Genomic DNA, 46,190 nt, shown 5'->3' with positions numbered 1-46,190 from the left:
GGCAGCGGCTCGCTGCTGGTGACCAGCTCCCGCAGCGGGTACCGGGCCAGCACCGCGTCCACCCGAGGCGTCAACGCCGCCGCCAACCGGGTGGCGGCCGGGCGGCTCTCGTCGCGCAGGGCGTCCACGGCGGCGAGGAGGACGCCCCTCGCGTCCGGGTCGGGCACCCCGGCGGCCGCCCGCTCGTACAGCCGGGCGCCCTCCTCCAGGACCACCTCCGTGTCCAGGCCCGCCGGGATCTTGATCTGTGCGTGGTGCCGCCAGGTGGTGACCGGGTCGCCCCACGCCTCCACGGCGTACGTCCACAGCCCGGGCGCGCCGGCGGTGACGGTCGCCCCCCACCGGTCCGTGCCGGGCGCCAGCTCCCGCATCGGCGTGAACGGCCCCCGGCGTCCCTCGGGGTCTCTCAGGACGACATCGGCGGCCACCGCGTCGTGCCCCTCGCGGAACACGGTGGCCGAGATCTCGAACGTCTCGCCCACGACGGCCTTCGCCGGGCGGCGCCCCTCCCGGACCATCGGCCGGACGTCGAGGACGGGGATGCGCCCCACGACGGTCGCGGGAGCCGTGGGGGCCGGCCCGGCGGACGGCGCGGGACCGGCGTCGGCCGGGAGGGGCGGAGGGGTTCCGGTGCCGCGCCGCGAAGGCGTCCGGGCGCCGGGCGTCGGAGGGGGTGACGAGTGGTGCTTGGCGGGCATGACCGCTCCTGTCCGCGTCAACGTGGGTGGGCGGATGACTGTGGGGAGGTGGGTCCTGCGTGGTGTTCCTGTGGGGTGTACCCGCAGGAGCCTTCCCACACTGTTCGGGTGGGCAATCCGGCACTTTGTTAACTACTCACGCGTATGTCGACATGCAAGACCGGCCCCGTCCGGGCAGGACGGGGCCGGTCCGTGTGGGCGCGCTCCCACGCCCGTCGGTGCCCCCGGTCGCCCCACCGCGCGGGGCGCCGCGGGACGCCGCGCGGGGCGCCGTCAGGAGCGCGGTACCTGGAGCAGCCGGTTCGGCGAACCGAGCCCGCGGCCGGTCACCTTCCCGCTCGCCGCCCCTCTGACCAGCGCCTTCGCCACCTGCGCCGGGGTCGCCCGCCGGTGCTCGGCGAGATACAGCGCCGCCGCGCCCGCCGCGTGCGGGGACGCCGCCGACGTGCCCGAAGAGGTGGCCCGTCCGAGGTCGCCCGCGGCGGAGGCCGAGGTGATCGACACCCCCGGGGCGAACAGATCGAGCGCCGAACCGTAGTTGGAGAAGGCCGGTTTCTTGTCCTGCCGGTCGGTCGCGCCCACCGTGATCGCCTGCCGCACGCCCGCCGGCGAGTACAGCGCGGCCGGCCCGCCCTCGTTGCCCGCGGCGACCGTGTAGGTGACGCCGGACGCGACGGAGGTGCGGACGGCGGCGTTCAGCCGGTCGTTGTGGAACCCGCCCAGGCTGAGGTTGGCGACCGCCGGCTTCCTCGCGTTCCGGGTCACCCAGTCGATGCCCGCGATCACCTGGGCGGTGGTGCCCGAGCCGGTGTCGTCCAGGACGCGGACGGAGACGATCTCCGCCTTCCTGGCGACGCCGTACGACGTGCCCGCGGCGATGGCGGCGACGTGCGTGCCGTGGCCGTTGCCGTCCTGCGCGGTCCGGTCGTTCTGCACGAAGTCCCAGCCGTGGCGCGCCCGTCCGGCGAAGTCCTCGTGCGAGATCCGGACGCCGGTGTCGATCACGTAGACCGTCACCCCGGCGCCCGCCGACTCCGGCCAGGTGTAGCGCTCGTCCAGCGGCCGGCTCCGCTGGTCGATCCGGTCCAGTCCCCAGGACGGCGGGTGGCGCTGCGTGTGGCCCGAGGTCACCCGGGTGTCCTGGACGACCGAGGCGACCCGGGGGTCGGCCGCCAGCCGGCCGGCCCGTCTCGCGTCGGCGCGGACGGCGTAGCCGTTCAGCGCCGTGCCGTAGGTGTGGCTGATTCTCACCCCGTACCGCTCGACGAGTTCCCTCCCCGCCGCCGAGCGCGCCCGCGTCCCCTCCTCCAGCGTCACCAGGTAACTGCCGGTCACGGAGCCGGGTGCGCCGGCGCCGAGTATCCGCCCCTGCGGGGGCGCGGCGTGCGCGGGCAGGGTGGCGGCCGAGACCGCCGCGGCGCTCAGCACCGCCGTCATGACCCCCGCCCGGCGCAGACGCCGTGTTCGCGTCCGTGCCATGGTCCGAGTTCCCCTCCTCGACTCGGCGTGCGGGCCGCCGGGAGCACCCGGTGCGGGCGGCACGCCAGGGTGGCAGCGTCTCGTGCGGGGTGGAACGCCACAAGGACGCCCATGGGTGCGGAATCGGCCATATCCGCCATGAGATGAATCGTTTGGGCCGGGGTACGACGGATACGGTGTCCACCGGCTCCCGGCGCGGACCGCACCCGCGCCGGTACTGTCGGTGGCGATGCCCGGACGCACACCGCGTCCTTCACGACCGCGCGAGGTGGAATGTGAAGGCGATCCGTCGATTCACCGTCCGACCCGTCCTCCCCGACACTCTCCTGCCCCTCAGCGATCTGGCCCGCAACCTGCGCTGGTCCTGGCACGCCGGGACCCGCGACCTGTTCCGCTCCGTCGATCCCGAGGGCTGGGCCGCCTCGGGCGGCGACCCGGTACGGCTGCTGGGCGGCGTGCCGCCCGCGCGCCTCGCCGAGCTGGCCGGGAACCGTGACTTCCTGGACCGCCTCGGGACGGTCGCGGACGATCTGCACGCCTACATGACCGGCGACCGCTGGTACCAGGCCCAGACCGACCGGCTGCCGGCCGCCGTCGCCTACTTCTCCCCGGAGTTCGGCATCACGGCCGCCCTGCCGCAGTACTCCGGCGGCCTCGGCATCCTGGCCGGCGACCACCTCAAGGCCGCCAGCGACCTCGGCGTCCCCCTCGTCGGCGTCGGCCTGCTCTACCGGCACGGCTACTTCCGCCAGTCCCTGTCCCGGGACGGCTGGCAGCAGGAGCACTACCCCGTCCTCGACCCCAACGAGCTGCCCCTGGACCAGCTCAGGGAGGCCGACGGCACCCCCGCCCAGGTCACCCTCGCCCTGCCCGGCGACCGCCCGCTGCGCGCCCGGATCTGGCTGGCCCAGGTGGGCAGGGTCCCGCTGCTCCTGCTGGACTCCGACGTGGAGGAGAACGACCTCGGCGAACGCGGCGTCACCGACCGGCTCTACGGCGGCGGCAGCGAGCACCGGCTGCTCCAGGAGATGCTGCTCGGCATAGGAGGGGTCCGGGCGGTGCGCACGTACTGCAGGCTGACCGGGCACCCCGAACCCGAGGTCTTCCACACCAACGAGGGCCACGCCGGCTTCCTCGGGCTGGAGCGCATCGCCGAACTGCGCGCCGCCGGACTCGACTTCGACTCGGCGCTGGAGGCGGTCCGGGCGGGAACCGTGTTCACCACCCACACCCCCGTCCCGGCCGGCATCGACCGCTTCGACCGCGAACTGGTCGCCCGCCACTTCGGCCCGCACGCCGAGCTGCCGCACCTGGAGGTCGACCGCATCCTCCGGCTCGGCATGGAGACCTACCCCGGCGGCGAGCCCAACCTGTTCAACATGGCCGTGATGGGCCTGCGCCTCGCCCAGCGCGCCAACGGCGTCTCCCTGCTGCACGGAAACGTCAGCCGTGAGATGTTCGCCGGGCTCTGGCCGGGGTTCGACCCCGAGGAGGTGCCCATCACCTCCGTGACCAACGGCGTGCACGCGCCCACCTGGGTCGCCCCCGAGGTGTTCCGGCTCGGCGCCCGGCAGATCGGCGCCCAGCGCGCCGAGGAGGCCCTGAGCGTCGGCGACTCGGACCGCTGGGACTCCGTCGCGGACATCCCCGACCAGGACATCTGGGAGCTGCGCCGGTCCCTGCGCCGGCTGCTGGTGACGGAGGTGCGCGAGCGGCTGCGCGCCTCCTGGCGCCAGCGCGGCGCCGCCGCGGCCGAGCTGGGCTGGATCGACGGGGTGCTCGACCCGGACGTGCTGACCATCGGGTTCGCGCGGCGCGTCCCGTCGTACAAGCGGCTGACGCTGATGCTGCGCGACCGGGACCGGCTGATGGACCTGCTGCTGCACCCCGAGCGGCCGGTGCAGATCGTGGTCGCGGGCAAGGCGCACCCGGCGGACGACGGCGGCAAGCGGCTCGTCCAGGAGCTGGTCCGGTTCGCCGACGACCCGCGCGTGCGGCACCGGATCGTGTTCCTGCCCGACTACGGCATGGCGATGGCGCAGAAGCTCTACCCCGGCTGCGACATCTGGCTGAACAACCCGCTCAGGCCGCTGGAGGCGTGCGGGACCAGCGGGATGAAGGCCGCGCTCAACGGCTGCCTCAACCTGTCCGTCCTGGACGGCTGGTGGGACGAGTGGTTCCAGCCCGACTTCGGCTGGTCGATCCCGACGGCGGACGGTGCGGGCACCGACCCGGACCGGCGCGACGACATAGAGGCCGCCGCCCTGTACGACCTGCTGGAACAGCGGGTGACGCCGCGCTTCTACGAGCGCGGGCAGAGCGGGCTGCCGGACCGCTGGATCGAGATGGTGCGCCGGACGCTGGCCCTGCTCGGCCCGAAGGTGCTGGCCGGCCGCATGGTCCGCGAGTACGTCGAGCGCCTGTACGCGCCCGCCGCCCACGCCCACCGCGCGATGGACCCGGACACGGCGCGCGACCTGGCGGAGTGGAAGGCCAGGGTGCGCGGTGCCTGGCACGGTGTGACCGTCGACCACGTCGAGACGTCCGCGACGACGGCCACCGTGGAACTCGGCACCACCCTCGCGCTGCGGGTCCGGGTGGGCCTCGGCGACCTCGGACCGGACGACGTCGAGGTGCAGGCGGTCTCCGGGCGGGTGGACGGGGAGGACCGCATCACCGACGCGTCCCTCGTGCCGCTGAAACCGGTGGGCGCTCCCGACCAGGAGGGCCGCTGGGTGTACGAGGGCCCGCTCTCGCTCGACCGCACGGGGCCCTTCGGCTACACGGTCCGCATCCTGCCCAGCCACCGCCTGCTGGCGTCCGGCGCGGAACTGGGCCTGGTCGCGGTGGAGTCGGAGGACCCGGCGGAGGCGGCGGGGCTGCTGATGCGGTGAGACGCCGGCGCCCGGCGCCGCGGGACGCCACCGTGCCCGACGCCACCGTGGCGCCGGGCACGGTGGCGCCGGGCACGGTGGCCGTGGAGCGTGCGGTCCGTCCGGCGGAGGGCCCGGGGCGGGGGCGCTCCGGGCGGTCGGCGCCGTGCGGCGGTGCGCCGCGGCACCGGGCCCGGGCCGCTCGGGGGGCTCAGTCCTCGATGCCCCGGGTGGCCAGGTGGCGCAGGACCTTCCCGCAGCGGCGGGCGTAGGCGTGCTGCAGTCCCCGGGTGGCCGGGCCGCCCGCACGGGCGTACCAGCGGGCCGCCCTGCTGAACGCCTCGACGGTCAGCCACACCGTCCCGTCGCCCGTGCGGTCCACGACGAAGGACTCCTCGCCGCACTCCGGATGGCCGGCCAGGGTGCCGTACGCCCAGCCGGCCCTGCGGGGTTCCTCCACCGTCCACACCACCCGGCAGGGCGCCTTGACGATCCCGGCGAGGGTGACGGTGACGTCGACGCCGGGCGCCGCCCGCTCGGCGTCGGCGTCGAGGCCGACGCCCACGGCCCGGTGCAGTTCCCAGGTGAGGACCGCCTCCGCGGCCCGTCGGAAGACCTCCTCGCCCTCGCCGAGACGGGTGCGGACGCGCATCGGGTGGAATCCGGGAGGGCAGGACCCCGGCTCGCGGGTCGCGCCGACGTGGTCGTAGGTGAAGTCCGCCGAAGACATGGGACCCAAGCGTAGGGCGGCACCCGGGAACGGTGCGTTCCGGGTGCCGCCGTCGTGCGTCCGCGTACGGCCTACGGGAAGGTGAGCTTCCAGCCGCTGATGTAGCCGGTGTCGTAGCGTGCCCGGTCCTGGACCCGCAGTTTCCAGGTGCCGTTGGCGGCCTCGGAGGAGGCGTTGACCGTGAAGGTCTGGTCGATGTTGTCCGCGGAGCCGCCGGTGCGGTTGCGCAGGTTGTACACCGTGCCGTCCGGGGCCAGCAGGTCGACCACCAGGTCACCGCTGTAGGTGTGCACGATGTCGACCGAGACCTGGAGGTTGGAGGGCGCGTTGCCGGTCCGTCCGGTGACGGTGATCGAGGAGGTCACCGCGGCGCCGTTGTCCGGGATCGACACGTCGGCGGTGTTCTCGAAGGACGTACCGCCACCGCCGCCGCCACCGGAGCGCGAGCCGACGTTGACGCCCGCCCAGGCGTCCTGGACCGCCTTGTACTCGGCGCTGTCCGTGCCGTACAGCTCACCGGCCGCCGCGAGGGTGCCGGTGCGGGCGCCCGCGTAGTTGGTGGTCGAGGTGAACTTCGTGGTCAGCGCGCGGAACCAGATCTTCTCCGCCTTGGCGCGGCCGATGCCGGTGACCGGCAGGCCGTCGGAGGTGGGGGAGTCGTAGGTGACCCCGTTGATGGTCTTCGTACCGCTGCCCTCGCTCAGCAGGTAGAAGAAGTGGTTCGCGGGCCCGGACGAGTAGTGCACGTCGATGTTGCCGATGCCGGAGTACCAGGAGTCCTTGGAGGCGCCGTCCTTGCTCGGCTTGTCCATGTACCGCAACGGGGTGCCGTCGCCGTTGATGTCGATCTCCTCGCCGATGAGGTAGTCACCGACGTCGGAGGAGTTGTTCGCGTAGAACTCGACCGTCGCGCCGAAGATGTCGCTGGTCGCCTCGTTGAGGCCGCCGGACTCGCCGCTGTAGACCAGGCCCGCGGTGTTCGAGGTCAGGCCGTGGGTCATCTCGTGCGCGGCCACGTCGATCGAGGTGAGCGGGTTGGCGTTGCCGGAGCCGTCGCCGTAGGTCATGCAGAAGCAGGTGTCGGACCAGAAGGCGTTGACGTAGTTGTTGCCGTAGTGGACCCGGGAGTAGGCGCCCACGCCGTCGCCGCGGATGCCGCTGCGGCCGTGCACGTTCTTGTAGTAGTCCCAGGTCAGCGCGGCCCCGTAGTGGGCGTCGGCGGCGGCCGACTCCAGGTTGGACGGGCTGCCGTTGCCCCAGACGTCGTCGGGGCCGGAGAACAGCGTGCCGGTGCCGGAGGTCCCGCGGTTGAGGTTGTACGTCTTGTGCCCGCCGCGCGCCCCGTCGGTGAGGTTGTACGAGGACCCGGACTGCGTGGTGGTCAGGTCGACGGTGCCGCTGTAGACGGTGTGGCCGGTCCCGTTCCGGACGGCCTGCCACTCGTACAGCTTCTCGCCCGTGGTGGCGTCGGTGACGACGTGCAGTTCCTGCGGGGTGCCGTCGTGCTGGAGTCCGCCCACGACCGTCTCGTAGGCCACGACCGGCTCGCCCCCGGCCGCCCAGATCACCTTGCGCGGGGCGCGGGCGACGTCGGCGCCCCTGGCGTCCTCGGCCTGCGCGGCGGACAGGGCCTGCCGCTCGGCCCGGGCGGCAGGCACCTCGGCGGTGGTGGTCGCGGGCTTCACCGCGGTCCGGGTGGCCTTGACGACGGACTCGGCCTCGCCGGCCCTGTCGCCCCGGACGACCAGGTCGCCGCCGAGGACCGGCAGGCCGTCGTAGGTGCGCTCGTAGCGGACGTGCACGGTGCCGTCGCGGTCCTTGAGGACGTCACGGACGACGAGCTTCTCCTTCGCGCCCAGGCCGAGGTCCTCGGCGGTCTCCGCCTTGGCGGCGTTCGCCTCGCGGATCAGCTCGGCGCGCTGGGCCGGGGTGAGCCGGACCGACTCGGAGCCCGGCTTCGCCGCGCTCGCGGCCGGCGGTGTCCGCTCCGGGGCCGCGGTGGCGCTGCCGGACTGCACCGCCGTGGCGACCAGGGCGGCCACCCCGGCGAGGGCGACGGCCGCGGCGCGGCGGTGCGCGGTGCGGGGGGTGCGTCTGTGGGAGGACCTGCTGCTCAACGCTGACTCCTTCTGCGCGGCCGCGGATCGCGCGGCCAGGGGAGACCGGTCGACGGGTGGGCCGACCGGGCGGTACGAGGCGGTGCGCAGGAACACGTGCTGCTGTGCGGAGCTGCGGCCGCGGCACGGCGTGGAGCGGTGCTGTGGGGTTGCTGTGAAGCGGCCGTGGGAAGAGTGGCAGGCGAGCGCCACCCCTGTCAGGAGCGCGTCAAAACATTGGCCGGAAATCGTTCGTTGTCCGGGAGTTCACGTTCGATATGCGGAACGTTGGACGAAGGCCGACCGGCCGGGCGGACCGGGACCGAAGCCCTGCCCGGTACGCGGCTCACGGCACACGGCGTCCGGCGTCACGGGCCGCCCGGTGTCACGGGCCGTCCGGCCGGTCCCCGTGCCAGGACCGCCACAGCGCCGCGTACGCCCCGCCCGCCGCCACCAGTTCCTCGTGCGCGCCCAGTTCGGTCAGCCGGCCGTCCTCCATCACCGCCACGCGGTCCGCGTCGTGCGCGGTGTGCAACCGGTGCGCGACGGCGATGACGGTGCGTCCCCGGAGGACGGCGGCCAGCGCCCGCTCGGTGTGACGGGCGGTCGTCGGGTCGAGCAGGGCGGTCGCCTCGTCCAGGATCAGCGTGTGCGGGTCGGCCAGCACCACGCGGGCCAGGGCCAGTTGCTGCGCCTGCGAACCGTCGGTGGCACGGCCGCCCTCGCCCAGCTCCGTGTCCAGGCCGTCCGGCAGCTCCCGCACCCACGCGTCGGCGCCGACCGCGGTCAGCGCCGCCCACAACTCCTCGTCACCGGCGGCCGGTTCGGCGATGCGCAGATTGTCGCGGACCGACCCGAGGAACACATGGTGCTCCTGGGTGACCAGCACCACCTGACGACGCAACCGCTCCGGGTCCAGCCCGACCACGGGAACCCCGCCCACGGTCACCGTCCCCGCGGTCGGCGCGTCCACCCCCGCCAGCAGCCGGCTCAGCGTGGTCTTGCCCGCCCCGGACGGCCCCACCACGGCCAGCCGCTCCCCGGGCGTCACCGTCAGGTCGACCCCGCGCAGCACCTCGCCGCCCCCGTCGTAGGCGTAGCGCGCGGCGGCCACGTCGATCCGGTCGTCGGCCGGATCCGGACCGTCGCCCCGGCCCGCGGCGCGCGGCGCCCGGGCCAGCCCCTCGACCCGGGCGAACGAGGCGCCGCCGCTCTGCAACTGCTCGATCCGCATCAGGACCTCGTCCAACGGCCCGCTCAGCTGGAGCAGGTACAGGGCGGCGGCCACCACCGCCCCCAGGCTCACCGCTCCCCGCTGGTGCAGCAGCCCGCCGATCAGCAGCACCCCGGCCACCGGAAGGTGGTACGACACCTCCACCACCGGGAAGAACACCGTGCGCAGGAACAACGTGTGGAACCGGGTGCGGCGGGCGGTCTCCAGGGCGTCCCGGCTCGCCCGGATCCGCCGCTCCTCGAGCCGGAACGCCTCCACCGTGCGCGCCCCCGAGGCCGTCGAGGCGACGATCTCCGCCACGTCCGAGGTGGCCGCGCCCTCGGCGAGGTAGCCGTCGCGCGCCCGGCGCAGGTACCAGCGCAGCACGATCCAGATCGGGGTGAGCGCCAGCACCCCGAGGGCACCGAGCAGCGGGTCCACCAGGAAGACCGCGGCCGTCACGAACAGTGCCTGCACCCCGTTGACCAGCAGCGCCGGCCCGGCGTCGCGCAGCGTTGTGCCGACGGCGGTCACGTCGGCCGTCCCCCGCGCCGTCAGGTCACCGGTCCCCGCCCGCTCCACCACCGAGGAGGGCAGCGCCAGCGCCCGGTCCACGAACCGCTCCCGCACCCGCGCCAGCGTGCGCTCCCCGAAGCGGTGCCCGACGTACCGGGCCCAGCGGGCCAGCAGCAACTGGGCGACGGCGCACAGCAGGATGACCGGCGCCAGCCGGTCCACGGCGGCGACCCCGCCCCCGCCGCGCACCTCGTCGATGATCCGCCCCAGCAGCCAGGGCCCGGCCAGCCCCGCCACCGCGGCCAGCGCGTTCAGGACCAGGACGGCGGCGAAGGTCCGCCCGTCGGCCCGCACCAGCTCCACGGCCGCCCGGCGCACGTCGGCGGGCCCGGCGACGGGCAGTTGTGCCCGGCTCATCCCACGGCCTCCCGGGCGGCGTCCCCGTCGGTGTTCCCGGCGGCGTCCCCGTCGTCGTCCGGCTCGGCGTCCCTGGCCACCAGCGCCCGGTAACCGGGCTCGGCGGCGAGGAGTGCGCGGTGACCGCCGGTCGCGGCGACCTTGCCGTCGACCAGGAAGTGCACCTGGTCGGCGCGGTCCAGCACGAGCGGCGAGGAGGTCGTCAGCACCGTCGTGCGGCCCCGGCGCGCCTCCCTCAGCCGGTCGGCGACCGTGGCCTCGGTGTGCGCGTCGAGCGCCGAGGTGGGTTCGACCGCCAGCAGCACCTCCGGATCGGCCAGCAGCGCCCGCGCCAGCCGGACGCGCTGCCGCTGGCCGCCGGAGAGGCTGCGGCCCTGGGCGGACACCACCGAGTCGAGACCGTCGGGCAGGCCCTGCACGATGTCGTCGGCGGCCGCCGCGTGCAGCGCCCGGGACACCTCCTCGTCCGTGGACTCCCTGCCGCCGGCCACCACCTCCCGCAGCGGACCGGCGAACAGGTCGGCCTCGTGGTCGGCGACCACGATCCGCTCCCTGACCTGCGCGAGCGCGATCTCGTCCAGCCGGGTCCCGCCCCAGGTGGCCGCCGACGGCGCGTACCGGCCGAGACGGTCGACCACGGCGAGCGCGTCGGCGGGCCGCGCGGCGGTCAGCGCGGTCAGCCGGCCCGGCGCCACCCGCACCCCGGACTCCGGGTCGTACAGCACGGACGGCTCCGCGGGCGCGTCCGCGGTGGCGGCGTCGGCCGGCGGCTCCAGCCGCAGCAGCGCCGCCACCCGCCGGGCGGCGACCACGCCCCGGCTCAGCAGGTAACCGCACTCGATGAGGAACGCCACCGGCCACACCAGCACGGACACGTAGCCGTACACCGACACCAGCTCGCCCACGGTGATCTGCCCCTGGGCGGCCAGCCGGGCCGCGATCCAGGTCACGCCCGCGAGGAACAGCACCGGCAGCCCCGCGCCGAGCGCCTGCATCCAGCTGGTCACCGCCCCGACCCGGTAACCCTGTTCGCGCAGCCGCCGAGAGTCCCGGCGGAAGGCGTCGGCGACCAGGCCCTTGCCGCCGAGTCCGCTCAGCACCCGCAGGCCGCCCGCGAGGTCGCCGATCCGCGCGGTCAGCACGCCCTGCCGCTCCCGGTACTCCGTCTCCCTGCCCTGCAACCGTCCCGCCAGCGGCCCGACGACCAGGAGGATCACCGGCACCCCGAGCAGCACGACCCCCGCCAGCAGCGGCGACACCGACAGCAGCAGCCCGGCCACCACCCCGTACGCCACGACCGCGCCGACCCCGGGCCCGACGACCGTGAGGGACCCGGCGATCACCTGCACGTCGCCCACGCCGATGGTGACGACCTCCCCGGCCCCCGCCCTCCGCGACAGCGAGGCGCCCAGCCGCACCGTCTGCCCGACGACCACCTTCACGGTGCGGAAGTTGGCGTCCATCCGCACCCGGGTCATGGTGCGGTGCCGCATGACGCTCAGCCACGCGTTGAACGCGCCCACCGCGAACAGCGCGCCGGTCCAGCCGGCCAGCGCGCCCGTGTCACCGGGCTCCAGCCCGTCGTCCACCGCCCGGGACATCAGGTACGGCGTCGCCGCCAGCAGCACCATCCAGGCACTGCCGAACACCGCCCCCGCCGCACACCGCCCCGGCTGCCGCAGGACCAGCCACCACAGGTAGCGGGCCCCGCCCCGGCAGTCGGGCGTGCCGGGGTCCTCGTACGCGTCGATCATCCGTCCCCCTCCGCCGGCGGCCCGCGCCTACGCCAGGCTGTCCCGCCAGGCCCGGTGCAGATCGGCGAACCGGCCCGTCCCGGCGATGAGTTCGTCCGGGCTGCCATCCTCCACGATCCGCCCGTGCTCCATCACCAGCACCCGGTCGGCGATCTCCACGGTCGACAGCCGGTGGGCGATGACGACCGCCGTACGCCCCTTCAGCACCGTCGCCATCGCCCGCTGCACCGCCCGCTCCCCGGGGACGTCCAGCGAGCTGGTCGCCTCGTCCAGGATCAGCACGGCCGGGTCCGCGAGCAGCGCCCGGGCGAAGGCCACCAGCTGGCGCTGGCCGGCCGAGATGCGGCCGCCGCGCTTGCGGACGTCGGTGTCGTAGCCGTCGGGCAGCGCGGCGACGAAGTCGTGCGCGCCGATCTCCTTCGCCGCCTGCTCGATCTCCTCGCGGGTGGCGTCCGGCCGCCCGATGGCGATGTTCTCGGCGACCGTGCCGGAGAACAGGAACGCCTCCTGGGTCACCATGACCACCCCGCGCCGCAGCTCGGGCCCGGCGAGGTCGCGCAGGTCCACGCCGTCGAGCAGGACCCGGCCGTCGGTGGGGTCGTAGAAGCGGGCGAGCAGCTTGGCCAGGGTCGACTTGCCCGCGCCGGTGGAGCCGACGACGGCGACGGTCTGTCCGGCCGGGAGGGTGAGGTCGAAGCGGGGCAGCACCTCGCCGCCGGTGCGGTAGGCGAACCGGACGCCGTCGAAGACGACCTCGCGGCCGGGGTGCTCCGAGCGCCGCTCCGGAAGCTCCCGGGGGGAGGCCGGCTCGGGCACGGACGGGGTCTGCGCCAGCAGCCCGGCGATCTTCTCCAGCGAGGCCGCCGCCGACTGGTAGGAGTTGAGGAACATGCCGAGCCGGTCGATCGGGTCGTACAGCCGCCGCAGGTACAGCACCGCGGCCGCCAGCACACCCAGGGCCAGCGACGCGTCCGCGACCCGGTAGGCGCCCCACAGCACGATCAGCGCCACCGTGGTGTTGGCGGTGATCCGGGAGCCGACGACATAGCGGGCCATCTCCAGCAGCGCGTCGCCGTTGGTCCGCTCGTGCCGCCGGTTCAGCACCGCGAAGTCGGCGTCGTTGGCGGCCTCCCGGCGGAAGGCGCGCACCGGCCGGATGCCGTTCATCGTCTCGACGAACTTCACGATCACCGCCGCGATGGCCGTGGACCGCTTGCGGTACACCCGGCCCGCCCGCCGCTGGTAGGACCGCACGAGCGCGTACAGCGGCAGGAAGGACGCCACCGCGACGGCGCCGAGCCCCAGGTCCAGCCAGAGCAGCAGCACCGAGATGTAGACGCAGGACAGGACGACCGTCACCAGTTCCTGCAGGCCCTCCTCCAGCAGCTCGCGCAGCGACTCGACGTCGGTGGTGGAGCGGGAGATGAGCCGGCCCGAGGTGTAGCGCTCGTGGAAGTCGACGCTGAGCGCCTGCGCGTGCCGGAAGATCCGGCCGCGCAGATCGAGCAGCACGTCCTGGCTGACCCGGGCGGAGGCGGTGACGAACGCGTACTGCAGTGCCCCGGCCGCCGCCGCGCACAGCAGGTAGCCCACCGCCACCGCGATCAGCGGTCCGCGGTCGTCGGCCCGGAAGGCGGGCACCGCACGGTCGATCGCGTACGCCACCAGCAGCGGGCCCGCCTGCACGGCCGCCTGCTGGAGCATCAGCAACAGCGCGGTGGCGACGACCCGGCCGCGCAGGGGGGAGAGCAGGGAGCGCAGCAGCGCGCCGGTGGCGCCCGCGGGAGCGGGCAGGACGTCCCGGTCGAAGGGGTCGCCGGTCTCCTCCGGCGACCGGTCGTCGTCCTTGTCCCGGGCGGGCGCGGTGGTGACCGCCGTCATCGGATGTCCTCCTGTTCCCCCGCCGGGTCGCCGGACATGAGGTGGGCGTACTCGGGGTTGCCGCGCAGCAGTTCGTGGTGGGTGCCGACCGCGGTGATCCGGCCGCCGGAGAGCAGGGCGACGCGGTCGGCCAGCAGGACGGTGGAGGGGCGGTGCGCCACGATCAGGGCCGTGGTGTCCGCGAGCACCCGGCGCAGGGCGGCCTCGACCGCGGCCTCCGTGTGCACGTCGAGCGCGGACAGCGGGTCGTCCAGCACCAGGAAGTCGGGGCGCCCGACCACGGCCCGGGCGAGCGCGAGGCGCTGCCGCTGCCCGCCGGAGAGGCTGAGCCCCTGCTCGCCGACCTGGGTGTCCACGCCCTGCGGCAGCGCGTACACGAAGTCGGCCTGCGCCACGCCGAGCGCCCGCTCCAGCTCGCCCTTCCCGGCGGTGGCCGTCCCGGCGCCCATCAGCACGTTCTCCCCGACACTGGCCGAGAACAGCGTCGGCTCCTCGAAGGCGACGGCGACCCGGGAGCGCAGCTCCTCGCGGGACATCGCCGTGATGTCCGTGCCGTTCAGGGTGATCCGCCCCGAGGTCACCTCGTGCAGCCGCGGGACCAGGGCGGTCAGCGTGGTCTTGCCGCTGCCGGTCGCGCCGACCAGGGCCAGGGACTCGCCGGGGCGGATGTGCAGGTCGATGCGGTCGAGGACGGGCGGGGAGCCGGCGGGGGCGTCGGGGTAGCGGAAGGTGACGCCGTGGAAGCGCAGCCCGCCCCGGGCAGCCGCGGGCCGTCGCGCCTCCCCCGGTGCCTCAAGGGCCCGGGAGGTACCCCCAGGGGCGCCGGGGGTCCCCCCTGCTCGAGCGAGGCCGGGAGCCCGGGGGAGGGCGGGCGCCGGGGGTGCCCCCTGCCCGAAGGGCTCGGGGGAGGCACCCCGCTCCGCCGGGCCGCGCGACCCGGCCCCGGCCCGCGTCGACCCCGGTTCGCCGGAAACCCGCGGCTCCTCCTCCTCCGCGTCCATCACCTCGAAGTACCGCTCGGTGGCGGTGGCCGCCTCCTGGCTCATCGCCAGCAGGAACCCGATCGAGTCCACCGGCCAGCGCAACGCCAGCGCCGTCGACAGGAACGCCACCAGCGTGCCCGCGGACAGGTCCCCGTCGGCCACCCGCACGGCCCCGAGCACCAGCGCCGCGCCGATGGCCAGCTCCGGCAGCGTCACGATGACGCCCAGGATCGTGGCCAGCAGCCGGGCCTTGTGCAGTTCCGTGCCGCGCAGCTTCCCCGACAGCTCCCGGAAAGCCCGCGCCTGACTGCGGTGCCGGCCGAACCCCTTGATGATGCGGATGCCGAGCACGCTCTCCTCGACGACCGTGGTCAGATCGCCGACCTGGTCCTGCGCGAGCCGCGCCGCCTTGGAGTACCGCTTCTCGAAGACCACACAGGTGACCATCACCGGCACGGCGGGGACGAGGATCACCAGTCCCAGCGTCCAGTCCTGGACCAGCATGATGATCACGCCGACGAGGATCGTCACCCCGTTGACCAGGAGGAACGTCAGCGGGAAGGCCAGGAACATGCGCAGCAGCATCAGGTCCGTGGTGCCCCGGGACAGCAACTGCCCCGACGGCCACCGGTCGTGGAAGGCCACCGGCAGCCGCTGCAGGTGCCGGTAGAGGTCCGCCCGCATCGCCGCCTCGACCCCCGACAGCGGCCGGGCCACCAGCCAGCGCCGGAACCCGAACAGCAGCGCCTCCGCCAGCCCGAGCAGCAGCAGGTACAGCGCGCCGAGCCACACGCCCGCCGGGTCCCGGTCGGCGATCGGCCCGTCCACCATCCACTTCAGGACGAGCGGGATGACCAGCCCTATGCAGGAGGCGAGGATCGCGACGAGCGCGGCGGTGAACAGCCGCGTCCGCACGGGCCGTACGTACGGCCACAGTCGCAGCAGCGTGCGCACGGTGGAGCGGGTCCGGGAGGGAGGGAGTGTGGTGGCCATCAGCAGTGAGCCTACGGATGGCCACTGACACTTCCCACCGAGTTTCGGCCGGACCCGACTCGGTCTCCGGTCCTACGACCTGCGCGGACGACCGGGCGCACGCCGGCACACCGGCCGGGCGCACGCGGGGATCCCGGCCGGTCGTGCGCCGGAGTCCCGGCCGGTCGCACCGCCCGGGCCCCGGGAGTCGTACCACTCCATCAGCCGATCGGCTGATGCCGCTTCGAGCGCGACGGCCGATGCGCGCCCGCCCCGCACCCCGCGAGGCTGGGGCCATGCCCGTCATCGAAGTCACCGACCTGCGCAAGTCCTACGGCGGCCGGCCCGCCGTCGACGGCGTCTCCTTCACCGTCGAGGAGGGCGAGATCTTCGGGATCCTCGGCCCCAACGGCGCCGGCAAGACCACCACCGTCGAATGCGTCGAGGGCCTGCGCGTCCCCGACGCGGGCCGGGTCCGCGTCACCGGTCTCGACCCCGTCACCGACCACGAACGGGTCGCCCGCGTCCTCGGCGTCCAGCTCCAGCAGAGCGAACTCCAGCCCAAGCTCACCGTCCGCGAGGCCCTGGAGCTGTACGCCGCCTTCCACTCCCGGCCCGCCGACTGGCGGCCGCTGGCCGAACGCCTCGGCCTGACCCGGCAGCTGGACACCCGGTTCGGCAAGCTCTCCGGGGGCCAGAAGCAGCGCCTGTTCATCGCGCTCGCGCTCGTCGGCGACCCCCGGGTGATGGTGCTGGACGAGCTGACCACCGGCCTCGACCCGCGTGCCCGCCGCGACACCTGGCGGCTCATCGAGGACATCCGCGCGGCCGGCGTCACCGTCCTGCTGGTCACCCACTTCATGGAGGAGGCCCAGCGGCTCTGCGACCGGATCGCGGTGATCGACCGGGGCCGGGTGGCCGCCCTGGACACCCCGGCCGGACTGGTCCGCCGCTCGGCGGGCGCCACCGTCATCAGCTTCTCCCCGTCCGCGCCGCTGGACGAGCGGGACGTGAGCGCGCTGCCCGGCCTCGCCTCGGTCGAGCACCAGGGCGGCCGCGTCACGCTGTCCGGCACGGACGAGACGGTCAACGCCGTCATCACGCTGCTCGCCCGCACGCACGTCACCGCGCACCAGCTCCGGGTCACCGACGCCACGCTGGACGACGCGTTCCTGGACCTGACGGGCACGCCCGGCCCGACCGAGGAGGCCTCGGCATGACCACCCCCCTGTTCCACGCCGCCGTCCTGCGCACCGAGGTCCGCCTGTTCCGGCGCGAACCCGGCAACCTCTTCTGGATCATGCTCTTCCCCAGCCTCCTGCTGGGGATCCTCGGCGCCGTCCCCTCCTTCCGCGAAGCGGATCCCTCCCTCGGCGGACTGCGCGCGGTCGACGCCTACGTGCCGGTCGCCGTGCTGCTCGGCGTGATCGTCGCCGGGGTGCAGGGGATGCCGCAGACCCTCACCGGGTACCGCGAGCACGGCATCCTGCGCCGGATGGCCACCACACCGGTCCGGGCCGCCGCCCTGCTGTCCGCGCAGATGCTGGTGTTCGGCGGGGCCGCCCTGGTCTCCGCCCTGCTCGCGCTCGCGGTCGGCCGGCTCGCCTTCGACGTACGACTGCCGGGCCGACCGGTCGGGTACCTCCTCGCGCTGCTGCTGGCCGTCCTCGCCTGCCTCGCCCTCGGGGCCCTGCTCTCCGCCCTGTCCCGCACGACGAAGATCGCGGCCGCGGTCGGGTCCGCCGCGCTGTTCCCCGCGATGTTCTGCGCGGGCGTGTGGCTGCCCGTGCAGGCCATGCCGGACCTCCTCGCCGACATCGTCGGCTGGACCCCGTTCGGCGCCGCCGCCGAGGCCCTGAACGACGCCGCGGCCGGCGACTGGCCGGGCTGGACCCACCTGGCCGTGACGGCGGCCTGGACGGTGCTGCTGACGGCCGCCGCCACCCGCTGGTTCCGCTGGGAGTGAGACGGAGCGCCGTGCCCGACACTGGTGCGATGACACAGGCGGTGGGCAGCACACGGGGGACGTCGAGGCTCGAGCAGCGGTGGGAACTGTTCCACCGCTGGGGACCGTACGCCCTGCTCGGCATTGGTACCGCACTGGCGGCGGGCACCGTCTCCGCGGTCGGCATGACCCGCACGGAGGTGTACGCCTCCGGCGGGCTCGTCGTCGCGGCCCTCGTGCTCCAGCTGTGGTGGGGGCGCGCGGCGCGCAGCCGCCCGGGACCGTCCCCGGCGGGCACGGCCTACTTCGCGCTGCGCACGGCCATCAGCTTCGCCCTGACCTGGATGAACCCGCTGTTCGCGTTCCACGCGGTGGTCGGCTACTTCGGCTCCGAACGGCTGGTGCCACGGCGGCTCGTCACTCCCGGGCTGCTGGTCACCGCGGTCACGGTCGCCGGTTCGCAGAGCGGCGGACTGCCGCCGCGCGACCGGACCGGATGGATGGTCTTCGGCGCCGTCCTGGCCGTCAACATCGCGCTGCTCTTCCTCTTCGCCCACCTCGCCGGCCTGGAGGAGGAGCGCGCCCGCACCCAGGCCGCGACCATCGCCGAACTGGAGCGCACCAACACGGCGTTGCAGCAGGCACTCGACGAGAACGCCGCCCTGCACGCCCAACTCCTCGTCCAGGCCCGGGAGGCCGGGGTCGCCGACGAGCGCCGGCGGCTGGCCGCCGAGATCCACGACACCCTCGCCCAGGGGCTGACCGGCATCATCGCCCAGCTCCAGGTCGTGGCGGGCACCCCGGACCCGGCGGTGGCGCGCGAGCACGTCGCACGGGCCACGGACCTCGCCCGCGAGAGCCTCGGCGAGGCCCGCCGCTCCGTGCACAACCTCGCCCCGGTCGCCCTGGACCGGGACGGACTGCCCGAGGCGCTGCGGAAGACCGTCACGTCCTGGGGCGAACGCACCGGCGTCCGCGCCGGCTTCACCACCACCGGAACCGCCGAACCGCTCCACGAGGAGGTCGCCGCCACCTTGCTGCGCATCGCCCAGGAGGCCCTGTCCAACACCGCGCGGCACGCGAAGGCCGGCCGGGCCGGCGTCACCCTCTCCTACATCGGCGACGAGGTCACCCTCGACATCCGCGACGACGGACGCGGCTTCGACCCGCGCGTCCGCCCCGCCCGCACCGGCACCGGCGGCTTCGGCCTCGACGGCATGCGCGCCCGCGCCGAACGCATCGCCGGTTCCCTCACCGTGGAGTCCGAACCCGGCCTGGGAACGGCGGTGTCGGCTCGCGTACCGTTGGTCCGCCATGACTGACGCCCCCGCCATCTCCCTCCTCATCGTCGACGACCACCCCGTCGTACGGGACGGCCTGCGCGGCATGTTCGCGTCCGCGCCCGGCTTCCGCGTCCTCGGCGAGGCGGCGGACGGGGTCGAGGCGCTGGAGCGGGCCGCCGCCCTGGACCCGGACGTGATCCTCATGGACCTGCGCATGCCGGGCGGCGGGGGAGTGGACGCCATCCGCGAACTGTCCCGCCGCGGCGCCCGCGCCAAGGTGCTCGTCCTCACCACCTACGACACCGACTCCGACACCCTCCCCGCCATCGAGGCGGGCGCGACCGGCTACCTGCTGAAGGACGCGCCGCGCGAGGAGCTGTTCACGGCGGTGCGGGCGGCGGCCGACGGCCGTACGGTCCTCTCCCCGGCGGTGGCCTCCCGCCTGGTCTCCGCGGTCCGCGCCCCCCGCCCGCCCGGCGGCGAACCGCTGTCCGCCCGCGAGCGCGAGGTCCTCGCCCTGGTCGCCAGGGGCACCTCCAACCGCGAGATCGCCCGCGAACTGTTCATCAGCGAGGCGACGGTGAAGACCCACCTCACCCACCTGTACGCCAAGCTGGGCGTCAAGGACCGCGCCGCGGCCGTCGCGACGGCCTACGACCGGGGCATCCTGGGCTGACCGCCCCCTGTTCCCCGGGCACCCCGCCCGCTCAGCGCACCCGCAGCAGCAGCACCGTCCGCCCCGGCACCGTGATCGACGTCCCCGCCCGGTGCACCGTCCCCGGTTCGGACGCCTGCTCCTCCCGCCCGGTGTCCACCACCACCTCGTACCGTTCGGCCCACGGCGGCCCCGGCAGCACGAAGTCCACCGGCCCGTCCCCGGCGTGCAGCACGGCGAGGAAGCTGTCGTCGAGGACCGGCGCCCCCCGCTCGTCGCGCCCCGGTATGTCCCGCCCGGAGAGGTACATGCCGAGCGTGGCGGCGGGCGCGTACCAGTCGCCCTCGGTCATCTCCGCGCCCCGCGGGGTGAACCAGGCCAGGTCGCGCAGCCCGTCCGCGGAGTGCGCGCGCCCGGAGAAGAAGGCCCGGCGGCGCAGCACCGGGTGCCGGTGGCGCAGGGCGATCAGCCGGGAGGCCAGCTCGAACAGGGCCTTCCAGCCGGGGTCGTCCAGCAGGCTCCAGTCCACCCAGCCGGTCTCGTTGTCCTGGCAGTAGGCGTTGTTGTTGCCGCCCTGGGTGCGGCCCATCTCGTCGCCCGCGACCAGCATCGGGACCCCCGTCGACAGCAGCAGCGTGGTCAGCAGGTTCCGCAGCTGCCGCCGCCGCAGGGCCCGTACGCCCTCGTCCTGCGTCTCTCCCTCCGCGCCGCAGTTCCAGGAGCGGTTGCCGTCCGTGCCGTCCCGGTTGCCCTCGCCGTTGGCCTCGTTGTGCTTGCGGTCGTACGACACCAGGTCGCGCAGGGTGAAACCGTCGTGCGCGGTGACGTAGTTGACCGAGGCGTACGGGCGCCGCCCGCCCCAGGCGTACAGGTCGCTCGACCCGGACAGCCGGTAGCCCATCTCCCGCACGTCCGGCAGGGCGTGCCGCCAGAAGTCCCGCACCGCGTCGCGGTACCGGTCGTTCCACTCCGTCCACAGCGGCGGGAACGCGCCCACCTGGTAACCGCCGGACCCCACGTCCCACGGCTCGGCGATCAGCTTCACCCGGCGCAGCACCGGGTCCTGGGCGATCACCGCGAGGAACGGGGAGAGCATGTCGACGTCGTGCATGGAGCGGGCCAGCGCCGCCGCCAGGTCGAAGCGGAAGCCGTCCACGCCCATCTCGGTCACCCAGTACCGCAGCGAGTCCGTGATCAGGCGCAGCACGTGCGGCTGGACGACGTGCAGGGTGTTGCCGCAGCCGGTGTAGTCGGCGTAGCGGCGGGCGTCCGGCTGGAGGCGGTAGTAGCCGCGGTTGTCGATGCCCTTCAGGGAGAGCGTGGGGCCCAGCTCGCCCGCCTCCGCGGTGTGGTTGTAGACCACGTCGAGGATCACCTCGATGCCCGCCGCGTGCAGGGCGCGCACCATCCGCTTGAACTCGCCGACCTGCTGCCCGGTCGTCCCGGAGGCCGCGTACCCGGCGTGCGGGGCGAAGTAGCCTATGGAGTTGTAGCCCCAGTAGTTGCGCAGCCCCCGCCGCAGCAGGTGGTCCTCGTGCGCGAACTGGTGCACCGGCAGCAGCTCCACGGCCGTCACGCCCAGCTTCACCAGGTGCTCGATCGCCGCGGGGTGCGCGAGCCCGGCGTACGTGCCGCGCAGTTCCTCGGGGACGCCGGGGTGCCGCCGGGTGAACCCCTTGACGTGCAGCTCGTAGATCACCGAGTCCGCCCACGGCGTCTTCGGCCGGTGGTCGTCGGCCCAGTCGTCGTCATCGTGGACGACGACGCCCTTCGGGACGTACGGCGCGGAGTCCCGGTCGTCGCGCACGGTGTCCGCGACGTGCTGCTCCGGCCAGTCGCGGACGTGTCCGTAGACCTCCGCGGGCAGCGCGAAGTCGCCGTCCACCGCACGCGCGTACGGGTCGAGCAGCAGTTTCGCCGGGTTCCAGCGGGCGCCGGTCCACGGGTCCCAGCGGCCGTGTACCCGGTAGCCGTAGCGCCGGCCGGGCAGGACGCCCGGCACGAAGCCGTGCCAGATCTCGTGCGTCAGCTCGGTGAGCCGGGCCCGGGTCTCCCTGCCCCGTTCGTCGAACAGGCACAGCTCGACGCCCTCCGCCCCGCCCGCCCACAGCGCGAAGTTGGTCCCGGCCACCCCGTCCGGGCCCACCCGGAACCGGGCACCCAGCGGCATCGGCCGGCCCGGCCGTACGGACACCGTGGACACGGGCGCCGGCGCCGGCCGCGCGTCGTCCACGACGACCGTCGGGCGCCCGTCCCCGGTGGCCCGCTCCCCGGCCACCGCCTCCTGCTCGGCTGCGCTGGACACCTGTCAGCCTCCCGCGGCTCGTGGAACGACGGCGGACAGGGGCGTGCAGCGGCCCTCACTCCCGGCTCCGGCCGCGGCTCCCGGCGCGTCGTCCTCCCCACTGTTCTGCCCAGAGCGTGCCTCGCACTCACGTTTCCCCGGGGGGCGGCATGGTCGTTTCCCGGGGACGCGGCCCGTCGTTGGGCACCGCGTGAGGCACGTACAAGGGCGCGCACGGCGCGCGAGGGCCGCACTGGCCGCCGTACTGACATGGGCAGGATTGCTGACCGGGGCCGCCGGCTGTACCTCGGACGGCCCCATCGGCGGGGCGTTCGGCCCCCCGGCACCCGAGGAGGTCATCCACGTCGCACCCGGCGACGGCAGCAAGCAGGTACGCCCCGACGCGGAGCTGCGGGTGCGGGTGCCGGACGGGCGGCTGGAGTCGGTGAAGGTCGTCATGGAGCAGGACGCCCGGAAGTCACCGGTCCCCGGACGGGTCTCCGCCGACGGGCTGACCTGGAAACCCGACGACGAACGGCTGGCACTGGCCGCGAAGTACACCGTCGACGCGGTGGCCGTGGACGGTGACGGGCGCCGCTCGGCCCGCCACACCACTTTCACCACCTACGTCCCGGAGGAACGCTTCATCGGCTACGTCGCCCCGGACGACCGCTCCACCGTCGGCACCGGGATGATCGTCTCCCTGGAGTTCAACCGGAAGATCGTCCACCGTGCGGCGGTCGAACGCGCCGTCCGCGTCACCTCCCGCCCCGCCGTCGAGATCCGCCCGCACTGGTTCGGCGCGTCCCGCCTGGACTTCCGCCCCGAGCACTACTGGAAGCCGGGCACCCGGGTCACCGTCGAGCTGCGGCTGCGCGACGTGGAGGGAGCGCCCGGGGTCTACGGGCTCCAGCACCGCACGTTCACCTTCACCGTCGGCCGCAGTCAGGTCTCCGTCGTCGACGCGTCCCGGCACACCATGGAGGTCAGACGGGACGGCGAACTGCTCACCACCGTGCCGGTCACGGCCGGCGCGGCGAAGACCACCACGTACAACGGCAAGATGGTGATCACCGAGATGCTCGAGGTCACCCGCATGGACAGCCGCACGGTCGGCTTCGGCGGCGAGTACGACATCCCCGACGTCCCGCACGCCATCCGCCTGACGAGCTCCGGCACCTTCCTGCACGGCAACTACTGGACCGAGCCCGAGGTGTTCGGCCGGCGGAACGTCAGCCACGGCTGCATCGGCCTGCGCGACGTGAAGGGCGGCGGCGCGGACACCCCGGCGGGCTGGTTCTTCGACCGCAGCCTCGTCGGCGACGTCGTCGAGGTGGTCAACAGCAAGGACAAGAAGGTCGCCGCCGACAACGGCCTCGGTGGCTGGAACATGAGCTGGAAGGAGTGGACGGCGGGCAGTGCGGTGAAGTGATCCCCGGCCGGCGGGCCGGCCCTCCCCGGTACCGGGGAAGTTGGGACTGAACGGTGACAATCCCGCCGCGTCCCACGCCCTTGGCCTGGGGTTACGATGCGCCCTGCGCGCGAGGTACGCGCGGGGGCGCGGGTCCGGCCAGGCCCGCCGAGGGGAGAACATCTTGAACAAGGGGCCGATATCGGGGGCGTCGGTCGCCGTGCGGGGGCGCGGTGGCCGGAAGCTGGCGGCGCTGGCGCTCGGTGTGGTGCTGGCGGTGACCGCCTGCGGCGGCGGGGGGACGGAGCCGGGCTCCGGCTCGGGTGACGGCAAGGGCAAGGACTCGACCGCGGCGCAGAGCAAGCAGTCCGAGGCCGTCGTCAGCATCGCGCCGAAGGACGGCGCGAAGTCCGTGGAGACCAGCGGCGCGCTGAAGGTGAACGCCGCCAAGGGCAGGCTGACCCAGGTCGTCGTCAAGGACCCGGACGGCGAGAAGGTCGAGGGGAAGATGTCCGGCGACGGCGTCACCTGGACACCGTCCACCCACCTGGCCGCCTCCACCAAGTACACCGTGCACGCGGTCGCCGAGGACGCCGAGGGCCGCGTCGCCGCCGAGGACTCCAGCTTCACCACCCTGACGCCGCAGAACACCTTCACCGGCACCTTCACCCCCGAGGACGGTTCCGAGGTCGGCGTCGGCATGCCGTTCTCCCTCCGCTTCACCCGGGGCATCACCAACCCCGAGGACGTCGAGAAGGCCATCCGCATCACGACGGAGCCCGCCGTCGAGGTCGAGGGCCACTGGTTCGGCAACGACCGCCTCGACTTCCGCCCGGAGAAGTACTGGAAGGCCGGCACGAAGGTCACCGTCGACCTCGACCTGGACGGCGTCGAGGGCCGCCCCGGCGTCTACGGCGAGCAGGACAAGACGGTCTCCTTCACCATCGGCCGCGAGCAGATCTCCGTCGTCGACGCCAAGAAGCTCACGATGGAGGTCAAGCGGGACGGCAAGGTCATCAAGACCATCCCCGTCACCACCGGCAAGGCCGGCATGGAGACCTGGAACGGCCAGATGGTCATCAGCGAGCGGCTGAAGGTGACCCGGATGAACGGGGCGACGGTCGGCTACGGCGGCGAGTACGACATCAAGGACGTCCCGCACGCCATGCGCCTGACCACCTCCGGCACCTTCCTGCACGGCAACTACTGGGGCGGGGGAGCCTTCGGCAACTACAACGCCAGCCACGGCTGCATCGGTCTGCGCGACGTGCGCGGCGGCTGGGACAAGAAGGCACCGGGCGCCTGGTTCTTCGACAACTCCATGATCGGTGACGTCGTGATCGTCAAGAACTCCGACGACGCCACCGTCGCCCCGGACAACGGCCTCAACGGCTGGAACATGTCCTGGGAGAAGTGGAAGGCGTAGCCCTCCGCGCGACGTACGCGGCCCCGGTGCGAGCCACGGCACCGGGGCCGCTGCCGTTGGTCACCGTGCTGTGCCTGCCCGGGGGCGGCCCCCGGACCCCCGGCCCGGTGTGAGCGACCGCACCACCCCGGTCGCCGTTGGTCACCGTGCTGTGCCTGCCCGGGGGCGACCCCCGGACCCCCGGCCCGGTGTGAGCGACCGCACCACCCCGGTCGCCGTTAGTCACCGTTAACCTGCTGGCATGACCGTACACCTCGAAGTCGCGGACGGCGTCGGCACGCTGCGCCTGGACCGCCCGCCCATGAACGCGCTGGACGTCGCCACGCAGGACCGCCTGAAGGAACTCGCCGAGGAGGCCGCGCGCCGCGACGACGTGCGCGCCGTGGTGATCTACGGCGGCGAGAAGGTGTTCGCGGCGGGCGCGGACATCAAGGAGATGCAGGCCATGGACCACACCGCGATGGTCCTGCGCGCCCGCGCCCTGCAGGACTCCTTCACCGCCGTGGCCCGCATCCCCAAGCCGGTGGTGGCCGCGGTGACGGGCTACGCGCTCGGCGGCGGCTGCGAGCTCGCGCTCTGCGCCGACTACCGCATCGCCGGGGAGAACGCCAAGCTGGGCCAGCCCGAGATCCTGCTCGGCCTCATCCCGGGCGCGGGCGGCACCCAGCGCCTGTCCCGGCTGATCGGCCCGTCCAGGGCGAAGGACCTCATCTTCACGGGCCGTCAGGTCAGGGCCGACGAGGCGCTGATGCTCGGCCTGGTGGACCGGGTGGTCCCCGCCGAGGAGGTCTACGAGCAGGCGCACGCGTGGGCCGCGAAGCTGGCCCAGGGCCCGGCGATCGCCCTGCGCGCCGCCAAGGAGGCCGTCGACACCGGCCTCGAGACGGACATCGACACCGGCCTCGCCGTCGAGCGCAACTGGTTCGCGGGCCTGTTCGCCACCGAGGACCGCGCACGGGGGATGCGCAGCTTCGTGGAGGAGGGCCCCGGCAAGGCGAAGTTCCTCTGACGCCCCCCGGCACCACGAAACTCCGTCCCGGGCCTTGCAATTGACGCGATGTCTCATCCGGGCCCCTCGGCGGGGCGGTTTATGGGAGCCTTAAGGCACCCTTAAACCTGTCGTGTCGAGGGGGTCCGTCGGTTGCCGCACAGCGAACCGTCGCCGCAGGTCGGACGGGCCGTCGACGGCCCCGAAATGCCGACGGCATATGTCGGCGGACCGTTGCGGAACGGGGGCGCACAGGGGGCGTGTTCCCCCGGAACGACCCCGGAGGACCCCGTGGACGGCCATGATGGGGGCATGACGGGGCTGGAGGGCACGGAACAGCCGCGGGGAGACGGACGCGTGACCGCGTCGCGCTGGTCGCCGACGGCAGAGGACGAACACGCCCCGAAGGCACTGGAGTCGTTCGGCAACCCGGCGGAGGCAGAGGTCCTGCTGCCGTCCCGCCCGGAGTCCGCCGCCACCGCGCGTCGGCTCACCCAGGTCGTGGTCCTGCGCCACTGGGGCCTCGGGGCCAGGATCACCGAGGACGCCGTCCTGCTCGTCTCCGAACTCGTCGGCAACGCCGTGCGCCACACCGGTGCCCGCGTCTTCGGCCTCCGGCTGCGCCGCCGGCGCGGCTGGATCCGCGTCGAGGTCCGTGACCCCTCCCGCGGCCTGCCCTGTCTGATGCCGGTCCAGGACATGGACGTCAGCGGCCGCGGCCTCTTCCTCGTCGACAAGCTCGCCGACCGCTGGGGCGTCGACCTGCTGCCCCGGGGCAAGACCACCTGGTTCGAGATGCGCGTCGCGGACCGCTGACGCACGGCGCCGGCGCGGTGTCCTCAGCCGCGCAGGAACAGCGCCTCCGAACCCACCGGCCGGTAGCCGGCCGCCTGGAAGGCCCGCATGCTGCGGGCGTTCCCGGGCGATATCTGCGCCCACACCGGCTCGTTCCCGGCCAGCCGCCGCGCCGCCAGCGCCAGCCGCCGTCCCCGGCCCCGGTGCCGCGCCTGCTCCGCCACCTCCACCGCGACCTCGAGCCGTCCCGCGATCCCGCGCCCCAGGACCAGCACACCCCCGTCCGCCGTCCACACCCGCACGTCGTCGCGCCGCCTGCGGGCGCTCACCACCCGGGGGTGGCCGGGGTCGCCGACCTGCTCCAGGGCGAGCGGCGGACCGTCCGACGGCGGACCGTCCGGCAGCGGGGCGGCCACCGTCATCACGTCGATCGTGTCCGTCCGCCGCCCCGTGCGCTCCATGAAGGCGGCCAGGAAACGGACGTTCATGGTGGCGGCCAGCGCGTCGCAGTCGGCCGAGGCCAGCGTCCGCCGCACCCACGCGGGGTCCTCGTCGGTGAAGACGACGGAGTGCGCGGTGAACGCCAGCACCCCCGCGTCCCGGCCGGACGGCTGCGCCACCACCGTCGTCCCGCCGTCCGGTGCCGGGAAGACGCCGCGCGCCGCCGCGTCGAGAATGTCCCGCAACGTGTCCCGCGGTGTGCCCGTCACCTTCACGCTCCTTGAGTCTCCACCCACTGGAAGGCCCAGACTCCCAGACATGATCGAAGACGGCACCGGACTTCTCACCATCGGCGAGCTCGCCCGTGCCACCGGCCTGTCCGTGCGCACCATCCGCTACTGGTCCGACGAGGGCGCCCTGCCGCCGGCGGCGCGTTCCGCGGGCGGCTACCGGCTCTACGACGCCGGCTCCGTCGCCCGTCTGGAACTGGTCCGCACCCTGCGCGAGCTGGGCCTCGGCCTCGCCGACGTACGCCGGGTGCTGACCGGTGAGACGACGGTCGCGCGGGTCGCGGCGGCCCACGTGGCCGCGCTGGACGCCCAGATCCGGGCGCTGAAGGTGACCCGTGCGGTGCTGTCGACCGTGGCACGACGTGGTTCGACCGCCGAGGAGACGACACTCATGAACAGACTGGCCCGACTCTCCACCGCCGAGCGCAGGCGCATCATCGAGGACTTCGTGGCGGAGATCTTCGAGGGCGTCGACACGGCGGACCCCGACATCCGCACCCGCCTGCGCTTCGCCGCCGCCGACCTGCCCGACGACCCCGCCCCCGAGCAGGTGGACGCCTGGGTGGAGCTCGCCGAACTGATCCAGGACCCGGAGTTCCGGGCGACGATGCGCAGGATGATCGAGTTCAACGCGGCGGACCGGGGACCGGACGTCCCGGCGGGCTCCTCCCTGTGGTTCATGAGCCGCCTGGTGCGGCTCGCGGGCGACGCGCTGAGGGAGGGCGTCGCACCGGACTCGCCGCGGGCCGCCGGCGTCCTGCGCGCGCTGATCGGTGACGCCGACCCGGCCGCCGTACTGGAACGCCTCGCGGCGGCGACGAACCCCCGCCTCGCCCGCTACCGCGAGCTCTCCGCGATCGTGAACGGCCTGGAACCCCCGTCCGTCCACGAGGAGGAGTTCGGATGGGTGGTCGCCGCGTTGCGGGCTCGAGCGGGCAGTTAATCTGACCTGCGTCATCAGGACTCCAGGGAGTCCGACAGAGCACCGGAAAACTAGACAAAAAGGGGCGGATCGGTGGCGGACATCGAGGAAGCGCGCAAGCAGTTCGAGCGGATCGATACGGACGGGGACGGATTCATCACCGCTGCCGAGTTCAAGACCGCCCTCGCCCAGGGCGGTGACTGGAACGTCACCGAGGCGGTCGCGGAGGCGGTCATCAAGTCCCGCGACCTGAACGGCGACAAGGTCCTGTCCTTCGACGAGTTCTGGGCCCACCTGAACAAGTAGGACCCCGTACGGGGGCCCGGCGCGCACACCTTCCCGTGCGGGCCGGGCCCCCGCGCCGTGCCCGGGGCGGCGCGATGTCACCCGTACGGCCGACGGGGCCGGAATAGCCCGGCCGCCTCGGAGGTTGGTGCCGACCACGGCGGTTCCCGAGGGGAACCGGAGCGGACACCGATCCCCGGAAGGGCCAGGCGAGTCGGACATGAAGATCGGCATCATCGGCGCGGGCAACATCGGCGGAAACCTCACCCGGCGGCTCACCGCCCTCGGGCACGACGTCTCCGTCGCCAACTCCCGCGGCCCGCACACGCTCACGGAGCTGGCCGAGGAGACCGGGGCGAGGCCGGTGCGGGTCGAGGAGGCGGCCCGGGGCGCCGAGGTCGTGGTCGTCGCCGTCCCGCTGAAGGCCGTCCCGGACCTGCCGTCCGGCCTGTTCGACGAGGCCGCGGACGGCGTCGCCGTCGTCGACACCGGCAACTACTACCCGCGGCAGCGCGACGGGAGGATCGCCGGCATCGAGGACGAGGGCCTCACCGAGAGCCGCTGGACGCAGCGGCAGCTCGGCCACCCGGTGATCAAGGCCTTCAACGGCACGTACGCCCAGGACATCCTGGACCGTCACCGTCCGGCCGGCGCCCCCGACCGGATGGCCCTCCCCGTGGCCGGCGACGACGGGGCGGCCAAGCGGAAGGTCCGGGCCCTGATCGAGGAGCTCGGCTTCGACACCGTCGACGCGGGCGGCCTCGACGACTCCTGGCGCCAGCAGCCCGACACCCCGGTCTACGGCCTGCGGGCGGACGCCGAGGCCGTCACCAAGGCCCTCGCGGAGGCGTCCCCGGAGCGCAAGCCGGAGTTCCGGGGTTAGGCACTTCCGGCCCACTTCCTCAACGCCGACCTGCTGGAGAAGTCCGCGACGTTCTTGTCCAGCGGGTCGTCGGTGTACTGGTGGAAGCGCCATTCGGCTCGGATGCGGGGTTTCCCGGCGGTGACGTAGTCGGCGATCCAGAGGCCGTCGCCGGCGTAGGACGTCGTGTCGACGTTGAGCCAGAAATCCCGGTTGCAGTACAGGACGACCCTGTTGTCCGGCCGCAGCTCCTTCACCTTCCGGATGAAGCGGTCCTTCTCGGAGTTGCTCGCGCGGGTGCCCTCGCCGGTGGTCTCCCAGTCGACGGCGAGGATGTCGCCCCGCCTCTCCGGGGCCTTGCTCACGAAGTACTCCGCCTGGTCGGTGAGGTTGCCCGGCCAGAGGAAGTGGTAGAAGCCGACCACCAGGCCGGCGTCGCGGGCCGTCTTCGTCTGGGCGGAGAGCCTGGGGTTGGTGTAGGAACGGCCCTCCGTCGCCTTGACGAAGACGAAGGACAGGCCGTCGGTGTCGTACGAGGAGGGCTGGTACGAGCTCACATCGATGCCACGCAGCATGCGGGCTCCCTGACGTGCTTGTGGGGGAGGGGAGTTGAGTGGTTCATTCCCCACCACGGCGGCGTCCACGCACCGGCGCGGCCCCCCGCGGGGTGCGCGCGCCTCCAGGAGGCGTGTTCAGTCGAGAACCGCTCTCAACCGGTCGCAGATCCGCTCCACCTCGGTCGCCTCGGGGAAACACCCCGCCTCACCCATGGCCGGCTGCAGCGCGGGGCCGAAGGCGCCGGACCGGGACAGCTCCCGGCGCCCGACGGGCTGCACGACGAAGTGGAGGTGGCCGGGAACCCCGCCCGCGTGCGACCACAGGCACACGTACACCTGCTCCGGGGACACCACCGTGGTGACGGCGGCGCTCACCCGCTGCAGCAGGGGCCCCAGCTCGGCGGACTCCCGCGCCGTCAGCTCGGCGACGTGCACCACGTGGCGGGCAGCCTTGACCACCAGGGTGCCCGGCCCCAGCGGCCCGACGCAGTGCTCGACCACCCAGGACCCGGACCGCGGCACGTTCCCGCCCGGCAGCGGAACCGCGCCGGCCGTCAGGTCGCACGCCAGGCACCCGTCGCCCGCGCCGGCTCCCTCGGCCACCGGGGTCCCCTTCCCCGGGAGTTCCGCGGCTCCCCGTTCGGCATCCGGTCACGCGAACGGCCGAGCCGCACGGGCCCTGAGGGCCTTCGGCGTCCGGAAGGGCCCTGTCGTCGGGCTCAGCACTCGATGATGTTCACCGCCAGCCCGCCCCGGGCCGTCTCCTTGTACTTGACCGACATGTCCGCGCCGGTGTCCTTCATCGTCTTGATGACCTTGTCCAGGGACACCTTGTGCGAGCCGTCGCCGCGCATCGCCATCCGCGCCGCCGTGACCGCCTTCACCGCGGCCATGCCGTTGCGCTCGATGCACGGGATCTGGACCAGGCCGCCGACCGGGTCGCAGGTCAGGCCCAGGTTGTGCTCCATGCCGATCTCGGCGGCGTTCTCCACCTGCTCCGGGGTGCCGCCGAGCACCTCGGCGAGGGCGCCCGCGGCCATCGAGCAGGCGGAGCCCACCTCGCCCTGGCAGCCGACCTCGGCACCGGAGATGGAGGCGTTCTCCTTGAAGAGCATGCCGATGGCGCCGGCCGCGAGCAGGAAGCGGACCACGCCCTCCTCGTCGGCGCCGGGCACGAAGTTCATGTAGTAGTGCAGCACGGCCGGGATGATCCCCGCCGCTCCGTTCGTCGGCGCCGTGACGACCCGGCCGCCGGCCGCGTTCTCCTCGTTCACCGCCATCGCGTAGAGCGTGATCCACTCCATGGCGAGGGCCTGCGGGTCGCCCTCGGAGCGCAGCTTGCGCGCGGTGTTCGCGGCCCGGCGGCGCACCTTCAGACCGCCCGGCAGGATGCCCTCGCGGGACATGCCGCGGTCGACGCACGCCCGCATCACCCGCCAGATCTCCAGCAGGCCCGCGCGGATCTCCTCCTCGGTCCGCCAGGCGCGCTCGTTCTCCAGCATCAGGGCGGAGATGGACAGGCCCGTCTCCTTCGTCAGGCGCAGCAGCTCGTCGCCCGTGCGGAAGGGGTACTTCAGGACGGTGTCGTCCAGCTTGATGCGGTCCGCGCCCACCGCGTCCTCGTCGACGACGAAGCCGCCGCCCACCGAGTAGTACGTCTTGGCCAGCAGCTCGGCGCCGGACGCGTCGTACGCCCACAGCGTCATGCCGTTGGCGTGGTACGGGAGCGCCTTGCGGCGGTGCAGCACCATGTCGTCGTCGAAGGAGAACGCGATCTCGTGCTCGCCGAGGAGGCGGATCCGGCCGCCGTCCTTGATCTTCTCCACCCGCTCGTCGGCCGTCTCCACGTCCACCGTGCGCGGCGAGTCGCCCTCCAGGCCGAGCAGCACCGCCTTGGGCGTGCCGTGCCCGTGGCCGGTGGCGCCGAGGGAGCCGTACAGCTCGGCCCGGACCGAGGCGACGGAGCCCAGCAGGTCCTCGTTGCGCAGCCGCCGGGCGAACATGCGGGCCGCCCGCATCGGGCCGACCGTGTGCGAGCTGGACGGGCCGATGCCGATCGAGAACAGATCGAAGACCGAGATGGCCACGGGAGGACTCCTAGGGGTTCGGCGGACGGCGCTGTCCACCGGGGAGGGGGCGGATCACGAGCGGGTCGGAGGTTCGGGAGGGGGTGTCACGTGCGGGGGTCATGGTGCGGGGCACCGCGCTCACCGACCCAGTGTGCGCGATGCCCCGGACGTCCGTACGAATAAAAGCGTACGAAATTACTGCAGACCGGGGTACAGCGGGTGCTTCTCGGCGAGAGCCGTGACCCGCGCCCGGAGCGCCTCGGCGTCGTAGGACGGCTTCAGCGCCTCGGCGATCACGTCCGCGACCTCGGCGAAGTCCTCGGCCGTGAAGCCGCGGGTGGCCAGGGCGGGCGTACCGATGCGCAGGCCCGAGGTGACCATCGGCGGACGCGGGTCGTTCGGGATCGCGTTGCGGTTGACGGTGATGCCGACCTCGTGGAGCCGGTCCTCGGCCTGCTGGCCGTCCAGCTCCGAGTTCCGCAGGTCGACCAGGACCAGGTGCACGTCCGTGCCGCCGGACAGCACGTCCACGCCCACGGCCCTGACGTCGTCCTTGACCAGGCGCTCGGCCAGGATGCGGGCGCCCTCCAGGGTGCGGCGCTGCCGCTCCTTGAAGTCCTCGCTCGCGGCGACCTTGAAGGCGACCGCCTTGGCCGCGACCACGTGCTCCAGCGGACCGCCCTGCTGGCCCGGGAACACCGCGGAGTTGATCTTCTTGGCCAGTTCGGCCGTGGAGAGGATCACCCCGCCGCGGGGGCCGCCGAGGGTCTTGTGGGTCGTGGTCGTCACGACGTGGGCGTGCGGCACCGGGTTCGGGTGCAGGCCCGCCGCGACCAGACCGGCGAAGTGCGCCATGTCGACCATGAGGTACGCGCCAACCTCGTCCGCGATCCGGCGGAACGCGGCGAAGTCCAGCTGACGCGGGTACGCCGACCAGCCGGCGACGATCAGCTTCGGCTTGTGCTCCTTGGCCAGGCGCTCGACCTCGGCCATGTCGACGACACCGGTGTCGTCCACGTGGTACGCGACCACGTCGTAGAGCTTGCCGGAGAAGTTGATCTTCATGCCGTGGGTCAGGTGCCCGCCGTGCGCGAGGTTCAGACCCATGATCGTGTCACCGGGCTTGAGCAGCGCGAACATCGCGGCGGCGTTGGCCTGCGCGCCCGAGTGCGGCTGCACGTTGGCGTGCTCGGCGCCGAAGAGCTCCTTGACGCGGTCGATGGCGATCTGCTCGATCACGTCGACGTGCTCGCAGCCGCCGTAGTAGCGGCGGCCGGGGTAACCCTCGGCGTACTTGTTGGTGAGGACCGAGCCCTGGGCCTCCATGACCGCGACCGGGGCGAAGTTCTCCGAGGCGATCATCTCGAGGGTGGACTGCTGGCGGTGCAGCTCGGCGTCGACCGCCGCGGCGACGGCCGGGTCGAGCTCGTGCAGGGGCGTGTTCAGAAGCGACATGCGGCTACGGCTCCTCAGCCGGCGATGTGGGCGTCGTACTCGGCGGCGGTCAGCAGGTCGGCCGGCTCGTCGGTGACGCGCACCTTGAACAGCCAGCCGCCCTCGAAGGGGGCCGAGTTCACCAGCGACGGGTCGTTCACCACGTCCTCGTTGACCTCGGTGACCTCGCCGGAGACCGGGCAGTACAGGTCGCTGACCGACTTGGTCGACTCCAGCTCGCCGCAGGTCTCGCCCGCGGTCACGCTGTCACCGACGGCGGGGAGCTGGACGAAGACGACGTCGCCGAGCGCGTTGGCCGCGTGCTCCGTGATGCCGATCGTCGACACGCCGTCCTCGGCGGCCGACAGCCACTCGTGCTCCTTGCTGTAACGCAGCTGCTGGGGGTTGCTCATGGCCTGAATTCTCCTGTACACGGGGGACTGCTGATGACTGAGGGGACCGCGGGGACCGCGTGTGGGCAGGTACGGCGTACCCGGCCGCACACGTGGAGGGCTGCCCGGGGAAGAGACGCTACGCCGGTGTCACTTCTGCCGCTTGTAGAACGGCAGCGCCACGACCTCGTACGGCTCGTGGCTGCCGCGGATGTCCACGCCGACGCCCTCGGTGCCGGGCGCCGCGTACGCCGGGTCGACGTAGGCCATGGCGATCGGCCTGCCCAGGGTCGGGGAGGGAGCGCCGGAGGTGACCTCGCCGACCACCTCGCCGCCGGCGACGACCGCGTACCCGGCGCGCGGGACGCGGCGGCCCTCGGCGACCAGGCCGACCAGGACGCGCGGCGGGTTCTGCTCGGCGCGCGCGGCGGCCTCGGCCAGGGCGGCGCGGCCCACGAAGTCGCCCTCCTTCTCGAACTTCACCACCCGGCCCAGACCGGCGTCGAAGGGCGTCAGGGAGGTGCTCAGCTCGTTGCCGTACAGCGGCATGCCCGCCTCCAGGCGCAGCGTGTCCCGGCAGGACAGCCCGCACGGGACCAGGCCCGCGCCCTCGCCGGCCTTGGTCAGCGCCTGCCACAGCTCCACCGCGTGCTCCGGCTTCACGAACAGCTCGAAGCCGTCCTCGCCGGTGTAACCGGTGCGGGCGATGAGCGCGGGGACGCCGGCGACGGTGCCGGGCAGGCCGGCGTAGTACTTCAGGCCGTCCAGGTCGGCGTCGGTCAGGCTCTTCAGGATCGCGGGGGACTCGGGACCCTGCACGGCGAGCAGCGCGTAGGCGTCGCGGTCGTCGCGCACCTCGGCGTCGAAGCCGGCCGAGCGCTCCACGAGGGCGTCCAGCACCACCTGCGCGTTGGAGGCGTTGGCGACCACCATGTACTCGGTCTCGCCGAGCCGGTAGACGATCAGGTCGTCCAGGATGCCGCCGTCCTCGCGGCAGATCATGGTGTAGCGGGCGCGGCCGGGCTTGACGCCCCCGATGTTGCCGACCAGGGCGTGGTCGAGGAGTGCGGCGGCCTGCGGGCCGGTGACCGTGATCTCGCCCATGTGCGAGAGGTCGAAGAGGCCGGCCTTGGTGCGCACGGCGTTGTGCTCGTCGCGCTCGGAGCCGTAGCGCAGGGGCATGTCCCAGCCGGCGAAGTCGGTCATCGTCGCGCCGAGCGAACGATGCAGCGCATCGAGCGCGGTCCGGCGGAGTTCGGTACTGCTCATCGGTCGGTCTCCCAAGGCAGGACAGGCGAGGAACGTTCCTCCCCATCTGTCATCGGAACCTGAGAGGTTCGCCATGACCGTCCACGCAGGGGAGGGATCACGGCTTGCACCTTGGGTGGAGCCGCCGGAGCACTGTCACAGCGGCCCGCTTTTCAGATGTGCCTCGCCCGCGCGGTAACGGGGCCTGAGAGATTCAAGGGAGGGACTTGCTCCTTCGGCGCCCCGGCGACACATGGTGCAGGGGACTCTCCCGCGCGGATTCAAACGGCCGGTATGCAGTTGGCGCGCCCATCATTGCACGCATCTTCGGGGCGCGGCAGGGGGACCCTTCACTGGGTACGCACAGAGTGCGCGGGCGGTCACGGCGAGCTGTGACAGGCCTGTTTCAGGAAACGGACGGAAACGAGAGGCATTCGGTATTACCTTCTCTTTACACTCGGTGGGGATGGGACTCCGTACCTGGCCCCAGGGGAGGACGATCACGGTGAACAGGACCACGGCGTGCGCCGCCACCACGGGCGTCGCGCTGTCCGAGCAGTCGGCCGTTCCGGTCCGGAAGGCCCGCGGCGCACTGCCGGCGCCGGTCGTCCGGGACCTGCGCGGGCGCGCCGGCGGCAGCCCGCACGCCCTGCTCTTCGGACCCCGCGACCTCGTCGTGGTCACCGGACTGCCCGGCAGCGGCAAGTCCACCCTGATGCGGCGCACGGTGCGCGGCACCCGCGTCGACTCCCAGGACACCCGCGACCGCTGGGACCACCGCGTGCCGCGCCTCCTGCCGTACGCCGTCTACCGCCCGCTGGTCCGCCTCGCCCACTACGCCGGGCTGCGCAGGGCCCTGCGCGCGGGCGGGGGAGTCGTCGTGCACGACTGCGGCACGCAGGCGTGGGTGCGCCGCTGGCTGGCCCGCGAGGCCCGGCGCCGGGGCGCCCGCCTGCACCTGCTGCTCCTGGACGTCACCCCGCAGCAGGCCCTGGCCGGCCAGCGCGAGCGGGGCCGGGGCGTCTCCCGGTACGCGTTCCTGCGGCACCGCGCGGCGAGCGACCGGCTGCTGCGGGCGGTGGAGCGGGGCGAGCCGCCGGCCGGCTGCGGCTCGGCGGTCCTGATCGACCGGGACGCGGCGAACGCGCTGCGCCGCATCGGCTTCACGGGCTGACCGGCCGGCCGCACGGACCGATCGCGGCCGGCTGACCGGCCGCGGCGCGGCAGCGGTTAGCCTTTTGAGCCACAGCAGTGGTTCCAGGCAGGCGGTAGGCAGATGGACTTCCCGGCGGATCTCCCGGCGCAGGCACACCCCCACCCGCACGGCGGATGGCCGGGCAACGAGCTGGAGGAGGTGCTCTCCGCCTCCCTCGGCGTCCCCTCGGCGGGCGGCCGGATCGTCGAGGTGCTGGGCCGCAGTTTCGTCTGGGTCCCCCTGCCCAACGGCGGCGGCCCGGACAGCGGCCCGCTCGACCTGCCCACGATGGAGCTCGACGGTCAGGCGTACGTCCCGGTGTTCAGCTCCGAGGAGCAGTTCCGCCAGGTCGTCGGCTCCCACATGTCGTACACGATCGCGCCGGCCGTGGAGTTCGCGCGCGGTCTGCCTCCGCAGGCCGGGATCGCGGTGAACCCCGGTGGCGTGGTCGGCATCCCGCTGCCGCCGCCCGCCGTGGCCGAGCTGTGCCGGGCCGGACGCACCCCGTTGGACGGTCCGGCGGGCGGCGGCCGGGTCCGGCTGTTCGAGCCCGACTGGCAGGACGACCCGGTGGACTTCCTCAGCGCGGCCTCGGCGGAGTTCGAGACCACGGGAGTGGTGGCCACCGCCCGCCGCTGCCTCGCCGCGATCGAGACGGCCGACCCGGTGCTGTTCGTCGGCGTGGAGCTGTCCCGGTGGGAGGGGGACCTGCGGGCCCTGCCGATGGACGCCCTCGGCCGTGCGCTGGGCCGGACGGCGGTGAAGTGGCCGGTCAACCTGGTCCTGCTGGACGTGGCGCAGGACCCGGTGGGCGACTGGATGCGCGACCGGATCCGCCCCTTCTACCAGCGCACCCCGTAGCCCCGCCCGGCACCGTCTCCCCGCCCGCCCCGACAGCCCGGCCGGGCGGACCCGGGAACCGCCCGCCCGACCACGCGCCCACCACCCCGGCGGCCGAGCCCGCGCCGCCTCGTCCGCCGGTGCGGGATTCCCTCCGCTCGGGGGTCGGCCCCGATCGCCCGTCCGTCGGCACGGTGCGATCCGTTCTCCCCGCCGCACGCCCGGTCGCCGGGTCGTGCACCGGATCGTCCGCCAGGCCCTGCCGGAGGCCGCCCGGCCACCTGCCGGGTCCCGCCCGGCGGCCGGCGCCCGTGCCGTCGGTGTCGGCCGGTCGCCCGGTCCGACCGGGCCGTCCGGCGGTATGGTCGGCCGATCCGCGTGCCGCACGGGCAGCGGTCGCCGGGCGGTGGGCGGCTTAAGCTAGGTTCATTGGCCGGCTGGTGTTGTACGGAGGGGCGATACAAAGTGAGCGCTGGCACCGCGGCGGCCGGGCAGGTCGAGCACATGCTGCGCCAGGTGACGCCCGGGCGTTACGACGCCTACGAGGCGTTGCTGCGGGCGCTCGCGACCCCCTCCACCGGTCAGGTCTGGATGCTGCTGTGGCACGGCCAGGCCGGCTCCCCGGACGCCCAGTACGGGAACATGGAGGTGGACGGCTTCGGCTACGCGCCCTGCGTCACCTCCGCCCAGGAGCTGTCGGCCAGTGGCTGGAACCGGTCGTACGAGGTGGTCGACGGGCTCGACGTGGCCCGCGCGCTCTATCCCGACCACTACGGGCTCTGGCTCAATCCGCACGCCCCGGGCGGCGGAGTGGGCATCCCCTGGCTGGACCTGCGCCGCATCGCCACCGGCCTGGACCGCCAGCCCGCCGGGCCGCTCAGACTGTCCGAGCCCGGCATCGAGATCCCGCAGTTCTACGCCCTGCTCGCGCAGAACGCCCACCGCACCCCGGCCGTCCGCGCGCTGCGCCGCGCCTGGGTGCAGCCCGCACTGGGCGCGCCCTACCTCGCCATCGGCCTCGACGTGTACGACACCTCGCCGTCGGCCGTCGACGCGGTGCGCGCCATGATGCAGCAGTCCCTCGGGGCCGTCCCGGACGGACTGCCCGTGTCGACCGTCGCGATGTCCGACGAGCACGACCCGGTCGCGATGTGGCTGCGTGCCAACTCCCGTCCGTTCTACGACCGCGAGGCGCACGGCGCCGTTCCACCCCCCACCTCGGGCTACGGCTACCCGCCCGCGCACCGGCGCTGACCGGGCCGTATCCGCGGCCGTACCCGCGAGGGCCCGGTGCGGCCGGCCCGGCCGCGCCCCGCTCGTGCTGACGAGGCGTCACCGGGTCCACGATGTGGACACCGGCACCGGTGCGGTCCGCCGGCCCCGACCGGCCGTCCGACGCTGATTTCGCGTCAGATTTTCGGCCACGCACACTCGACTACACCCCGTCAACCGCCGATCACCTGCGGTTTCACCCGTTCTCCACACTGCTCGGCCCCTTCTGAACACCCTTCTGGGGGCCGCCTCTTGGGGCCGGCGGGGCGATTCCCGACGGCGGGACGCCTGAACCGCCCCATATGTCAACTGTTCAGATCTCAGGTAGGTATCACCGCTATCCGGACTGTTCCTGACCACCTGTGAACGTCTGTAGTGTTCGGCCGGTCAAGGTGCATCCACATAGCGGACCCGGAGTGGCCCCAATATGCGCATAATCAAGTCCCGAGCCGCTCGGGCGATCACGGCCGCGGTGGCGGTCGGTCTGATCGCCACGGGCTGCTCCAGCGAACGGGACAACAAGAGCAAGGACGGCGGCGAGAAGGACACCTTCGTCTTCGCCGGTGCAGGTGACCCGGGTTCCCTGGACCCTGCCCTCGCGAGCGACGGCGAAACCTTCCGCGTGACGCGCCAGGCGTTCGAGGCGCTCCTCGAGCACGAGTCCGGCGGCACCAAGCTGGTCGGCGGCCTCGCCGAGACCTGGTCGAGCAACGACAAGGGCACCGTCTGGACCTTCAACCTCCGCAAGGGCGTGAAGTTCCACGACGGCGAGGCGTTCAACGCCGCGGCCGTCTGCGCCAACTACGACCACTGGTTCAACTGGACGGGCACCTACCAGTCCAGCGCGGTCTCCTACTACTGGCAGACCATCATGGGCGGCTTCGCGAAGAACGAGGACAAGGAGACGCCCGAGGCGAACTACAAGTCCTGCACCGCGAAGGACGAGCACACCGCCGTCATCGAGGTCAAGGAGCCCTCCGCCAACCTCCCCGGCGGCTTCTCCCTCAACGCCCTGGCGATCCACTCGCCGAAGGCCATCGAGGAGTACAAGAAGCAGGACGCCTCCGCCAAGGGCGACGCCATCACGTACCCCAAGTACAGCCAGGAGGCCGGCACGGTCGCCGGTACCGGCCCGTACAAGATCGTCAAGTGGAACAAGGGCAACAAGGAAGTCACCCTCGAGCGCTTCGACGACTACTGGGGCGAGAAGGCGAAGATCAAGAACCTGGTCTTCCGCACCATCGACACCGAGGAGGGCCGCCGCCAGGCGCTCCAGGCCGGTGACATCGACGGCTACGACCTCGTCGCCCCGGCCGACGTCGAGACCCTCAAGAAGGAGGGCTACGTCGTCCCGACCCGTGGCGTCTTCAACCTCTTCTACGTGGGCATGAGCCAGGAGGCCAACAAGGCCCTCAAGAAGAAGGAAGTCCGCCAGGCGATCGCGCAGTCGATCGACAAGGAGAACCTGGTCAAGACCCAGCTGCCCGAGGGCGGCAAGGTCGCCGACCAGTTCATGCCGGACACCATCGCGGGCTACTCCAAGAACGTCAAGAAGTACCCGTTCGACACCGCCGCGGCCAAGAACCTCCTCAAGAAGGCCGGTGAGGAGAAGCTCAAGGTCACGTTCTGCTACCCGACCGAGGTCACCCGCCCGTACATGCCTGCCCCGCAGGACCTGTTCGAGCTGATGAAGGCCGACCTGGAGAAGGCCGGCATCACCGTCACGCCGAAGGCCATGAAGTGGGCCCCGGACTACATCGACGCCACCGAGGCGGGCTCCTGCGACCTGCACATGCTCGGCTGGACCGGTGACTTCAACGACGGCTACAACTTCATCGGCACCTGGTTCGCCGGGTACGACAAGCAGTGGGGCTTCAAGGACAAGAAGGTCTTCGACGCCGTGAACGCCGGCTCGAAGATGGGCAAGGCCGAGGAGCGCGTCGCGGCCTACCAGAAGGCCAACGAGGTCATCATGGACTACCTCCCGGGTGTCCCGGTCTCCTCCTCCCCGCCGGCCATCGCCTTCGCCAAGAACGTGAACCCGCCGAACGTCTCCCCGCTGACGCAGGAAGTCTTCTCCGAGGCCTCCTTCAAGTAAGCGCGTAATCGGCAGGAGAACAAGCAAGAACGGGGGGTCCGCCCGGCTGTCGCAACTCGGCGGCCGGGCGGGTCCATTCATGTAAGACATCACGCAAGAAAGGGGCATGCGGGGTGCTGCGTCTCGTCGTACGAAGACTGCTCCAGCTCATACCCACGCTGCTCGGCCTGTCGGTTCTGCTCTTCCTGTGGCTCGACCGGCTGCCCGGCGGACCCGCCTCAGCGATCCTGGGGGAGAAGGCCACCGAAGCCGAAGTGGCGCGCATCAACCGTGCGCTCGGGCTGGACCAGCCCGTCTACGTCCAGTACTGGCGCTTCCTCAAGCGCATCGCCGAACTCGACCTGGGCACCTCCACCCAGACCGGACAGCCGGTGTGGGACGAGTTCGTCCTGCGCTTCCCCGCGACCGTGGAACTGTCCCTCCTCGCGATCCTCATCGCCGTGGCCGTCGGCGTCCCGCTCGGCTACTTCGCCGCCCGCAAGCGCGGCGGCTGGCTCGACGTCACCGCGGTCTCCGGCTCGCTCGTCGGCATCTGCATCCCGGTCTTCTTCCTCGCCCTGATCCTCAAGGGCGTCTTCGCCGTCGAGCTCGGGATCTTCCCCAGCTACGGACGCCAGGACACCGGCATCGACGCCACGAGCGTGACCGGCTTCGCCGTCCTGGACGGCGTCCTCACCGGGGAGTTCGACGCCTCCTGGGACGCGATCACGCACCTGATCCTCCCCTCCATCGCCCTGGCCTCCATCCCGCTCGCGGTCATCGTGCGCATGACCCGCGCCAGCGTCCTCGAGGTGCAGGACGAGGACTACGTCCGCACCGCCGAGGCCAAGGGCCTCAAGCGGAGCGTCGTCCGCGGCCGGCACGTGCTGCGCAACGCGATGCTCCCCGTGGTGACCGCGGTCGGCCTGCTCACGGGCTCCCTGCTGTCCGGCGCCGTCCTGACCGAGTCCGTGTTCGCCTTCGGCGGCATCGGCTCCTTCATCCGGCAGGCGATCGACGCCCGCGACTACCCCGTGCTCGTCGGGTTCATCATGTTCATCGCGCTGGTGTACGTCCTGATCAACCTGCTGGTGGACCTGGCGTACAGCCTCATCGACCCGAGAGTGCGGGTGCACTGACGTGAGTGTCGCCACCAAGACAGACAAGATCCAGCGCCTCGCGGAACTGACCGCGGTCAAGGAGACCAGCACCGGCGCCAGCCTGTGGCGGGAGGCCCTCCGCCGCCTGAGGCACAGCAAGATGGCGATCGTCGGCGCGGTCATCATCGCCCTGTTCCTCGTCCTCGCGATCGTCGGGCCCTACGTCGCCCCGTACTCCCCGACCGCCCAGACCTGGCGGAACGAGGTCTTCCCCAACCGGGGCGAGTTCGTCGGCGCGCGCGGCGAGAACTGGTTCGGGCTCGACCACCTCGGCCGGGACGTGTTCTCCCGCATGCTGGTCGGCGCCCGTCAGACGCTGCTCGTCGGTGTCGTCGCCACGCTGATCGGCCTGATCATCGGCTTCCTGATCGGCGGTGTCTCCGGGGCCGCCGCCACCCTCGGCGGTGACGCCGGAAAGCGCGTCGACTCCGTCATCATGCGCTTCATCGACATGATGCTGGCGCTGCCCTCGCTGCTGCTGGCCGTGTCCATCGCCGCCGTCATGGGCCAGTCGCTGACCACCGTGATGATCGCCGTGGGTGTGGTCCAGATCCCGGTGTTCGCCCGACTGCTGCGCGGCGCCATGCTGGCGCAGGGCGGCGCGGACTACGTGCTCGCGGCCAGGTCCCTGGGCGTGCGCAAGCGGCGCATCGTGGTCTCGCAGATCGTCCCCAACTCGCTCAGCCCGGTGATCGTGCAGGCCACGCTCTCCCTGGCCACCGCGATCATCGAGGCGGCCGCCCTGTCCTACCTGGGCCTCGGCAACCCCGACCCGGCCATCCCCGAGTGGGGCGTCATGCTCACCCAGGCGCAGCGCTTCTTCGACAACGCGCCGATGATGGCGGTCTACCCCGCCGTCGGCATCATCATCACCGCCCTCGGCTTCACCCTGCTCGGCGAGGCCATGCGGGAAGCCCTCGACCCGAAGCTGAAGGGCTGAAGCACCATGTCTCTGCTCACTGTCGACGAACTGACCGTCACCTTCGGCGGCCGCGGCCGCAAGGAGTCCCGGGCGGTCGACGGCGTCTCCTTCGAGGTCGACCAGGGCCAGGTCGTGGGCCTGGTCGGCGAGTCCGGCTGCGGGAAGTCCGTCACCTCCCTGGCCCTGATGGGCCTGCTCCCGGACAAGGGCGTCACGGTCGGCGGCCGCGCCGAATTCGACGGCACGGACCTGTTCACCATGAGCCGGTCCGCCCGCCGCGACCTGCGCGGCAGCAAGATGGCGATGATCTTCCAGGATCCGCTGTCCTCCCTCAACCCGGTCGTGCCGGTCGGCGTGCAGGTCACCGAGATCCTGGAGCGCCACCGCGGGATGAAGGGCGAGGCCGCCCGCAAGGAGGCCGCCCACCTGCTGGACCGGGTCGGCATCCCCGACCCGACCCGGCGGCTCAAGGAGTACCCGCACCAGCTCTCCGGCGGCATGCGCCAGCGCGCGCTGATCGCCATGGCGGTGGCCTGCGCCCCGCGCATGCTCATCGCCGACGAGCCCACCACGGCCCTCGACGTGACGATCCAGGCGCAGATCCTGGAGCTGCTCAAGGAGCTCGTGGACCAGGAGGGCACCGCCCTGCTGATGATCACCCACGACCTGGGCGTGGTCGCCGGCCTCTGCGACCAGGTCAACGTGCTCTACGCGGGCAGGGTCGTGGAGTCCGCCGGGCGCCGCGAGCTGTTCGCCCACCCCACCCACCCCTACGCGCACGGACTGCTGGGCTCCATCCCGCGTCTGGACGCCCCCAGGGGCGAGCCCCTGAGCCCCATCCGCGGCTCCATCAACGACCGCATCGCCTGGGCCGACGGCTGCGCCTTCGCGCCCCGCTGCGACCGGTACGAGATGGGCTGCCTGACCGGCACCCCGCAGCTCACCGAGCCCCGTGCGGCCGGTCACCAGGTGCGGTGCGTCAACCCCGTACTCGACGACGCGAAGGCCGAGGAGGTCACCGCATGAGCCTGCTCGAACTGGACGGCGTCAAGGTCCACTTCCCGATCAAGAAGGGCATCCTGTTCGACCGCACGGTCGGCCACGTCTACGCCGTGGACGGGGTGTCCCTGAAGGTCGAGGCCGGCGAGACCTACGGCCTGGTCGGCGAGTCCGGCTGCGGCAAGACCACCCTGGGGCGGTCGGTGCTGCGGCTGGTGGACATCACCGAGGGCTCGGTCGTCCTCGACGGGACCGACCTGGCGAAGCTGCCGAGCGAGGAGATGCGCCGCTTCCGGCGCCGGCTCCAGATGGTCTTCCAGGACCCGCTGGGCTCGCTCAACCCCCGGCAGAACATCGAGTCCATCCTGTCCGAGGGCATGGTCGCCCACGGCATCGGCAAGGACCAGGAGGAGCGCCGGGAGAAGATCAAGTCGATCCTGGACAAGGTCGGCCTGCCCTCCAACGCGCTCTCCCGCTACCCGCACGAGTTCTCCGGCGGCCAGCGCCAGCGCATCGGCATCGCCCGCGCGCTGGTCCTCGAGCCGGACGTGATCATCTGCGACGAGCCGGTCTCCGCGCTCGACGTGTCGGTCCAGGCCCAGGTCATCAACCTGCTGGAGGAGCTCCAGGAGGAACTCGGCCTGACCTACGTGGTGATCGCGCACGACCTCGCGGTGGTCCGGCACATCTCCGACACGATCGGCGTGATGTACCTGGGCTCGCTGGTCGAGGAGGCACCGAGCGACGCGCTGTACGCCGAGCCGAAGCACCCGTACACCAAGGCCCTGATGTCGGCCGTGCCGGTGCCGGACCCGGAGGTGGAGGACAAGCGCGAGCGCATCCTGCTCACCGGTGACCTGCCCTCCCCGGCGAACCCGCCGAGCGGCTGCCGTTTCCACACGCGCTGCCCCTGGGCCCAGGCCGAGCGGTGCGCGACCGAGCGGCCGGAACTGCGGGACGTCGGCGGCGGCCACCGGGTGGCCTGCCACTTCGCCGAGGAGATCGAGTCGGGGAAGCTGGGGCTGACCCGGCCCACCGGCATCGAGGCCGTCACGGAGAGCGAGGACGTGGTCGTCGAGCAGGCCGAGGACGAGGCGGAGGTTCCCGCCGCCCTCCTGCCGGCCGACTCGACGACCAAGCCGGACGCCGCGGCGGTCAAGGATAAGGTGCCGGCGGCGGCCGAGACCCCGGGCGACCGGACGGCCGACGCCGTCGCGAAGGACCGCGACGCCGCAGCACCGGACGCGTCCGGCAAGGAGAAGGAGCAGGACAAGACCGGCTGACGGACCGCCGTCCTTCCCGGAACCTCGCACGGCTCCGCTGAAAGGTTTACGGACAGCAAGTTCACACCACCCCTCGCCTTGGTTTGCAAGGCGAGGGGTTCTTGCTGGGTGAGAATATGAGGGTGCTCCAGCAACTGTTCAGTCCGTCCGTCCTGCACACGCTCGACCTGATCGGCATCTTCGTCTTCGCGATCTCCGGCGCCCTGCTGGCCGTCCGCAAGAACTTCGACGTCTTCGGCATCGCCGTACTCGCCGAGGTCACCGCACTCGGCGGCGGGCTCTTCCGCGACCTGGTCATCGGCGCCGTACCGCCCGCCGCCTTCACGGACCTGGGGTACTTCGTCACCCCGCTGCTCGCCACGGTCCTGGTCTTCTTCCTCCACCCGCACGTGGAGCGCATCCAGACCGCCGTCAACGTCTTCGACGCGGCCGGCCTCGGCCTGTTCTGCGTCGTCGGCACGACCAAGGCGTACGACCACGGCCTCGGCCTGACCGCCTCGGCCTGTCTGGGCCTGGCCACCGCGGTCGGCGGCGGTGTGCTGCGCGACGTGCTCGCCAACGAGGTGCCGTCGCTGCTGCGCTGGGACCGCGACCTGTACGCCGTCCCGGCCGTCGTCGGCGCCGCTCTGACCGCGCTGTGCATCCGCTACGACGTGCTGAACGCGGGGACCAGCAGCGCCGCCGTGGTCACGGCCTTCGTGCTGCGGCTGCTCGCGATGCGCTACCACTGGCGGGCTCCCCGCGCGTGGCACCGCCGTTCGACGGTCCAGGAGGAGTAGTCCCCGGGGACGCGTCGGCAAAGCTACCGCTTAGTATTATCTTCTTGTACTGTTCAGCCATGCCAGAAGCAGCCTCCGCCCAGCCCGTCAGGGCCGCCATCGGCGCCAGTGAGTTCGACCGCGACACCGCGCTCACCCCGCGCGCGCCCGGCGTCTACGACATCGACCTCTCCGCCGGCTGGACGATCATCAACGCCGTCAACGGCGGCTATCTGCTGGCCGTCCTGGGCCGTGCGCTCGCGGACACCCTGCCGCACCCCGACCCGTTCACCATCTCCGCGCACTACCTGACCGCCTCCCAGCCCGGCCCCGCGGTCGTCCGCACCGAGACCGTGCGCACCGGGCGGACCCTGTCGACCGGTCAGGCGTCCCTCTTCCAGCACGACGACCAGGGCCGCGAGGTCGAGCGCATCCGCGTCCTCGCCTCCTACGGCGACCTCGACTCCCTCCCCGACGACGTCCGGACGACGGCCGTGCCGCCCGCGATCCCGCCGATGGAGCAGTGCTTCGGTCCGGAGGACGGCCCCACCCCGGTCGACGGCAGTTCCGCCATCACCGAGCGCCTGATGCTCAAACTCGACCCCTCGACCCTGGGATGGGCACTCGGTCAGCCCTCCGGCAAGGGGGAGATGCGGGCCTGGTTCGGTCTCGCCGACGGCCGGGACCCCGACCCGTTCGCGCTGCTCCTCGCGGTGGACGCCCTGCCGCCGACCGCCTTCGAACTGGGCCTGTCCGGTTGGGTCCCCACGGTGGAGCTGACCGTC

General features: G+C 72.8%; 38 protein-coding genes and 2 riboswitches (1 of these 40 only partly in view). Of the genes, 22 read left to right on the top strand and 16 right to left on the bottom strand.

The annotated features are described in order from the left end of the window. Both FHS37_RS34755 and FHS37_RS34750 read right to left on the bottom strand, forming a co-directional pair. Nucleotides 1–698 (bottom strand): maltotransferase domain-containing protein (locus FHS37_RS34755; RefSeq protein WP_184828653.1); only part of this gene is annotated, 698 nt, incomplete at its 3' end. A 273-nt stretch (nt 699–971) separates the two neighbouring features. Next, on the bottom strand, nt 972–2,177 hold the full coding sequence (locus FHS37_RS34750; RefSeq protein WP_184828651.1) for a S8 family peptidase: 1,206 nt from the start codon (nt 2,175–2,177) through the stop codon (nt 972–974). 275 nt (nt 2,178–2,452) lie between these two features. On the opposite strand from FHS37_RS34750, the gene FHS37_RS34745 reads away from it, so the two are divergent. Next, nucleotides 2,453–5,071, top strand: coding sequence for a glycosyltransferase family 1 protein (locus FHS37_RS34745; RefSeq protein WP_184828649.1), 2,619 nt, complete (start codon nt 2,453–2,455; stop codon nt 5,069–5,071). Between the two features lie 190 nt (nt 5,072–5,261). Here the strand turns inward: FHS37_RS34745 and FHS37_RS34740 are convergent, their stop codons facing one another. The 6 genes from FHS37_RS34740 to FHS37_RS34715 form a co-directional block, all read right to left on the bottom strand. Beyond that, nucleotides 5,262–5,780, bottom strand: a complete 519-nt coding sequence (locus FHS37_RS34740; RefSeq protein ID WP_184828647.1) for a DUF1990 domain-containing protein — start codon at nt 5,778–5,780, stop codon at nt 5,262–5,264. 71 nt (nt 5,781–5,851) lie between these two features. After that, nucleotides 5,852–7,897, bottom strand: a complete 2,046-nt coding sequence (locus FHS37_RS34735; RefSeq protein WP_184828645.1) for a M4 family metallopeptidase — start codon at nt 7,895–7,897, stop codon at nt 5,852–5,854. Between the two features lie 364 nt (nt 7,898–8,261). Further along, a complete protein-coding gene (locus FHS37_RS34730) occupies nt 8,262–10,022 on the bottom strand; it encodes an ABC transporter ATP-binding protein (RefSeq protein WP_184828643.1) in 1,761 nt (586 codons plus the stop codon). Beyond that, complete coding sequence (locus FHS37_RS34725; protein WP_184828641.1) at nt 10,019–11,776, bottom strand: ABC transporter ATP-binding protein; 1,758 nt, start codon at nt 11,774–11,776, stop codon at nt 10,019–10,021. Before FHS37_RS34725 ends, FHS37_RS34730 begins: the two co-directional genes overlap by 4 nt. Before the next feature lie 27 nt (nt 11,777–11,803). Continuing rightward, entirely contained in the window at nt 11,804–13,657 is a 1,854-nt protein-coding gene (locus FHS37_RS34720; RefSeq protein WP_184828639.1) for an ABC transporter ATP-binding protein, read from the bottom strand. Further along, nucleotides 13,654–15,633: an ABC transporter ATP-binding protein gene (locus FHS37_RS34715; protein ID WP_221500666.1), complete on the bottom strand. Its 1,980-nt coding sequence runs from the start codon at nt 15,631–15,633 to the stop codon at nt 13,654–13,656. The genes FHS37_RS34720 and FHS37_RS34715 overlap by 4 nt, the downstream gene beginning before the upstream one ends. Nucleotides 15,634–15,908: 275 nt before the next feature. Here FHS37_RS34715 and FHS37_RS34710 point away from each other — a divergent pair, with 275 nt between their 5' ends. Genes FHS37_RS34710 through FHS37_RS34695 form a run of 4 tightly spaced genes read left to right on the top strand, consistent with a single transcriptional unit; the run spans nt 15,909 to nt 19,516 of the window. Then, nucleotides 15,909–16,832 (top strand): ABC transporter ATP-binding protein, encoded by a 924-nt coding sequence (locus FHS37_RS34710; RefSeq protein WP_184828637.1) that lies wholly within the window; start codon nt 15,909–15,911, stop codon nt 16,830–16,832. Then, on the top strand, nt 16,829–17,578 hold the full coding sequence (locus tag FHS37_RS34705) for an ABC transporter permease (RefSeq protein WP_184828635.1): 750 nt from the start codon (nt 16,829–16,831) through the stop codon (nt 17,576–17,578). Before FHS37_RS34710 ends, FHS37_RS34705 begins: the two co-directional genes overlap by 4 nt. A 29-nt stretch (nt 17,579–17,607) precedes the next feature. Next, a complete protein-coding gene (locus tag FHS37_RS34700) occupies nt 17,608–18,879 on the top strand; it encodes a sensor histidine kinase (RefSeq protein ID WP_184828633.1) in 1,272 nt (423 codons plus the stop codon). Then, nucleotides 18,872–19,516, top strand: coding sequence for a response regulator (locus tag FHS37_RS34695; protein WP_184828631.1), 645 nt, complete (start codon nt 18,872–18,874; stop codon nt 19,514–19,516). The genes FHS37_RS34700 and FHS37_RS34695 overlap by 8 nt, the downstream gene beginning before the upstream one ends. Before the next feature lie 31 nt (nt 19,517–19,547). Here FHS37_RS34695 and glgX read toward each other — a convergent pair whose 3' ends face one another. Next, nucleotides 19,548–21,800 carry a glycogen debranching protein GlgX gene (gene glgX, locus FHS37_RS34690; protein ID WP_184828629.1) on the bottom strand — a complete coding sequence of 751 codons (2,253 nt, stop codon included), beginning with the start codon at nt 21,798–21,800 and terminating at the stop codon, nt 19,548–19,550. Between the two features lie 190 nt (nt 21,801–21,990). On the opposite strand from glgX, the gene FHS37_RS34685 reads away from it, so the two are divergent. The 4 genes from FHS37_RS34685 to FHS37_RS34670 all read left to right on the top strand — a co-directional run bounded on the left by FHS37_RS34685 (nt 21,991) and on the right by FHS37_RS34670 (nt 26,420). Further along, nucleotides 21,991–23,211, top strand: a complete 1,221-nt coding sequence (locus FHS37_RS34685) for a L,D-transpeptidase (protein WP_184828627.1) — start codon at nt 21,991–21,993, stop codon at nt 23,209–23,211. A 163-nt stretch (nt 23,212–23,374) separates the two neighbouring features. Then, nucleotides 23,375–24,616: a L,D-transpeptidase gene (locus FHS37_RS34680; protein ID WP_184828625.1), complete on the top strand. Its 1,242-nt coding sequence runs from the start codon at nt 23,375–23,377 to the stop codon at nt 24,614–24,616. A 241-nt stretch (nt 24,617–24,857) separates the two neighbouring features. Then, nucleotides 24,858–25,625, top strand: coding sequence for an enoyl-CoA hydratase/isomerase family protein (locus FHS37_RS34675; RefSeq protein WP_184828623.1), 768 nt, complete (start codon nt 24,858–24,860; stop codon nt 25,623–25,625). Nucleotides 25,626–25,811: 186 nt separating this feature from the next. Then, nucleotides 25,812–26,420: an ATP-binding protein gene (locus FHS37_RS34670; protein ID WP_184828621.1), complete on the top strand. Its 609-nt coding sequence runs from the start codon at nt 25,812–25,814 to the stop codon at nt 26,418–26,420. A 23-nt stretch (nt 26,421–26,443) separates the two neighbouring features. On the opposite strand, the gene FHS37_RS34665 is transcribed toward FHS37_RS34670, so the two are convergent. Beyond that, nucleotides 26,444–27,109 carry a GNAT family N-acetyltransferase gene (locus FHS37_RS34665; protein ID WP_184828619.1) on the bottom strand — a complete coding sequence of 222 codons (666 nt, stop codon included), beginning with the start codon at nt 27,107–27,109 and terminating at the stop codon, nt 26,444–26,446. 49 nt (nt 27,110–27,158) lie between these two features. On the opposite strand from FHS37_RS34665, the gene FHS37_RS34660 reads away from it, so the two are divergent. From FHS37_RS34660 to FHS37_RS34650, 3 genes are all read left to right on the top strand, one after another. Continuing rightward, nucleotides 27,159–28,073 (top strand): helix-turn-helix domain-containing protein, encoded by a 915-nt coding sequence (locus tag FHS37_RS34660; protein WP_184828617.1) that lies wholly within the window; start codon nt 27,159–27,161, stop codon nt 28,071–28,073. Nucleotides 28,074–28,145: 72 nt separating this feature from the next. Then, nucleotides 28,146–28,358, top strand: coding sequence for an EF-hand domain-containing protein (locus FHS37_RS34655; RefSeq protein WP_184828615.1), 213 nt, complete (start codon nt 28,146–28,148; stop codon nt 28,356–28,358). A gap of 127 nt (nt 28,359–28,485) precedes the next feature. Further along, nucleotides 28,486–29,220, top strand: a complete 735-nt coding sequence (locus tag FHS37_RS34650) for an NADPH-dependent F420 reductase (protein WP_268254605.1) — start codon at nt 28,486–28,488, stop codon at nt 29,218–29,220. Here the strand turns inward: FHS37_RS34650 and FHS37_RS34645 are convergent. From FHS37_RS34645 to gcvT, 6 genes are all read right to left on the bottom strand, one after another. After that, complete coding sequence (locus tag FHS37_RS34645; RefSeq protein WP_184828611.1) at nt 29,217–29,774, bottom strand: glycoside hydrolase family 25 protein; 558 nt, start codon at nt 29,772–29,774, stop codon at nt 29,217–29,219. The two genes, FHS37_RS34650 and FHS37_RS34645, sit on opposite strands and share 4 nt — an antisense overlap. Before the next feature lie 117 nt (nt 29,775–29,891). Next, nucleotides 29,892–30,359 carry an HIT family protein gene (locus FHS37_RS34640; RefSeq protein ID WP_184828609.1) on the bottom strand — a complete coding sequence of 156 codons (468 nt, stop codon included), beginning with the start codon at nt 30,357–30,359 and terminating at the stop codon, nt 29,892–29,894. A gap of 116 nt (nt 30,360–30,475) precedes the next feature. After that, nucleotides 30,476–31,843, bottom strand: coding sequence for an L-serine ammonia-lyase (locus FHS37_RS34635; protein WP_184828607.1), 1,368 nt, complete (start codon nt 31,841–31,843; stop codon nt 30,476–30,478). 177 nt (nt 31,844–32,020) lie between these two features. Beyond that, nucleotides 32,021–33,280: a serine hydroxymethyltransferase gene (gene glyA, locus FHS37_RS34630; protein WP_184828605.1), complete on the bottom strand. Its 1,260-nt coding sequence runs from the start codon at nt 33,278–33,280 to the stop codon at nt 32,021–32,023. Nucleotides 33,281–33,294: 14 nt separating this feature from the next. Continuing rightward, nucleotides 33,295–33,672 carry a glycine cleavage system protein GcvH gene (gene gcvH, locus FHS37_RS34625; protein WP_184828603.1) on the bottom strand — a complete coding sequence of 126 codons (378 nt, stop codon included), beginning with the start codon at nt 33,670–33,672 and terminating at the stop codon, nt 33,295–33,297. 129 nt (nt 33,673–33,801) lie between these two features. Further along, on the bottom strand, nt 33,802–34,920 hold the full coding sequence (gene gcvT / locus FHS37_RS34620; RefSeq protein ID WP_184828601.1) for a glycine cleavage system aminomethyltransferase GcvT: 1,119 nt from the start codon (nt 34,918–34,920) through the stop codon (nt 33,802–33,804). 36 nt (nt 34,921–34,956) lie between these two features. Next, a riboswitch (glycine riboswitch) is annotated at nt 34,957–35,082 on the bottom strand. Continuing rightward, a riboswitch (glycine riboswitch) is annotated at nt 35,083–35,183 on the bottom strand. Nucleotides 35,184–35,404: 221 nt separating this feature from the next. On the opposite strand from gcvT, the gene FHS37_RS34615 reads away from it, so the two are divergent. The 10 genes from FHS37_RS34615 to FHS37_RS34570 form a co-directional block, all read left to right on the top strand. Then, nucleotides 35,405–36,073: an AAA family ATPase gene (locus FHS37_RS34615; RefSeq protein WP_184828657.1), complete on the top strand. Its 669-nt coding sequence runs from the start codon at nt 35,405–35,407 to the stop codon at nt 36,071–36,073. 102 nt (nt 36,074–36,175) lie between these two features. After that, entirely contained in the window at nt 36,176–36,955 is a 780-nt protein-coding gene (locus tag FHS37_RS34610) for an enhanced serine sensitivity protein SseB (RefSeq protein WP_184828599.1), read from the top strand. 444 nt (nt 36,956–37,399) lie between these two features. Further along, nucleotides 37,400–38,188 carry an enhanced serine sensitivity protein SseB C-terminal domain-containing protein gene (locus tag FHS37_RS34605; RefSeq protein ID WP_184828597.1) on the top strand — a complete coding sequence of 263 codons (789 nt, stop codon included), beginning with the start codon at nt 37,400–37,402 and terminating at the stop codon, nt 38,186–38,188. Between the two features lie 445 nt (nt 38,189–38,633). Continuing rightward, nucleotides 38,634–40,304 (top strand): ABC transporter substrate-binding protein, encoded by a 1,671-nt coding sequence (locus FHS37_RS34600; protein ID WP_184828595.1) that lies wholly within the window; start codon nt 38,634–38,636, stop codon nt 40,302–40,304. A 113-nt stretch (nt 40,305–40,417) separates the two neighbouring features. Then, complete coding sequence (locus FHS37_RS34595) at nt 40,418–41,422, top strand: ABC transporter permease (protein WP_184828594.1); 1,005 nt, start codon at nt 40,418–40,420, stop codon at nt 41,420–41,422. Between the two features lies 1 nt (nt 41,423). Continuing rightward, the gene (locus FHS37_RS34590) at nt 41,424–42,383 is read left to right on the top strand and encodes an ABC transporter permease (protein ID WP_184828592.1); all 960 of its coding nucleotides are present in this window, start codon (nt 41,424–41,426) and stop codon (nt 42,381–42,383) included. 6 nt (nt 42,384–42,389) lie between these two features. Further along, nucleotides 42,390–43,391 carry an ABC transporter ATP-binding protein gene (locus FHS37_RS34585; RefSeq protein WP_184828590.1) on the top strand — a complete coding sequence of 334 codons (1,002 nt, stop codon included), beginning with the start codon at nt 42,390–42,392 and terminating at the stop codon, nt 43,389–43,391. Next, on the top strand, nt 43,388–44,647 hold the full coding sequence (locus FHS37_RS34580) for an ABC transporter ATP-binding protein (RefSeq protein WP_184828588.1): 1,260 nt from the start codon (nt 43,388–43,390) through the stop codon (nt 44,645–44,647). The genes FHS37_RS34585 and FHS37_RS34580 overlap by 4 nt, the downstream gene beginning before the upstream one ends. Before the next feature lie 122 nt (nt 44,648–44,769). Continuing rightward, the gene (locus FHS37_RS34575) at nt 44,770–45,426 is read left to right on the top strand and encodes a trimeric intracellular cation channel family protein (protein WP_184828587.1); all 657 of its coding nucleotides are present in this window, start codon (nt 44,770–44,772) and stop codon (nt 45,424–45,426) included. A 59-nt stretch (nt 45,427–45,485) separates the two neighbouring features. Continuing rightward, a protein-coding gene (locus FHS37_RS34570) for a thioesterase family protein (protein ID WP_184828585.1) crosses the window boundary here: on the top strand, nt 45,486–46,190 show its 5' portion. Its footprint extends 156 nt past the window's final position; only the first 705 of its 861 coding nucleotides appear in the window; its start codon is at nt 45,486–45,488; its stop codon lies beyond the right edge, outside the window.

Source organism: Streptomyces griseomycini (assembly GCF_014203535.1).
Classification (GTDB): Bacteria; Actinomycetota; Actinomycetes; order Streptomycetales; family Streptomycetaceae; genus Streptomyces; species Streptomyces griseomycini.
This window is presented reverse-complemented; position numbering and strand designations above follow the sequence as displayed.

Coding starts and splice junctions, on each gene's coding strand:
- FHS37_RS34675 (WP_184828623.1), top strand. CDS start 24,858: ATGACCGTACACCTCGAAGTCGCGGACGGCGTCGGCACGCTGCGCCTG.
- FHS37_RS34715 (WP_221500666.1), bottom strand. CDS start 15,633: ATGGCCACCACACTCCCTCCCTCCCGGACCCGCTCCACCGTGCGCACG.
- FHS37_RS34730 (WP_184828643.1), bottom strand. CDS start 10,022: ATGAGCCGGGCACAACTGCCCGTCGCCGGGCCCGCCGACGTGCGCCGG.
- FHS37_RS34700 (WP_184828633.1), top strand. CDS start 17,608: ATGACACAGGCGGTGGGCAGCACACGGGGGACGTCGAGGCTCGAGCAG.
- FHS37_RS34720 (WP_184828639.1), bottom strand. CDS start 13,657: ATGACGGCGGTCACCACCGCGCCCGCCCGGGACAAGGACGACGACCGG.
- FHS37_RS34645 (WP_184828611.1), bottom strand. CDS start 29,774: ATGCTGCGTGGCATCGATGTGAGCTCGTACCAGCCCTCCTCGTACGAC.
- glyA (WP_184828605.1), bottom strand. CDS start 33,280: ATGTCGCTTCTGAACACGCCCCTGCACGAGCTCGACCCGGCCGTCGCC.
- FHS37_RS34725 (WP_184828641.1), bottom strand. CDS start 11,776: ATGATCGACGCGTACGAGGACCCCGGCACGCCCGACTGCCGGGGCGGG.
- FHS37_RS34750 (WP_184828651.1), bottom strand. CDS start 2,177: ATGGCACGGACGCGAACACGGCGTCTGCGCCGGGCGGGGGTCATGACG.
- FHS37_RS34710 (WP_184828637.1), top strand. CDS start 15,909: ATGCCCGTCATCGAAGTCACCGACCTGCGCAAGTCCTACGGCGGCCGG.
- FHS37_RS34610 (WP_184828599.1), top strand. CDS start 36,176: ATGGACTTCCCGGCGGATCTCCCGGCGCAGGCACACCCCCACCCGCAC.
- FHS37_RS34580 (WP_184828588.1), top strand. CDS start 43,388: ATGAGCCTGCTCGAACTGGACGGCGTCAAGGTCCACTTCCCGATCAAG.
- FHS37_RS34585 (WP_184828590.1), top strand. CDS start 42,390: ATGTCTCTGCTCACTGTCGACGAACTGACCGTCACCTTCGGCGGCCGC.
- FHS37_RS34740 (WP_184828647.1), bottom strand. CDS start 5,780: ATGTCTTCGGCGGACTTCACCTACGACCACGTCGGCGCGACCCGCGAG.
- FHS37_RS34705 (WP_184828635.1), top strand. CDS start 16,829: ATGACCACCCCCCTGTTCCACGCCGCCGTCCTGCGCACCGAGGTCCGC.
- FHS37_RS34695 (WP_184828631.1), top strand. CDS start 18,872: ATGACTGACGCCCCCGCCATCTCCCTCCTCATCGTCGACGACCACCCC.
- FHS37_RS34600 (WP_184828595.1), top strand. CDS start 38,634: ATGCGCATAATCAAGTCCCGAGCCGCTCGGGCGATCACGGCCGCGGTG.
- gcvT (WP_184828601.1), bottom strand. CDS start 34,920: ATGAGCAGTACCGAACTCCGCCGGACCGCGCTCGATGCGCTGCATCGT.
- FHS37_RS34660 (WP_184828617.1), top strand. CDS start 27,159: ATGATCGAAGACGGCACCGGACTTCTCACCATCGGCGAGCTCGCCCGT.
- FHS37_RS34670 (WP_184828621.1), top strand. CDS start 25,812: ATGCCGACGGCATATGTCGGCGGACCGTTGCGGAACGGGGGCGCACAG.
- gcvH (WP_184828603.1), bottom strand. CDS start 33,672: ATGAGCAACCCCCAGCAGCTGCGTTACAGCAAGGAGCACGAGTGGCTG.